Origin of the sequence: Pseudoalteromonas sp. AS71, from assembly GCF_038900275.1 — a bacterium.
Lineage (GTDB): Bacteria > Pseudomonadota > Gammaproteobacteria > Enterobacterales > Alteromonadaceae > Pseudoalteromonas.
In genome coordinates, this window is the sequence record NZ_JBBMQZ010000001.1 from 113,469 (window position 1) to 171,139 (window position 57,671).

Sequence of the window (57,671 nt, forward strand, 5' to 3'; positions counted from 1 at the left end):
GTATTACTCGGTTTTATTTTTAGTCATAACTTACCGAGTGTTAAATTGTTTAAACATTTTGATTTTGCAATATGGGGCGAGTTGCCAAGTGTTGCAATAATGGATGATAAGGCGTATAGCCTTACTATTTTTGGAAAACATTTGGAATAAATTATTTTTCATAATGCTGTAATATTTTTTTACAAAATAAGACGAAGGGTTTATGCCAATTAAAGAAAAATAGACTACGCTATTAACATATTAAGTTTATTAATTTGAAGTGTAGCTTGATGATTCGAAAAATATTAATTGTTGATAGTAGCAGTATCATCGCAATGCGTGTGAAAGTGCTTTTAGAATTAATAGGATGTGAAGTCGAATTAATTCATTTCAGCATGCTAGACATGTATACCAATATAGGCAACTACGACTTAGTTGTTGTTGCCCATGGTGTGCCTGTTGATTCTATAAAATCCCTTATTAGTGAAGTAGCGCAAGAGCGTTTTATGTTACTTGCTCCAAAAGCTGAAAGTGGTGAGCAACTAACTGCATTTAGTGAGCTAAATCATGCTGCGCCTGACGCAACCGTGATCTACCCGTTTTTTTCTAATAAAGAAATTACTTCTCTTTTAGAAAGCCTACTAGAATTAGGCTCTAATCATATTTTGCAATTACCCGCTATTTTACTCGTCGATCATGTTCCTGAGCGCCTCGAAAAAATGAAAAATAGCTTAATCGGTGCTCATATCGAGACTCATACAGCAACCACCTCGGCAGAAGCTTTAGAAATTACTAAAGAAAAGCAAATCGATATACTGATAAGCGATTTTGTTTTAGATGACGGAACAGGTTTAGAAATTTTTTCAAACTTAAAAGTAACGCAACCACATTGCCGCTGCTTATTATTTACCTCACGTCCCGATCAAGTTTCGATGATTGAAGCTATTCGTCAAGGTGTAGAAGACGTACTTATTAAGCCACTGAACGACAGCTCACTATTACAATCAATACATAAATTATGGCAAACAGAGTTATTAAAACGCCATAACGCAGAACTTGTTGAAAGGCTACAAGATACAGTTGATGCCCTGATTGAAAAAGACAGTCTACTCCAGGTTATTTATAAGCATACGCCCGATGCAATTATGTTGTTTGAGAAATGCGGTAGAGTAATAGAAGCTAATGATGCTTGTTTAAAACTATTTAGTCTACCGTTTAACGAACTCGAAGGTAAATCAGTATTTAACTTTTTAGATGATGATTCAACGTTAGGTATTAAAGATAAAATTTCGACATTAAATAGTAATCGCCAATTTAGCTGCGACTTACGTTTATCTAAAACAGTAGGGGGATATATACCGTTGGTGGGATCTTTTAATGAGATAGATCACCATGGCGAAATAGCACTTGCAGTAATATTTAAAAATGTAACTCATCTCAAGCAAAAGGAAGACTTACTACTTGAAGCAAAAGATATTCTTGAAGAGCAAGTAAGAGCACGTACTTCACAACTCGAGCACGCTAAAAATGTGGCTGAGGCTGCAAACTTAAGTAAATCAGAGTTTTTAGCAAATATGTCGCATGAACTTCGGACACCAATGCACTCTATTTTAAGCTTTTCTCGTTTTGGTCTAAGTAAATTAGATGCTGGAGATTTTGCAAAAGAAAAACTCATTAAATACCTATCTCGCATAGAGAGTAGTGGCGAGCGTTTACTGTCGCTACTAAATAATTTACTCGACCTATCTAAGCTAGATGTGGGTAAGTTTCCATTTAATCCTCGTCCATATAATTTATCGAACATCATTAAAACAAGTATTGATGATGTATCTGGTACGGCAATGGAAAAAGAAATTGAGATTGTATTTACCGCGCAGCCATTACCTGTAATTGTGCAATGTGATGAAGAGCAAATAAATCAGTTACTTAGAAACGTATTAGGTAATGCACTTAAATTTAGCGAACCAAAAAGTAAAATACGGGTAAATTTAGAGTCAGATAATAAGCTTGCTACTATAGAGGTTACCGATAATGGAGTCGGTATACCTGAAGATGAACTAGAGCATATTTTTACTAAGTTTGTACAAAGCAGTAAAACAAATAGCGGTGCTGGTGGTACAGGACTCGGTCTTGCCTTGTGTAGAGAGTTTGTATCTTTACACCAAGGTGAGATCACTGCACGTAACAACGAAAATGGTGGTGCCACTATATCTATACAAGTGCCACTAGAAATAAATCTAGACGAGCATTTGGCTGAAGATCAATTAATACAGCACAGTAATTAATTGTTTTTTGGCAAGCCAAGTAACTTTTTTGAGAATTTGAATGGATGATAAATTATGGCCTTAACTAAAATACTTGCCGTTGATGACGAACCCTTTAACCTTGAAATTATTGAGGAAATTTTAGAGGAACTTGATTTTGAATTACAAGTAGCAACGAGTGGCCCTGAGTGTTTAAACATGGTTGAAGGCTATATGCCTCAGGTTATATTACTCGATGTAAGTATGCCGCAAATGAATGGTTATGAAGTATGTAAGGCACTTAAAGCAAATCCAAATACAGCACACATAATTGTTATGTTTGTATCGGCTCGAGGCACAGTTGAAGAGCGAATGGAAGGCTACTCGGTTGGTGCAGAAGACTATATTGTAAAACCCTTTGGCCATGATGAACTTAAGTCAAAGCTTAAAAATTTAAACCAAGTACTCGTTGAAAAACAAAGCCTTGAAAAGCAAGTTGAAGATGCTACATCTACTGCATTTAATGCCATGGCTAACAGCAGTGAGATGGGGAAAATAGTTAACTACGTTGAAAATATAGGCTTTATTAACGATCCTCAAGAACTGGGCAAAGCGTTGATTGATTGCCTGCAGTCTTTTGATTTACAAAGTAATGTTGAGTTTAGAGAAAATAATGAAATTAGTCATTTTGCGCTAAATGGCGTGTGCTCACCTATTGTGGTGGAGCTATTTGAAATGCTTAAAAACAAAGGTCGCTTACATGAATTTTCGCATCGAATTTTAGTTAACTATGAATTGATTAGCTTACTTATTTTAAATATGCCTGATCACGACCCTGATAAGCACGGGCGTATACGCGATCACGTGTGTTTTATTGTCAGTGTAACCGAGCAGCAGCTACGCGCCATCACGACTAAGAAAATGCTTGAAGCACAACAAGCAAAACTTAATGCCGTAGCAAGTACAGTCCATAGTAAGTTTCATGGCTTAATTAGCTTATTGAATGACAACCGTCAAAACAACGAAAAAGTGTTTAAACAGTTACAAGAAGAGCTTGAAGAGCGTATCCCAACAATGGGATTAGATGAAGACCAGGAGGTGTTTATTTATAAAAAAGTAGATGAAACTATCCAAAACTCAGTAGCCAGAGAGGAGTCTGTTATACAGGTAAAAGCAGCTTTTGCTGAAATTGAGCAAGATCTGTCATTGCTTTTAAAGAGCTAAATATACTTAATTAAATAATGTTACTTTAAGGCTTACACCAACTGCATTATGCATCTCTGGGTAAGCCTTTTTCTACTATTCTGATTAATCTGGCTGTTTTACGAATTTGTAATCGTTGCTTATCGTTTTGTTGAGTAAGCGCCCATTCAATATGTTCTAAAACAAGCTCGCTGCATATTTGGCTTTTATCCTGTAAGGCATGAATAATAGCCGGACTAAACTCTGCATTACCTAAACCGACCGCTATATTACGTAACCAACGTTCGTGACCTATGCGACGAATAGGGCTGCCTTCGGTATTTTTTAAAAATGTAGGCTCATCCCAAGCAAACAGCGCAAGTAAATCTTTATTTTTTAATTGAGTACGGGGATGAAAGTCATTTTCATCCGTTATTTGTCCATAACGATTCCAAGGGCATACCAACTGGCAATCATCACAGCCATAAATGCGGTTGCCTAATAAAGTTCGGTATTGTTCGGGTATGGGTCCTTGGTGTTCTATCGTTAAGTACGATATGCATTTACGTGCATCAACAACGTAAGGCTCTACAATTGCACCTGTTGGGCAAAGAGTAATACAAGCAACGCATTTACCGCATCCCTCAAAGGTGTTCTCTGCATCTATTGGTAGAGGTAAATCAATAAATAGCTCGCCTAAAAAAAACCACGATCCTGCTTCTTGATTAATTAATAAAGAATGCTTACCACGCCAACCTAAACCGGCTTTTTCAGCGAGTTGACGTTCAAGTACAGGAGCTGAATCGACAAAAGGCCTAAAGCCATATTCGCCAATTTCTTGTTCTATTTTTTGACCTAGTTTTTTTAAACGATTACGCATTAATTTATGGTAATCACGACCCAGTGCATAGCGGCTGATGTATGCTTTTTCTTTATTTTTTAAGGTTTTTGCAAAGCCTGCATCAGGTGGGAGGTAGTTCATTTTTACAGAGACTACACGCTGCGTACCAGGTACTAATTCAGCAGGGCGAGCGCGTTTCATGCCGTGAGCAGCCATATAATCCATCGAGCCGTGGTAGCCAGCATTAAGCCAGCGTTGCAGTTGGGCTTCGTGCTTAGATAGGTCAATATCAGTAATACCTACTTCGCTAAAACCAAGCTCTTGTCCCCAGGTTTTTATTTGCAGGGCTAATTTTTCATAGTCTGGGGTAGGGTTGCTCACACACTTCACACACTTAAATTAATAGCTGCGTAATTTACCATATTTCTCTGAGCCCGAAAACGCTTCTTAGCGCACAAAGCGCTTTAACTGTTGTTGGGTTTGTAAGCTTAACTGTTGAGATTGTTGGCAATCGCTAAGGGCTGTATCTATTTGCTGTTTAGCTTGCTCACCTAGCGCTACAATTTGTTCTACCGATTGGTGAGTATCGGTTTGAGTATCTTCAAGCATATGCACCGCGTTAGCTATTTGTTGTAACTGTTGTTGGTTGTGCTCAAATTCACTCAGCATTTTAGTAAAACCATCACAAGTGGCATTAATTGAGCTTTGTGCGTTATTGGAGTGGGTCATTAATTGCTCTGATTCTTTATTCGTCTCGTTTACTAAATCATTCATTTGAGTAATAAAGTCGCTTATTTGCCTAGTTGCGCCACTCACTTTTATTGAAAGCGTACGTACTTCGTCTGCAACAACGGCAAACCCTCTACCAGCATCACCGGCTCTAGCTGCTTCTATTGCGGCATTAAGGGCTAATAAGTTAGTTTGATCAGAAAACTCTTCAACCATTTTTAAAATACTACGAATGTTTTCACTGTTTTCTTTCAGTCCCGCAATTGTATTTGAAAAGCTACCCAGCATATTAGTAATAAGTTTAACCTGTTCCACTAAAGCAGCGAGCTCTGATGCAGAGAGTTTTACAAAGTTAAGGTGCTCATTATTAACGTTATGCACGTTATCTGTATTATTCACAATGTTTTGTAAGCTTTGGGTTATTTGCATACTGGCATTAATAATACTGTGGCTTAATTGTATTTGTCGATCACTTGATTGCTCAGTATTTTGCATTGATTGGGTGACTTGTGTATTACTGTGTGCACTAGCTTGAGCACTGTTATAAGTTGTGCTGAGTAACTCACTTAAATGTGCAGTAAACATATTGTACTGCGTACTTAAATCTTTAAATTCGTCATATGAAAAGTGGGGAAGTTTTGCTGCTAAATCTGCATCTTGCTGATTTATTTTTATTAAAGTATCGCGCATAGCAGTAACAGGGCGAACAATTAAAAAGCGCATATAAAAAAGAGTAAAAATAAAACCAGATATAATAACAAGCGTAAGCAGCCAAAATAGCCCTGTACTTTGCTGTTGTTCGCTTAAGCTCTGATGCAGCCAAAATAACGTAATTGCTTGGAACAATAATACAAAACTTAAATTACCGACTATTTTACGCGTTAACGTAAAAAAGAATGTTTGCTCTATATAGTTATAAATTTTCATAAAACTACTCATTATGCTTAAGCCCTACGATTCTTATTTTGGTTAGGGAGGTGTAAATTAGCTTTTTTGTAACGATAACAAGTAAGCTTTGGTTCGCGCTGGGTAATTTGTAAAAATTCCGTCTATGCCGTACTCAATCATTAGCGCTATATCTTGTTCTCTATCGACCGTATAAGCATAAATCTTTAAGCCTCTTTTTTTTGCATCATCGGCAAAAGCCTTATTTATAAAGGTTTTATCTGCATGTACGCTATAAGCGTTTAAGTCACTTGCAAACTTTGCATAGTTAATTGGAATAGAAGAAGTAAGAGCGCCTATTTTAAGCCATGGTAGCTTGCTTTTAAGCCACTGTAGTTGATGATGATCAAACGATGATACTAAAATATTCGCTTTCGATATTTTGTTAGCTTTAATGTTTCTCTCAAGTTGAGCCACAAACCTCTCCAGTTCAAAAGTATGCTTAAGCTCAATATTTAACAAAGATTTATTATTATTCCAATCAAACAACTGCTGAAGAGTGGGAATTTTTTCGCCATTTCCAGCATCAAGTTTAGAGAGTTCGTGTGCCGTAAAGTTACTCACCCTACCTTTACCGCTGGTGGTTCTATCGAGCCATGAGTCGTGTATTACCATGTAATCATCGATGGAACTTTGAATATCTACTTCAATACCATCAACACCTACTTTTAACGCTTCTAAAATAGCGCTTTCGGTGTTTTCAGGAAAATCCCCACTGGCACCACGGTGTGCAAATACTTTCATTGTCGAGCCTTTTTAGTGATTGACCACGTTTCAAAACAAGCGGCACTAACAATAAGTGCTCCACCAACTAACGTCATAACAGTAGGACGTTCATGAATTATTACTATAGCCAGTATGGTGCCATAAAGTGGTTGCAAGCAAGAAATTAACCCCGCAGTTGCCGCTGATAAATGCTTTAAACTTGCTGCAAATAATGAGTGAGGTGTAGCCGTAAAAATAATACCCGCTATAGCAATTAAAATCAGGTCGTGATCACTAACCTCATACACAGGCACTTCAATAAATGCGCACAACATAATACTTGCCACTAAGGTTTGATAAAACATCGTTTGCGGCCCGCCATATTGGCTAAAGTAGCGCTTATGAGTAATGTTTCTGATTGAAAAAAACAATGCCGATATTACACCTGTCATTATACCCAGGGTTACATCGTCGCCTAAGTTTGCACTTGGTACTAATAGGTAAATACCTAAAACAACTACCACCGCACTTATTATATCTTTTGCTTTTGGCCTGCTTTTATTAAATAAGGGCTCTAAAAACACTGTCATTACGGGGTAGCTAAAAAACGCCAGCATCCCAATTGTTATACCGGCCATTTGCATACCAGCAAAATAGGTTACCCAGTGAATACCCACCGCAACCCCTAAAAATAATGCAATAAGGTAGTCTTTAGGCTTGTTTAGTTTAATTTGTTTTTTTTGAAAATACAGCATAGCTAAAATAGCCATTCCTGCAATTGCAGTTCTATAAACGGTAATATCTAAAGCATTTAAACCAATAAGCTTGGCAAATAGAGCGGTTCCGCCAAAAAGTAAAACGGCTATGTGTAAGTAAATCAGGCTTTGCTGTTGTGGTTGCATTAAAACGCTATCTCCTTTTTTTAATATCTTATCATTGAGGTTACTTTTACAAGATGAAATTTTCCCAATATGACAAAAGTCATTAAAGTTAATGACACTTCACACTCTTATTATTTTATTACACAGGCATAGTTAATGTACTCAACTGGAGGTTGCTATGAATACTTTAATTTTAATAAGCCTGTCTATTAGTGAATTTGTTGATGGGCTGGGCTTTACAGTTTCAATAAATGATTGCTTTATACTCATGAGCATTTTTATGTTATTTATATTTATTAATAAAAACAGTGCTATAAATAAAAAGAATAAGTCAGAGGCTCCAATATGGACACATTAAGTACAGCTAAAAAAACGTCAGGGAAAAAGTTTTGGGATTATGCACCGCTAATTTTCACCGGTTTTTATTTACTGCCCACCATTTTTAATGTTTCTAACTTAAGCGCAAATAACATTGTTATGACGTTCGCATTTTACATTGTTTTTATACTGCTTTACGTCAAGGCGATGGACTGCGAAAACTCTAATGTTACCAAGTTATTTGTAGTGATGTTATTGGTGTGCTTTAGTGCCACATTTTATACGTCAGGCACTTCAACGTTATTTGGATTTATTGCTTATATAGCGGGGTCATCATACAGCTACAAGCAGCGGATTTTTGCAGCACTAGCGGTTATTGTAAGTGTTATAGGGGCTGCATATGCTGCTGATGTACATAACGTTAAGTACTTTTTTGCCGGATCTTTAATATTATGTGGGGCTTTATTTGCCTTTGGTATAGCAGGTCAAAAAGAGCGTTTACACAAAAAGCGCGAACAAGAAAGCGCTAACCAATTAGAGCAATTAGCAGCGATTGCTGAGCGAGAACGAATAGCTCGCGACTTGCACGATATTTTAGGCCACTCACTGTCATCTATTGCTCTAAAGGCTGAGCTTGCTAATAAATTAAACCAAGGAGAGCGCTACGCTCAAGCCAACAACGAAATAGCGCAAGTGGCAGATCTTGCAAGACAGTTACTTAGCGATGTAAGAAACGCAGTAAGTGATTTAAAACAGCTCAATCTCGTCAGTCAAATAGCACAGCTAGAGCAAAGGTTAATAGAGCAAGGCTTTAGCGTAAAGGTTAATGCAAATTTAAGTACTTTACCCGCTAAGGTTGAAGGGTTCGCTGGGTTAATAATTAAAGAGGCTGTGACTAATTTATTACGCCATAGCAGCACAAAGAATTGCGCAATAAATATAGATCAAACAGTGCAGCAGCTTCTCATTACAGTGATTGATTACGCGCCATGCAATACATTAAAAGCAGGTAATGGTCTAAATGGTATTACAGAGCGAGCAGAGCAATTAAAGGGCAGTGCTAAGTTTACGTGTGGTGATACTTTTACACTAAATGTGATGCTACCAATCACAGATAAGGATTTACAATGATTAAAGTTTATTTAGTGGAAGATCAAGCGCTTGTTCGCGACGCAATCGCAGCACTATTAAGTCTCGATTTTAATATTGAGATTATTGGGCAAGCAAGTAATGGGCAAGATGCACTTAATGCAATTGAGGCGCTTGATAGTGATTTACATCCCGATATAATTTTAACCGATATAGAAATGCCAACCATGAATGGTATAGAGCTGAGTGAAAAAATAGCCACTAAGTTCCCCGCTATAAAAATGGTTATTATGACCACATTTTCTCGTGCGGGTTATATTAGGCGAGCGCTTACGGCAGGTGTTAAAGGTTTTATTTTAAAAGAAGCACCCAGTGAAGAGCTAATAAATGCGCTTAAAAAAGTAATGCAGGGGCAAAAAGTAATTGACCCAGAGCTTGCTATTAATGCACTAGACGACGCAGATCCACTTACCGATAAAGAGCGAAAAGCGCTTAAACTTGCAAGCGACGGCCTTAAAACAAGTGATATAGCCAAGCAGTTATTTATAAGCGAAGGTACCACACGTAATTATCTATCAGACGCTATAGCTAAGCTAAACGCCACTAACCGCATAGATGCTGCGCGTATAGCTAAACAAAAAGGGTGGTTATAAATAGTGGGTTTATAAATTATAAGCAAAGTATTACTATGTTACTTATAAAAGTAACGAACGGCGCTTAAAGTTAGCTTAAAAAGCGCTAAAAGAGGGTTTAATGGCAAATCTAATAGAACTAACAACTAAAAATAACACCGCTATACTCACCATGAATACCGCTGAAAACCGTCACAATCCAGCGTTTTTGGCTGAGTTTAATTTACACCTTGACCACATCGAAGCAGATCAAAATATTAAGTCAGTTATTTTAACGTCTTCGAGCGATAAAAACTGGTCACTAGGTATCGACCTTCAATGGATGTCTAATCCAAGTATTTTACCAGCAGCAATTTCTGATTTTATGATTCAAATAAGTGACTTGTTTAAGCGCATAGTTACTTTTCCTATGCCTATTATTGCGGCGTTAAACGGACATACCTATGGTAATGGTTCTGTGCTTGCATGTGCGTGCGATTTTAGATTTATGAAGTCAGACAGAGGCTTCTTTTGTTTTCCTGAAGTGGATGTAATGGTGCCGTTTGTACCGTCGATGTTTCCTATAATTAATAAAGCAATTTCGCAAACATTCTTTAATCGTTTAGCTATGTCAGGAGAGCGTGTTGGTGCTGATCAGTTGCTAGACAATAAAGTGGTTGAAGCTACATTTATTAATAACGACGAACTACAAGCAGGTGTACTTGAGTTTGCCCAGCAGTTTAATAAAAACCGCTGGATTTACGCTCAAAATAAAACACAAATGAATAAGCAAATTTTGCTTACAATGAAAGAAGAAGACCCAAGCTTTATTGATAATATAAGCAAACTGCTCTGGAAAAACCTACAAAAAAATAAATAACCTGAACTCTGGTTAAGAGATTTACTAACGTATTGAATCATGGTGATATTTAAATTTATTTTCTCTAGCCAGAGATTTTTAGTGAAAACAAGGCGAATTTACGCGTCAATAGCTGGCCTATTGCAAGTATATTCAACGCTGTTAGCGCTGTTAGCGCTGTTAGCGCTGAAAATAGCTGCTCGAGATAGATTTACTATCCAGAGCTCAGGTTATAATAGCGCGAAAGGGTTTTAGCATTGCAACGAGATGACTAAACACTTTGCAGTTAAGGGGTCGTTAAGCCCCATTGCGCTAGATTTTTAGGCTATACAGCTAAGGTAAAAGCGCTTTCTTAAAAGTTTAATAGCTTTTACCTGTCTCATTATAACTATATGGGTTAAAATACCTACATAACCAACTAACAAGATAGTGAATGTCAAACCAAGATCCAAATCTCAGTCGAGAACAAGAAAAGTACGAAAACCCAGTCCCTAGTCGTGAGTTTATACTTACTCACCTTCAAGAGCGTTCAAAGCCTGCTAACTACGCGCAATTATGTGAAGAACTAGCAGTAAATGATGACGAACGCCAAATAGCATTTAAACGCCGCCTTCGCGCTATGGAGCGTGACGGACAGCTGTATTTTAATAAATTTAAATGCTATGCCCTAATTGACGAAGCCGGTTTAACCAAAGGCAAAGTAATAGGCCACAGAGACGGTTTTGGCTTTTTAGAAGTTGAAGGCGAGAGTAAAGATTGGTTTATTGCTAAACACCAAATGAACATGGTGTTACACGGCGACATTGTACTAGCTAAAGGCACTAAACGTGGCTCTGGCTCAAAATGCGATGCACGTATTATAAAAGTGCTTACTAACGAGCGCGCGCCAATTGTTGGCCGCTACTTTGTAGAGCATGGTGTTGCTGTTGTAGTCGCTGAAGATCCGCGCATCACGCAAGATATAATGATTTTACCAGGCAACGAAAACGGTGCCCGCCATAACCAAATGGTGCAGGTTAAAATTACACAAAATCCAAGCCGTAACATGAACGCGGTAGGTAAAATTATAGACGTACTTGGTGAGCATTTAGCCCCAGGTATGGAAATTGAAGTCGCACTGCGCAATCACGATATTCCACATGTATGGCCAGAAGAAGTTGAAGCACAAGTTGCCCACCTAGGTGAATTTGTTGACGAAGCTGACAAACAAGGTCGCGTAGATTTACGTGACATACCACTTGTAACTATTGATGGCGAAGACGCGCGCGACTTTGATGATGCCGTATACTGTGAACCAAAAAAATCGGGTGGCTGGCGCTTATGGGTTGCCATTGCCGACGTATCGCATTATGTAGGAATGAACACGCCGCTTAACAAAGAAGCAATTTTGCGTGGTAACTCAGTGTATTTCCCTGAGCAAGTAATTCCGATGCTACCAAAAGTGCTTTCTAATGGACTATGTTCGCTTAATCCAAAAGTAGATCGTTTATGTATGGTTGCCGAAATGACCGTATCGAGCGCGGGCAAACTTTCGGGCTATAAGTTTTACGAAGCGATAATGAACTCGCATGCACGTTTAACTTACACCAAAGTAAATGCCATTTTACAAAACGACGAAAAACTACGCGAAGAATATTCAGCCGTAGTGCCACATTTAACTGACTTACAGCAAATGTATATGGCACTTAAAGCAGCACGACAAGAGCGTGGTGCCATTGAGTTTGAAACCCTAGAAACACGTTTTGTATTTAACGCTCAGCGTAAAATAGAATCAATAGTGCCAGTTATTCGTAACGACGCGCACAAACTAATTGAAGAATGTATGATTTTAGCCAATGTATCGGCGGCTAAAATCCTTGAAAAGCATGAAGCAAGCGCGCTTTATCGTGTGCATGACGAACCAGATGGCGAAAAACTGGGTAACTTTACTAAGTTTTTAGGTGAGTTAGGTATCGAAAGCACATTAAGCGACGAGCCAACGCCAAAAGAAATAACCCAAGTATTAGCGCGACTAGGTGACCGCCCAGAAGCCGAACTAATTCAAACTATGCTACTGCGTTCAATGAAACAAGCTGTATATCAGCCAGATAACATTGGTCACTTTGGTTTAGCGTTATCGGCTTATGCGCACTTTACATCGCCAATACGTCGTTACCCAGATTTAGTAGTACATCGTGCTATTAAAGCAGTTATAAAAGCACAAGGTCAGCAAACGTCTGGCGAATACGCTTATACTGACGACGAAGTTGATCAACTAGGTGAGCAGTGTTCTACCACAGAGCGCCGCGCTGACGATGCAACTCGCGAAGTAGCCGATTGGCTTAAATGTGAGTTTATGCAAGATCATGTAGGCACTGAATTTAACGGTGTTATTTCATCGGTCACTAACTTTGGTTTGTTTATTCGTTTAGACGATTTACAAATTGATGGGCTTGTTCACGTTACTAATTTAGGCGACGAGTTTTTTGCGCATGATGCAGCAAAACACACCCTAATAGGTGAGCACTCTCACAAAGTTTATCGCCTTGGCGATAAAGTAACAGTAAACGTTGCATCGGTTAGTTTAGACGATCGCCGTATCAACTTAACGCTTAAAGGCGATGTTGCACAAGACAGATACTCACGTCGCCGTGCGCCAAAAAAAGGTTCAGGTAAATCTGAGCATGCGCCAGCAAGTGTTCGCTCGCAATTAAAAGCAGGCAAAGTACCGGGTAAAAAGTCGCACAGCGATGACAAACCAAAGGGCAAAAAAAAGCCAGCAAATAAAGATAAAGGCAAGCCTGCAAATAAGTCTGCAACAAAACCCGCAGATAAAAAAGCAGCAGACACTGCCGTAAAGAAAAAACCGAAGAAGAAGGCAGTTAGAAAGCCTAAAAGAGCTGGCAAAAATGCCCGCAAAAGTACTAGTCCAGGAGCAGATAATACGTGAGTAATGAATTAATTTTTGGCTTTCACTCTGTTGAAGCAATTTTAGAAAGCGAGCCAGAGCGCTTTGTAGAAATTTACGCCCTTAAAGGTCGTGACGACAAACGCTCAACTCCGATTATTGATGAAGCACGTAAATTTGGCATTTCAGTACAGTTTATGCAGCGTAAAGCCCTTGATAGCAAATCGAAAGGTGAGCAGCATCAAGGTATTATTGCCAACGTAAAAGCTGCTCCTACATTTAATGAAAAAGATCTTGATGCGATAATCGCTCGTGAAGACACACCGTTTTTACTTGTACTTGATGGTATTACCGATCCGCATAACTTAGGCGCATGCCTACGTAGTGCAGACGCGGCAGGTGTTCACGCTATAATTGTACCTAAAGATCGCTCTGCAAAACTTAACGGCACAGCACGCAAAGTAGCTTGTGGCGCAGCCGAAACAGTACCGCTTATTCAAGTTACTAACCTTGCACGCACGCTTCGCGAAATTAAAGATGCAGGCGTATGGGTTGTAGGCACTGCTGGCGAAACTGATAACCACGTATTTGATGCAAGCTTAACAGGCCCAATGGCTATTGTTATGGGCGCAGAAGGCGAAGGCATGCGACGCTTAACGCGTGAGCATTGCGATATGCTCGTTAAAATTCCTATGGCGGGTACTGTTTCAAGCTTAAACGTATCGGTAGCTACGGGTATTTGTTTGTTTGAAGTATTACGCCAACGTAACGCAAATAACTAATATATAGACGATAAGTTTTATGTATTAAAAAGCCGAGATTGAAATTCAATCTCGGCTTTTTTGTATCTGTAATTTACGCTTTAACTTTGTAAGCTTTGATAAACGGTTTAATAACAAGGCAATAATTTAGATGTGTAGTAGCTCTTACATAAAAAATTATTAACGCTGTTAGTGAATCATTTATCCTATACAAAGCGCAGGTAAACGGTTTAATAACAAGGCAATAATTTAGATGTGTAGTGCTTTTACATAAAAAATTATTAACGCTGTTAGTGAACCGTTTAACCAGCTTTAAGCTTAAAAGCTATAAGTGTAGCCCATCTGTACTGTACGCGGCTTACCTGGCTGAATACCACCGTTTGAACGGTTAGCAACGTATGTTTTATCAAACAAGTTATCAACGCTTAGGTATACTTTTTGATTCTCATCGATTAAGTATTTAGCAGCTAAATCCCATACTACGCGGCTATCAATTGCGTTTAAGCCCGACTCAGTCAAATTAGCATGCGCATCAGATACGTAACGTATTTGGCTGTTAACTACAAACGCAGAAAACTCAGCACCTAACGATAGCGCTACTTGGTTTTCTGGTACGTAAGGCATTGCATCGCCTTTTTCTACCGCGCCCCAAATTTCTGAATCAAAATCGTTTTTAAACTCAGAGTCTGTGTAGGTATACGTTAATTTAACTGGGAACATAGCTGTATCAGTTGCAAACGTACGTGCTGCACTAAATTCAAAGCCTGCTACTTCTACTTCACCGTAGTTGTATTGGTCGCCAATGTTGTCGTCGCTACAACCAACCGCTGCAGTACAGTTACCGTGCATGTTGTCGTAGTCAGAGTAAAAGGCAATTACTTCACCGCTAAAGCCATCCATATTAAAGCGAGAGCCAAACTCAATGTTTACACTTTCTTCTTCTTCTTGGTCTGCATTACCTGGTGCTGCTGGTGCATAACCTTTTTGAATGCCCGCAAGTAGCGTTACGTTTTCGTTAAGCGTGTAAGTGGCACCTAACGACGGAACTAAAATTTCTGTGTCGTTCGACACATCTTTAGTTAAACCGTTGCTGCGTGTTGGATCTGATTTAGACCACTCTTCACGCGTAATGGTAATGTCTTCATAGCGAAGACCTGCACTTACTACTAATGCATCAATTGTCCACTCGTCTTGAATAAACAAGGTGCTTGCTTCTGCGCTATCTACACGGTTGCTGTCTGAGCCCGGAACGCCTTGCTCTGTAAGCGTTAAGCTCAAGTCTTGATTAAGAGTGTAGGTATCTTGCCACTGAAAACGATCCATTTCGTCTTCGTGGTAACGTACGCCAACAGTCACATAATGATCGCCTGCAGGAATATGTAATTCAGACTGAATACCTTTAGCTTGGTAATCGCGGTTATTAGCTTTAACACCAATACCTTCAATGCCTTCGCTTGTTGGGTTTGCTTCAAAATCGCTGTACTGCTCAAGAGTACTTAAACCTACGCTGCTGGCTTTATACCAGTTACGATGAAAATCGTTTAAGTAAGCCGTAGCTAAAAATTCATAGCCATCACCAAAACGGTACGCGTAGTTAAGTTGGTATGCGTTGTGGCGAGTATTCATTTCATCGTTTTGCGATGCAGCATAACGACGGTAAGGGCTTTTTTGGTAGTCTTCGTCTGTTAAGCCCATATATGTTTCGTCTGATGTTTCATCAGAGTACTTAATTTTTAGCTCTAAATTATGGGCATCGTTTTGACCAAACGTGTGGCCAAATTTTAATAGTAAATCTGTTTTTTCAAAGCCGGTGTTGTCATTGCCTACTGGCAGCTCTTTAAAACCGTCTGCGCCGTAAGTAAATACTTCAATTAAGCCTGCTGTGTTGTTTTTTTCTTTACCGAAGTAAGCGTGACCTTTGTAGTAACCATCACCACCAAGGGCTGCATCTACCATACCTTTTGAGCTATTTGGCTCAGTAGGTAAGCTGCGCGAAAGTAAGTTTAAAACACCACCCGTAGTGCGCGGGCCATACTTAACTGATGCCGCGCCTTTTAATACTTCAATAGACTCCATACGACCCATAGTAGGGAAGTAGTAAGCAGAAGGTGCAGAGTATGGTGCTGGTGCAACTAATACACCGTCTTCCATTACTGATATTTTATCGTTACGGCCAGTACCTGTGCCGCGCATACCAATATTAGGGCGAAGGCCGTAACCGTCTTCTTCTTGCACGTAAACGCCCGGAACAGACGCTAAAACGCGAGAAATATCAGTAAATTTGAATTTTTGAAGTTCTTCATCAGAAATAAACGTAGCCGAACCAGGAATGTCGTTAATTGCTTGTTCTGAGCCAATAACAGTAATTTGTTCAAAGCGTTGTTCTTTATCGCTGGTGTCTTTTGCTATTGCAGTAGCACTAAAAGACAAAGCAACCGCAGTTGCCAAAGTAGATACTAAAAACTTAGGGTTCATTGTGTTCCTAATCATGTCAATTATCTTAATTGGCGTAATTTGAACACGTTAACGAATACGAATCAATGTTATTAACTATTTAATTATTCAGTTTAATAGAACTAAAAACACCTACTTATGCAACTTAGTTAACTAAATTGTTTCTTTTGTATTATTTTGTAATTGCTTTACTAGCTATAAAGGCTGAACGAATTATATGTGCTACGTAAGCGCTAGCCCAAGCGTAGAGCTATAAATTCAGCGAGTTTATCTACCGCATTTTCCGACTCACCCGAACTTTTAACCAAACTAATACCAATATTACCAAGAGCTGGTAAATGCTTGGTTTGAACCTGATAGTTAAGCTCACTCGGTACTGTACTTTTGGCAAGTACGGTAATACCTAAGCCTTCTTTTAATGCAGCAATAAGGCCGGTTAAATCGGCGTTGCTATAAACTATTCGGTATTTAATGCCTGCACTTTTTAATGCATCAGTAGCACGGCGACGATAAATACATCCCTCTGGTGCGGTAACTAGGGTAACCACCTCATTATGCGCAAGTGACAGGTCGCCCACCCACACTAGTTCGTCTTGCATAAAAATAGGAAACTTATCAGAGTTGAGTCGCTCATTTAGCGCAAGTACTAAATCAAACTGATCTTGGCGAGAAGCCGAAAGCAAATGCTTACTTAAACGCGACTTAACCTCTAACGACACCTCAGGGTAGAGCGCCACAAAGTCGCCAATAATTGAGGGTAAAATACGCGCTGCAAATTCGCTCGGAATACCCAAGCGCACTTTACCTGCAATGTTTTCTGAGGTGAACTGCTGCAAAATAGCATCGTTGTGTTGCATCATTTGTTTTGCCATAGGCAATAATAGCTCGCCGTACTGGTTTAATACTTGGCGCTGCCCTTGTTTTTTAAATAGTTTATAGCCAAGCACGTCTTCTAAGCGCTTGATTTGCAAACTTACAGCAGGTTGCGACAGGCCAAGTAAATCGCCTGCTTTAGCAAAGCCACCTATTTCAACTACCATTACAAAAGTACGTAAAGCATCGGTTGATATGTTTTTCATATTTAAAATTACAATTTATATAGCCATATATATAAGTATTATTTATCAATTGATAAATAATTACAATTTGTTGTTGATAGACGTGGGCAATATAATTTTGTAATCGAAAATACACAGGTGTTTGTTATGACTTTTAACCCAATAATGTTTGCCCGCCACAGCAACGCAAGTAGTGCGGTTACTAACGCTTTGCAAACTAACAACAATCACGTTGTAATGGATTTTAGCGGAACCGAAACCAGTGTATTTTTAAGCACTATTTTAGGCCTTGATTTAACTAAGCTTACCGCCAGCGGTTTAGGCTTAAAAGGCACGCTTGATGGCGACTATAATTCTGACTACAGTTTTGCTGTTTATTACTTTAGCGAAACCGCCTTTAGATTCGTACTACCACACAACGCAAGCCTTCAACTACAAGCGCTTATAAACGAGCAGCAATTACGTTTTGATATTGATTATGTAGTACGCACCGACCTAGCAAGCTTTATTTTAAGTGGCGACAACGCATTTGATACCCTAGTTAATGCTTTTAAATTAACACCAGGTTTGCGCCTTTCTGACGCGCAACTTTGCTACGGTGCACAAAGCGGTGATGTATTTATTACCGCCATTGATAAAAACGACGAACAACACTTTGTATTAGTAGCTAAACAACAAGAATTACAAAAATGGCAAAGCTACATGCAAGCGCAAGGCTTTGCACTTATGCATAGTGAAGCCGCATAACGAATAAAAACAACAGGCGAGCATAACAATGTTTACCTGTTTTTATATCTATTTAAGCCACGCCCTAAACAGGGTTAATTTAAACGTGAAGGAATGTTATGACTTCTAAAACTGTACTACATGCTAAGCACCTAGAAGCGGGCGCAAAAATGGTTGATTTTCATGGCTGGGAAATGCCAATCAACTACGGCTCACAAATAGAAGAACACAATAGCGTGCGTACCGATGCAGGTATGTTTGACGTATCACACATGACCATTGTTGATATTGAAGGGCCTCAAGCACAAGCATTTTTACGTAAGCTAGTAGCTAACGACGTTGCAAAATTAACCGTACCAGGCAAAGCGCTTTACACAGGCATGCTTAACGAGCAAGGCGGTGTAATAGACGACTTAATTATTTATTTCTTTAGCGAAACGTTTTACCGCCTAGTTGTTAACTCAGCAACACGCGAAAAAGACCTAGCGCATTTAGCTAACGTATCGAGCGACTTTGACGTAACTGTTACAGAGCGCCCAGAGTTTGCAATGATTGCAGTACAAGGCCCTAACGCTAAAGCAAAAACAGCCACGCTTTTAAATGCCGAGCAACAAGCAGCTGTTGAAGGTATGAAGCCGTTTTTTGGTGTTCAAGTAGGTGATTTATTTATTGCCACAACGGGTTATACTGGCGAAGACGGTTACGAAATAGTAGTACCGAACGACCAAGCAGCCGATTTATGGCAACAACTGCTAGACGCAGGGGTTAAGCCTGCTGGTTTAGGTGCACGCGACACGCTACGTTTAGAAGCAGGTATGAACCTTTACGGCCTAGATATGGACGAAAGCGTATCACCACTTGCAGCTAACATGGCATGGACCATTGCATGGGAACCAGAAGATCGCGACTTTATTGGTCGTGACGTACTTGTTAAGCAACGCGCAGAAAAAAGCACTGACAAACTAGTTGGCTTAGTGTTTGAAGAAAAAGGCGTGTTGCGTAGCGGTTCTAAAGTAATTGTTGACGGTGGGATAGGTATTATTACCTCTGGTACTTTTTCACCAACACTTGGTTTTAGTGTCGCCCTTGCACGTGTACCACGTTCAACAGGCGATACAGCTCAAGTAGAAATGCGTAAAAAATTAGTAAACGTTAAAGTAGTAAAGCCTAGCTTTGTACGTAACGGTAAATCAATACTTTAAATAATTTGGTTATACCAAGCACAATAATTATTGCGATTGGTATCCTCCCAATATAAACCAAAGGACAAATAAAATGAGCAACATTCCTAGCGAGTTAAAATACGCACCTTCACACGAGTGGGTTCGCAGTGAAGGCGACGGTACATTTACTGTTGGTATTTCTGAGCATGCACAAGAACTTCTTGGTGACATGGTATTTGTTGAATTACCAGAAGTTGGCGACGAAGTAGACGCTGGCGAAGACTGTGCAGTAGCAGAGTCAGTTAAAGCAGCATCAGACATTTACGCACCTATTAGTGGCGAAATTGTTGCTATTAACGAAGAACTTGAAGATTCACCTGAAACAGTAAACAACGACGCTTACGGCGACGGTTGGTTATTCCGTATTAAAGCATCTGACGAGTCTGAGCTAGACAACTTATTAGACGCTGAAGGTTACTCGCACACTATCGACGAAGAATAATCATTTTTTGAAGATAACTAAAAGCCCCGTTTAATGCATAAAAATGGGGCTTTTATGATTTTACAGCGCACAACCCCATACTGAGTGAGCTGTTAAATCGTCAAATATTTTAATTAATGCTAGTTACCCATTAGCATTTAGGATCATAGGAATCTGGATTCATGTCAAACGCCAAATCTCTTGAAGAACTAGAGCAAAAGCAAGATTTTATTCGCCGCCATATTGGGCCAAGCCCAGCACAAGTAAGCGATATGCTAAGTGCTTTAGAAGTATCGAGTGTGCAAGAGCTCATTGACCAAACTGTACCTGCTAGCATTCGCTTAGAGCAGCCATTAACAGTTGGACAAAGCCGTACTGAAGTTGAAACACTAAGCTACCTAAAATCAGTAGCAAGCAAAAATAAAGTTTTCAAATCGTACATTGGCCAAGGCTACCACCCAACTAACGTACCGCACGTAATTTTACGTAACGTACTAGAAAATCCAGGTTGGTATACAGCGTACACACCGTATCAGCCAGAGATTGCACAAGGGCGTTTAGAATCATTATTAAACTTCCAAACTATGACCCTAGATTTAACCGGTCTTGATTTAGCAAGCGCGTCACTACTTGACGAATCAACAGCCGCTGCAGAGGCTATGGGCCTTGCAAAACGCGTATCAAAAGCTAAAAAAGCCAATGCCTTTTTCATCGCAGACGACGTACACACACAAACAATCGACGTAGTAACAACGCGTGCCGAGCAGTTTGGTTTTGAAATAATTGTAGGTAAAGCAGAAGATGCCGTTAACCACGACATTTTTGGCGCATTGTTCCAATACCCAACTACATCAGGCGAAGTAGTAGACATAACTGACCTAATTGCTGGCGTGCAAAGCAAAAAGGCGATTGCCTGTGTTGCTGCCGACATAATGAGTTTATTACTATTAAAAGCACCGGGTAAACTAGGCGCAGACGTAGTGCTTGGTTCGGCTCAACGTTTTGGCGTACCTATGGGTTACGGCGGTCCACACGCTGCATTTTTTGCAACACGTGACGCATACAAACGTTCATTACCAGGTCGTATTATTGGTGTATCTAAAGACCGTTTAGGTAATGACGCACTACGTATGGCAATGCAAACGCGCGAACAACATATTCGCCGCGACAAAGCCAACTCAAACATTTGTACAGCGCAAGTATTACTTGCCAACATGGCAGCGTTTTACGCGGTGTACCACGGTCCACAAGGCTTAAAAACTATCGCGCAGCGTATACATCGCTTTGCTGATATTTTAGCTGCTGGCTTAAAAGCTAAAGGCATCGCACTTAAGCACAGCACGTGGTTTGATACCCTTACAATTGCAGATGACAACAAAAACGACGTAACAGCACGTGCAATTGCAAAAGGCGTAAACTTTGCAACAAACCACGAAGGCGAGTACTCAATTTCGGTATCAGAGACAACAACACGTGCCGATATCGCTGAGTTATTTGATATTATTTTAGGCGAAGGCCATGGTCTAAGTGTTGACGCTATTGCAGCCGACGTTGAAGCAAATGGCAGCGAGTCTATCCCTGCAAGTTTAGTACGTGATGACGAAGTACTAACGCATCCAAACTTTAACAGCTACCACAGCGAAACAGATATGCTTCGCTACATTAAGCGACTAGAAAGCAAAGACTTATCGCTTAATCACTCAATGATCTCGTTAGGCTCATGTACCATGAAACTAAACGCGACTGCTGAGATGATCCCAATTACGTGGCCTGAGTTTGCAAACCTTCACCCATTCTGCCCGCTAGATCAAGCAGAAGGTTACCAAATAATGATTGGCGAACTACATGACTGGCTAGTAAACATTACCGGTTACGATGCAGTATCGCTTCAGCCAAACTCTGGCGCGCAAGGTGAATACGCAGGCTTAATCGCGATTCGTAAATACCACGAATCACGCGGCGATGCACACCGCAATGTATGTTTAATCCCAAGCTCTGCGCACGGTACTAACCCTGCATCAGCGCAAATGGCGAGCATGAAAATTGTGGTAGTTAACTGCGACAAAAACGGTAACGTAGACATGGCTGATTTAAAAGCGAAAGCTGAAGAAGTGTCTGAAAACTTATCGTGCATCATGATCACATACCCGTCTACGCACGGCGTATACGAAGAAACAATTCGCGAAATTTGTGACATTATTCATGAGCACGGCGGCCAAGTTTACATGGACGGCGCAAACATGAACGCGCAAGTTGGCGTAACAAGCCCAGGCTTTATTGGCTCAGACGTATCGCACTTAAACTTGCATAAAACGTTTTGTATTCCACATGGTGGCGGTGGTCCAGGTGTTGGCCCAATTGGTGTTAAATCGCACCTTGCGCCGTTTATGCCAAACCACAGCGTAATTAACGTACCAGGTACTAACATCGGTAACGGTGCGGTATCGGCAGCGCCTTACGGTTCAGCCGCTATTTTACCTATTTCATGGGCTTACATTACCATGATGGGTTCAGAGGGCTTAAAACAAGCCACTGAAATGGCTATCGTTAATGCTAACTACTTAACGCATGAGCTAAGCAAGCACTTCCCAATTTTATACCGTGGTCGTAACAACCGTGTTGCTCACGAATGTATTGTTGACCTGCGCCCGCTTAAAGAGCTATCAGGCATTACTGAAATGGACGTAGCTAAGCGCTTGCAAGACTACGGCTTCCATTCACCAACTATGTCGTTCCCAGTTGCTGGCACATTAATGATTGAGCCAACTGAGTCTGAATCAAAAGGTGAGATTGACCGCTTTATCGAAGCAATGGTGTCAATTAAAGGCGAAATTGAAAAAGTAATCTCTGGCGAATGGTCAATCGAAAACAACCCGCTAGTGTTTGCACCGCATACACAAGGCGACGTGTTAGGTAACGAATGGGATCGTGCATACGACCGTTTTTACGCTGCATTCCCAGTGCCAAGCGTTGCTAAAAACAAGTTCTGGCCAACCGTTACACGTATAGACGACGTATACGGCGACCGTAACTTAGTGTGTTCATGCCCAGCGGTTGAGACTTATCGCGACTAAGAACAGAGACTAATTTTTTTGAACTTTAATGGGGAGTAAGTTCCATTATAGTTTGGGAATTTATCAAAATTATAAAAGCCGTTGCAGCAATGCAACGGCTTTTTTGTGTGTGTTTAAACATTGTAGACGCACAGCTTGCTGGCGTGTTGGGCGCAGCCCAAAAGGTGTTTAATTATTGTTGGCGCATACTTTGTTTGCTTTTGGCTCATTGAGGGATTAGAAACCTTTTTCAAGGTTTTGTCGCGCTGGCGACGGCAGCCAAAGAGGGGCTGCCGCTGGTCCCTCTCTGGACACTCTCAGCGCACCCGAGCATCACGCTTAATCCTTCAAATAATTAATTGATGTGAACGTAAACGCCATGAAAGCACATCCATGTGCAAGCATGGCTTTCATTTCATCCATGAAATGCATTACTCATCAATTGCTTATTTTCAGGGCGTGATGACGGGGAAGGGTGTTAAACGTGTGATTGGTATTTGGTCTTAGCAAGAATCAAAACCTGACTTGCTTATCTCCATAGCACTCAGCACTATCCTATAATTTTGAGTAACTCTCAAATAGGACTTTCTTTGTTTATTTGTCAAACTTATGTATTCTATAACTTTATTGTTTCAGTATTTTGGGGAAAATAGTGTTAGAGGCTTTCAAGGGAGTTGAAAAAAAGTTTCCATGGTCTTTTTCTGGGTTTATTTTGGCAGTTATCTTTGGAGCGCTTTCCGTTTATTTAGGTTTCTATAAAAAATCAGTACCGGATTTAGATTATATAATTACATCAAATTCTGCTGTACTAGATGTTAAAGAAAAGCTTGGGGAATTAGATATTCTTTATAAAGGCAATAGCTTAAAAGAAAAAAATCAAGAACTTCGGTTTATGACTGTAAGAGTTATAAATAATGGTGATACAGCTATAACAGAGGGGTCATATGATTCGAAGTTACCTATTGGCTTTTCAATAACAGATGGTGTAGTTGCTGAAGAGCCTTCCTATATAGCGTTCAGCCAAGAGTATTTGAAAACTAATCTAAAAGTAAAGAAAATTAATTCTACAGACGTAGGTTTTAATAAAATTATTTTAGATCCAGAACATTATTTTGATATTAAGTTACTGATTTTATATGAGTCAGGTAATAACCCGTCGATAAAGCCATTGGGAAAGGTCGCCTCTCTGGATGAAATTGATGTGCTGTTTAATGTAAATAGTATTGAGGAAAAATCTTTTCTTAGAAGCTCGTTTTCAGGCTCTCTTGGAATGCAAGCTGTTAGAATTTTTACTTATGGGATCGCTTTCTTCTTTGTTTTAGCTTATTTGGTCACGATAAGTGAAAAATTTCATGAGTGGAAGTTAAAGAAAAAAAGGCAAGCGCTTGTAAAAACATTTAAAGAATACAATGAATCAAAAATATCCCTCAGAGATGAAATTTTCTTTAGGCTTTACTTAAGTGGCTCTGAAAGGTGTATTCAGGACTTAGAATACTTATTGAGCAACCCAGAAAAGCTAAGAAAATATTTAAGCTCTAAAAAAGATAAAATTAAATTTAGAAATAACACTTTAAATGTGACTTTGTTTCAGTTAGAAACAGAAGAAATTGTTCGTATAGAAGATTGCGCTTTGAGTGTTTGTGGTGAAAGATTGGGCATCTTAGTTAGTTTTATTGAGTACTTGAGAAGCAAGGGAGAGATGAATAATTATGATTCTGCAACAGAGGAATGCACCAAAGATTTCTCTGATGATGTCGAGGCTCTTAAACTCAATCATTTAAAACTGCAAGGTGCGATGGCTTTACATGAGTGTAGTTATGCTAAAGGTGTAAGTTATTTTGAAGAATATCTTAAAGCAAATCCAAATGATCCAAGCGTACTATGGAAACTAGCATGTTGTTATAAGAGATTAGAACAGTATGCTGATGCATTAGAATTGATTGAAAAAGCAATTAGATACAGCGATGATGCTACCTCTAACTACTTACTTTTTTATAATTATGCATGTTACTTATCTTTAAATAAGCAGAGTGTAGATAAAGTCATGGAACAGCTTGAGATCGCGATTGAGAAAGATGATGGAACGACTGTAATATCACACCTATCAACTGAGTCTGACTTTGAAAATATACGCAATGAACCTGCATTTGTCAGCCTTATTGAAAAGTATAAGGTAGCTCAATAACATAGTTTATATTTTACGAAAAGGCTTGTTTATTGTTGTTGATCTATACTAAACTTGTAAACAGAGTTAATCGACAGTCTTACGGACTGACTACTTTTAAATTAAACAACGTTGGTGAACATTATGATGAATGAAACAAGAACTTTAGATGATATTACTCCACCAATTATCGATTAAATTTATTTAAAGCCAGCTCGATGCTGGCTTTTTAATTTCTATGGTAACCCCAATGTTATTTTAAATTTAGTTATTAATAGCTAAATATTTATTTCTAACCTCCTTTCTCAACCTCTTTACCGTCCAAGAACCAAAGGGGTCAAATCTTGACTTCGGACATTGGTGATCTAGATTTATAGTTTATTGCCCGTTGAGTTAATTACTCTGTCTAGACCACTGCGAATAGAATATGAAAATGCGTTTACCATGTGATTAACCGTGGTAGAGAAGAAAACCAAAGGGGTCACCCATTAGAAAATTCCGGTCAAGCAGACAGCTGTGTTTACTTGATCTTTTTATTCAAAAACCAAGTGTTCTTATTATTTAAACTCAATTGCAGCATGACTACACATCCTACTAGAAGGCTAGCTTATCTAAACTAACTTCACCAAAGCGTGTTAGTAATAAATCTTCTGAAGCTTTAAGTGCACTGGCTAGTTCTCTATTTACTGCTTTTTCAATCAGGCATTCTGTATGTTCATCACTTAAGCCGATAGTGAATACAGAGCTTTCACCTAAGGCGATATGAATATCTAGCAAGGTGATATCTGCTAATGAGACATTTAAAAGCCAGCCGCCGCCGTGCCCTTTTATCGAAGTTACATAACCTTTATCGCGTAACCTCGCCATAGTACGCCTTACAACCACAGGATTAGTTTGTAGCATGGTTGCTATATGATTTGATGTTGCAGGCCTGTCCATGTGATCCATGTGAATTAGAATATGCAGCATGCGCGATAAACGACTGTCTTTTCTCATTTTATTCTCTTCTTAATATACAAATAGCCTCAGCTATTTTATGTGTTTGATAATATCACGAAACTTTTAATGTTGCATGTGTTGACTTTCAAAACTCATGTAACTTAATATGTTTCATGAGTTGGTGTTGATGAATGAATCTGTTTGCAATAAATGAGGAACTAAAGATGAAGCAGGATGTTGTGATTATAGGTGGGAGTTTTGCGGGGATTTCCGCAGCAACGCAATTAGTAAGGGCTCAGCGCAAAGTAACTGTTATTGATGCAGGTAAACCAAGAAACAGATTCACTGATCATTCGCATGGTTTTTTAGGCTTAGATGGATACAGTCCTGCAGCAATTAAAGAGAAAACATGGCAGCAGTTACAAGCGTATGAAAGTGTTAATATTATTGAAGATAAAGTGGTTGATATTAACAAAGAAGTGCAGGGCTTTACCGTAAAAATCAATAACGGTGAAACAATCGCCTGTAAAAAAATTATCCTCGCCACAGGCTTAAAAGATGAATTGCCTGATATTAAAGGCGTTAAAGCGCGTTGGGGTAAAAGTGTTATACATTGCCCTTATTGTCACGGCTATGAGTTACGCAATCGCTCGTTAGGCGTTATTGCAACGGGGCCACTGTCTTTGCATCAAGCAGGAATGATCCCTGATTGGGGAGTTACCACCTATTTCTCTCAAGGCGAATACCAGCCTGATCCAGAGCAGAAACTTTTTTTACAGCAACGTGGTGTTAGCTTTGAAGATATGCCCGTTGTTGAAGTGTTAGGGGATAACCTTGAAGTATCAGCGGTAAAACTTACCGATGATCGCATCATTGAATTAGGAGGCTTATATGTTGGGCCTAAAACACATATGGCGAGCCCCCTTGTTGAGCTTTTAGGCTGTGAGTTTACTGATGGGCCAATGGGCGCTGTAGTTGTAACTGACGATTTTAAACAAACCACAGTTGCTGGTGTATTTGCCGCTGGCGATATAGCGAATCCAATGCAAAATGCCACATTTGCTTCAGCCTCAGGTGTAATGGCGGGTATAGGTGCACATAAACAATTAATACACGAGTTATTGTAGTTAAGTTATCAGCGCACATAAGGCCGTTAGCCTGACAAGAAATAAAGCATCATTAGAATCTTGGGAAACTACCTTCAAAGATAAACAAATGATGTGAAAATAGGTATGGTTAGGTCTTTCTTTTTGCCTTTTTTATTTTAAAAAAAGGCAAGGCCAGATCCTAATAACCTGCAATGAAGCGCGGAATAAGGCGTGGCTCCCCTTTTTTATGCGCTTAAATTGGCAGTTATAAACTATAGCGCTACTAAGCTCTGCTCTAGCATTGCTTTTATTTGTTTTACTATTTTAGCTTCTGTTTCAGGTTCGAATTGTTGTATACGCGGGGTATGAATATGCCCTGTAGGTATACTTGAATTAAGTGCGTCACGCAGGCGAATACTTCGGTACGATATTTCGTTAGACAAGTAACCACCTCCGCCGCCATTTACCGCAATACTATTCTTTAGCTCGCCGTACGAACCTGCTTTATAGGTTTTTTCAAGCGTGGTGACTTCGTGATTGTCGATAACTTTATAAGGGCCTTTGGCTTGTTGCATGTAACTTACAGGCAAGCTAAATTTTACAAACTCGTTGCCCGGGAGTGGTCGGCCATTAAGCTTTGGTATTACTGGGCTTGTTTGCGTTCCACCATACACAATATTGGCATTATCTGGGGCGGTTACACTGCGACGTTTACCCGGAAAGTGCTCTAAATCAAACTCTGTTCTGCCCATACTTACGGTTACTACCATGTCTACATTATTAAGTGCGTAGTAGGGGGCAAGTAGTGATTCTATTATGCCTTGGTCAAAGTCTTCGTAGCGCACAGGCACCATAACGGTGTTAATTTCTGCGCTCACGCCGTTGTAATTAATAACTTGGCCGTCGAGTAATAACGCTGCAACACCTGAGGGGTTACTTTGGTTTATGTTTCTATCGAGTAAAAATGGGTCAAAACCCGTTAGTAATATTTTTTTAGTGCTGCCTGACGAAAAAGCAAGGTCGGTACGGCCTCTGCTGCCTTCCTCAAGTAGGGTTAATAAAGTATTTAGTTGAGCCTGCGTAATTGAAAATTTAGGTGATGTTGTGCGTATTACTTTGCTTGAAAGCAGGCGTGCCCAGTAGAGCTCTCGGTCGTCGTAATTATTGGTTTTTACTATGCGTTGCTTGGCGTTTTCCCACAGTTCAAAGCTAAAGTTTTGTACTAATATTTTTGCACTTTTGAAGTCGTTTAACTCTTTAAATTGTTGTTCAAAACTTGATACTTCTGGGGTAAATGCTTTTAAAACACTTGGCATAGCTGTTTGGGCTTTGTTGATACGCTGTTCTTCAACAGTTAAAGGGTTACTTAAAGCAGCGAATGAAGAGGCAATTAAGCTGGTCGCTAATAATACTTTGATCATGATACTCCTAATATAAAGCGATTGTTTTATGTGTAATTTACTATCCTACGATTGCTAACTAAGAGCAACCAATTAACGTTGAAACGACTGATATTTGCTTTTGTTGTTTGTTAAAAACCAAGGGGGCAAATTTTGCTCAGTATATCAAGGGTCTAGATTTACAGTTTATTGCTCATTGAGTTAATTACTATGTCTAGACCGTTATGAATAGAATACGAAAATACCTTTTTAATTGTTTTTTACATTGTATTTTTCCATCTAGTTCGCTCTCTCTTCTTCAATGATTATTGAGTACGTTAGCCAACTATCGCTGGGTACCAACTTGCAAGCACTACACCAAATAAGCCGACTAAAAATACAATGGATATCAACATCATTAAAGCAGCGGTGGCGATTGTTATCACTCTATTAAACGTTTTACCTGCATATCTGACTAACTCAGCTATAAGCAGCGGCATAATATAAGAACATACGCTAATAGTTAACACGGTTGGACCTGTAAACGTTGTTGTATCAATTCCTAGTGAGCCGAATATTAAAAACCAGGCAAAAATCATCAGCCTAAAAAATAAAACGCCGTTTGCTGCAAGATATAAACGTATCGCCCAAATTTTATGTTTAGTGATATTACGCTTTCTGGCCGCTTGTACGGCTAATATACTCGCTAAAATAACCACGCAACCACTAAGCATAGTCAACGCATGCATCAAGGTGTTACCAACGGTTCCTCTGGCTATCATAAGGTACATACCTGCTAAAGAGATGGTACAGGCTAACATTACGAACACGCGACCATTGTAGCGGTGAAACTTAGTATACTTTGCTCTTATTGCAGGTATTAGCTGTAAGCTACCACCAATTATCATCACGATGGCGAGTAACACATGCAGCGCGTACATTGAATTACCGGTGGGATCGCTGGCAACATAGGCGGAGCTATTTATACGGCTCCAGCCAGATATTCCCGTAGTGACCCCCGTAAGCCCGTATCCCAAGGCGAGGTAAATAACAAAACAGATTTGTGCCATCAATAGGCACGTGAACCACATTTTTTTACTCATCTCAAGTAGCTCATTGGGCGTTTTTTTTATTGTTTGCATTAACATGTGCTTTTCCAAAAAGTCTTTTCAATAGCTCAAATATAAAGACTTTCATGGTGATTGCTTCTCAAATTCGGAATTTGAGCAACGATATATTGATAGTTTTTTGTAATTAGCTAGGGCGGTATGGACACATTCACTAACAAAGTTTTTTTGCCAACATACATGTTAATTTGTACCATGTAATTCAGGCCACGTTGTTGGTTAAAACGTCATTTTAAGAGCACGCTATTATGCAAAATTATTCCCCTTATTATCTTCTTCTTTTTGTTTGTATGGGGTTAATGTTTTTAAATGCGCTGAAAAAAGATAAGCAGCTGGTTCATTATTTATTTGTGATATTTTGTGGCTCCCTTTGTATGGTGGCAGCACAAAAGCTCAGTGCGCAAAGTATAGGCGCGTATCAATATTTAATCGGGTTGTTCACTTGCGCAACATGTAATGTTTCATGGCTGATTGCAAGAACGTTATTTCGTGAGCATTCGCCAGTTTCCCGCAGGCATGTGACTTTTGCTGCAACCATTGCGGGCTTGATCATGTTTAATCAAACATGGCACTACTTAGTGAGCCTTGATCCTCAGCCTTTACCTACCAGTGATATAATGTGGCGTTTAAAGCAAGGGGTGAATGAGGTCACCATATTGCTTTCATCAAGTATCCTTGCGCTTTCTTTTTGGGAGGCGTTTAGAGGTTATAGTAAAAAAACACAGTCACAAAAAATGCAATCAATCATCTTTGGGAGCGCTTGGGTTTTAGCTGTGTTTAATGCAAGTATTTTTTCTAAGTTTATTTTTAGTGCGGCTGAAATTGAGCTGTATAACCCCATTATCATAACTTCATCTGCACTTTTAATCGTATTTGCAATGCAGGGAGTTATGCTGCTTCAAGCAAAAGTAATAAATAACCAAGCGCTTAAGCAAGAAGATGATATTGGCACTATTAACAATGACACATTTAATCTAAATGAAAACTGCAATCAAGATGTAGAGCCTGAATTGATAGTTGGCATTACAAAGCTTATTAATGAGCAGCAGCTTTACTTAAAAGCCAGCCTCAAAATTTCAGATTTTGCACAAGCGCTTATGGTGCCTGAGTACAAAGTTAGCCGAGCAATCCGCTATCACTATAAAGCAGCTAACTTTAATTTATTTATTAACCAATACCGCGTTAAGTATGCAAAAAAGTTATTAATAAACGATCAGACCAAAGAGTGGAGTATTTTAAGCATAGCACTTGAGAGTGGCTTTTCTTCTCTTGCTACTTTTAATCGCGTGTTTAAAAGTATTGTGGGTGACATTCCTAATGAGTATCGAAAACAAAACGGTGGCTACTATAATAAAGGTATACGGGAGCTTGTTGATTAGCCAGCTATGTTTAGTTCGCTGTAAATAAAACAAAAGAGTCTAATTTTAACTTTATATCAATGCTCTAAGTTTATAGTTTATTGCTCATTGAGTTAATTAATATGTTTAGACCGCTGCGAATAGAGTATAAGAATGCGTTTTATCATGTGTGAATCGTAGAAGAGGGCGTGAAAACACTTTTTTGAGTGATGACGATTTTAAGCATTTTTTACTGCATTGAGCAAACAATCCTTCGTTTTAGTATTGAAGTGCATTCGTGCTTCTTAGTGATCAATTTCTATCACCTGCTGATAAAAAATCCAAGATTAATTTGACCTCTATGGATTCTACTTTCGGTTCTAATGAAAATTAAAAACCGTTGTAGCAATACAACGGTTTTCTATATAGTGCTAGCCACATGGGCGTTAGCCCGAAGTAACCTTTGAACACCTTCGCTTTATTCGTCAGGCCCTTTTAAGGTGAACACTAAATGTTTACGCATATCTTTTAAAATAACGCCTTTTTTAAGCATTGCGCCGCTTAAACGCTTTTGCCACTTTAATAAGTCAGGCTCTGCGGCCGCTAAGGCTTGCTCGTTTTCAAACTGAAAGCACAGCAGTAGTGTACTTGGAAATAAGTGATATTCCACATCAAACCAGCATTGCAGCATGCCTGGGAGCTCAGTGCGGCCTTGTTCTTCTAATTTTTCAGCTGTATTAAGCACAAGTGTTTGCTGCTTTATTTGCACTGCAGAGAGTTTTTTCATTAATAAAATCCAAGTTAGCGGCTAAAAAATGCAGCCGGAATGCGGGCATTATACGCAAGCTTGTAGGCAGGCAACAACTTTGAAAGGGAGTTAATGTTTAATAGAGTGTATCAGCTTAAAAACTGGAGGGGATGTCGGAAGGCGCCCTAGGGTTTTGCCAAGTTGCTTGCAACAACTAGGGAGTGGTTGTCGCAAGCCGCTTTTAGAACCTCATCGCATTACGCGCTTAATACTTATAAGAGGTATTAATTGGGTCGGTTTATTTGGATCGGCGCTTGTCTAGTACATAACGTACGGCCATTCTTGCAACACCCGCACCAATACCCGAAACTACCGCCCATGTAACGGCCTCTTTGAGATCGGTTTCTTCGCTTGGTCTATCTTTTGGGGCTGGTTCGTTGGTAACCTTTTCCCACGATTTTTGTAAAGTTTTCCTTGTTAACATACCTGCTGATGCAGCGGCCAGACCTATACCTATCGTCGTAATTAGCTGTTTATTACTCATATTACCCTCGATTATTTAGTTGTAGCGTGAGTTATCAATATGTAACTCTTTAAGTAAGAACAGTAGTACCAGCAATTTACATACCGATAGACTCTGAAGACTTTAAATCAGGTTTTAAGCGGCTATTATTCTCTTTGTGTAATTTAGTCGTTTTAAATCACACTTAAGCATCAGCTAAGTAACTAACGTAAAGCCTGTGCCACTGTGCTCAGGTCTATTTTTGAGGCATTTACTCTGCAAATTAACTTACCTTCCAGTCGGCTTATCTGTACATATAGTAAACACCATCGCCCTATGCTTTAATATTAAAAAACAAGGGAGGGCGTTATGAGTAAAAATCGATTTTTATTTAATAAATACGTTGCGGTAATGGCTGTGTCGGGCACTTTGGCTGCACCGGTAACTGTGCTTAGTAACGAGCAAGGGCCGCTAGTTAAGCAGCTTTGTGCTAGTTGCCATAGTTTAAATAACCTTGAGAGTAGCGCGGGTTATAGTCAGCAGGACTGGCAAACATTAATAAGCTATATGGTGGATACGGGCGAGGGTGCTGCGCTTAGTAAAGATATAAGCGCTTATTTAGCTGAGCATTATCCTGTTAATAACAAGCGCGAGTCTAAGGTTGTTACGGGCGATTTAAAGCTTAGCTTTAAGTACTGGCAAGTGCCTACTCTTGGGCAGCGCGCTCGCGATCCGGTACAAGGTAAAAACGGACTTATTTGGTGGGTTGGCCAGTGGGGTAATATTTTAGGTAGATTAGACCCTAAAACCGGCGATATGAAAGAGTACACACTGCCAAGTGGTACCTATGCGCACAGTGTGTCGCTTGATAAAAATCAAACTCCTTGGTTTTTAGGTAATAAAAATGGCACGGTTGGATATTTAGATTTAAAAACCGAAAAATTTAAAGTGTATAAAATGCCCGATAAAAATGCCCGCGACCCGCATACTGGTGTATTTGACGAGGCAGGTATATTTTGGTTTACCCTGCAGCACAGTAATATGGTTGGCAAGCTAGATCCTAAAAGCGGTGATATTCAGCTGGCTACTTTACCCACTAAAGGCTCACGGCCATATGGTATTAAGCTTGATTCAAACGGCACGCCGTGGGTGTCGTGTAATGGTAGTAACTGTTTGGTTAAAGTTGATAAAAACTCTATGGAGCTTAGTGAGATTAAACTCCCTGGCGCCAAAACGCATGCAAGGCGACTTGCCATTACGCCTGACGATATGGTTTTTTATGTTAACTCTGGTATGGGTAAACTTGGCCGCTATAACCCAAAAACCAAGAAGATCACCCAGTGGGATAATCCCAGCGGTGAAAACAGTCACCCGTATGCAATTGAATATGCCGATAACGCCATTTGGTTTAACGAGTCAGCCAAACGCCCTGAAACCTTAGTAAGGTTCGACCTTAATACCGAAACCATGCAGAGCTGGCAAATTCCGAGCAAAGAGGGGATTTACTCAGGTTTAATTAGGCACATGCGCATGGGGAATAATGGGCTGATTATTCACCAAACAGCGACGAATCAATTAGCTGAAATTACATGGTCTGAGTAATAAATTTTCCTTTTGTAAATATATTTATATTAAAACTGCTATCGCTTGTTATTAAGTTTGTTTATGTGGGTAGGAGTTTTTTACAAAATTTGGCAATTTTTACTCTAATAATAAGAGTGTTAGCACGGGGTTTTGTTTTATATTGTTGATTTTAAATGATAATTACTTGGTTCGGGTTTTGCTTGGTAGTAAGTGTATTTTCTTAAATAAATAAAGGAGTTATTATGAGTACCGTTATTACTGGGTTATTCGAAAGTGCATCACAAGCAACACTCGCAATTTATAGATTAGAAGCTTTAGGTATTAATGAAGCTGATATAAGTATTGTAGCCAACGACTCATACGCAAAGGAAGATTTTGCTGTAGACGAAGGTACTAAAGCTTCTGAAGGCGGCCTTATTGGCGCGGCTTCGGGTGGTATTCTTGCTGCAATTATTGGTGGTTTCACTGCCGTAGGGACTGTAGCAACAGGTGGTACTGGTTTATTAGTTGCCGGACCATTAGTCGCTGCATTTGCTGCTGGTGGCGCAGGCGCCGCAGTAGGTGGTACTTTAGGTGCCGCAATTGGTGCGTTTATCCCTGAGCACGAAATTAAGTATTATGAAGATGCCATTGAAAAAGGCTCTATATTAATTGGTATTAAGTACGATAGTGACAACAAAAACGCTATTGAAGAAATACTTAATAATGCAGGCGCAAGCAACGTATCTACAGCGTAACGCTAGCTAATTAATTAAAAAGGTGAAACTTGGTTTCACCTTTTTTTGTGCTTGCTTTTTAGTGCGGAGCAATAATACTTAATTAATTTTAAGGATTAAATCTTACGCTAACTGCGATAAAAACTTCTGATATAGAACAACTAAATAACGTAATTTTTTGTCATTAAATGGACCCATTTATACTCGGATTTTTTAGACATGCTTTGATTATAAAAAATAAATACCCCTTATAAATATAATGCGTGAAGAGTATCTTAGAGGGCTTATTTAGATTGGCGCTTCTTAAATTTATAACGTACGGCCATTCAACCAACACCAACACTTGAGACTACCGCCTAAGTAATAACTGCCTCTTTAAGATCCTCTTTTTCACTTGGCTTATCTTTTTTGGTGGGACGTTGGTAATCTTTTCTCACGAGCTTTGTAAATATGCCTTGGTTTTCACTTAATCTTTGAGTGAAAGTTAGCTCATTAATTAAATAGCTATTTAGTTAAAATTATTTTTAATCAATAAATTACGACTAAAAAATACATAAATATATGTTTGCACATAGGACTGGTATAGACATTGAAACTACTTGTTTAATAGCCGCTTAATTTAGCGTTATTGTTTTATTAATTTGATACTAAACCAGGAGATGATGATGAATTGTTTGCAGTTTGATTCAAAAGCTAAAAGAAGTTTAAACCGCGTTTTAAAACCTGCTTTTGCAATATTATTTACCAGCGTTTTACTACAAAATAGTGCACTGGCTAATGTAAACGTTGAAATGCACCAAGTTACTAAGTCGGGGCAGGGGCAATTACTAGGCACTATTACACTAACAGAAAATGATCACGGCGTTGTTTTTTCACCAAACTTAAAAGGTTTAACGCCTGGGCAGCATGGCTTTCATGTTCATCAATTTGCTAGTTGTGAACCCAAGAAAAAAGGCGATGAGGTAGTGCCTGGTGGTGGCGCTGGTGGGCATTTCGATCCAAAAGCTAGCGAGCATCATGATTATCCTTGGGCTAACGGTCATTTAGGTGATTTACCGGCGTTGTATGTAAATGAAAGTGGCCAAGCTAAATCGCCTGTTTTAGCGCCAAGGCTCACGCTTGAACAACTTAAACAACACGCAGTGATGATTCACGAAGGAAGTGACAACTATGCAGATGAGCCAAAGCCATTAGGCGGCGGTGGTAGCCGCGTTGCTTGTGGCGTAATAGAGTAAATATAAGGAGAATGTTATGCCATATAAAAACCGTGACGAACTACCTGAGTCGGTAAAAAGTAATTTACCTAAACATGCCCAAGAGATATATCAAGAGGCGTTTAATAGTGCGTGGGATACCTACAAGGACCCAAGCGATAGAAAAAACGACGACGACCGCGAAACCACTGCGCACAAAGTGGCTTGGTCTGCGGTTAAAAATAGCTACAGTAAAAATGATAATGGAAATTGGGTTAAGTCGAGTAACTAGTTTTGATCAAACTAACAAAGCTAAAGCATTAAAAAGCCGCTACAGCTTATTGTAGTGGCTTTTTTATAGAGCCCAGTGATTAATCACTTTTCTATTTATCCGTTAAACAATACTTTACGGCGTGTTTGAGTAAAATTGGTAAGCAAAACCATAAGTACTGCTTTAAACACGAATGTGAGTTTGGTTTAAATTTACGTTATTATTTGTTTGTATTAGCCAAGCCAGAGAACACTTTGAATTATTTAGCTCATCTTTATTTAGCGCAGCCCACAGCCGATTCTCACTTTGGAAACTTGTTAGGTGACTTTGGTGGTAAAAGGCATGTAGATCACTTACCAAATAGGGTTAAAAACGGGCTCGATAACCACTATTTAGTCGATAAATTTACAGACTCCCACCCTTTAGTAAAAACCACTAAGCAGTACTTTTCGCCCGAGCGTAAACGTTTTGCTGGTGTGGCTATTGATGTGGTGTTTGATCATTTTTTAATTGTGCATTGGCAGCGCTTTAGCAAGCAACCTTTAAGTGATTTTAAGTACACCAGCTATCAGCTTTTGAATAATCGCATACCTGTTATGCCGCCGCGCATGCAGCATGTTGTAACAAGTATGACCAAAAACGATTGGTTTAAAGAGTACGAAACCGTTGAGGGAATAGGAGTAGCACTTGATAATATTGCTAACCGCATCCGTTTTACTAATAACTTTGCGGGGGCGGCCGATGACATAACGCGTAACTACGATGAATTAGAAGCCGTGTTTTTAGCGTTCTTTCCGGAGCTAATTAAGCATGTAAGTGAGTTTGACCTTGAAAGCACCCCAAAAATGGCATAAAGCGCATTATTTAAAGTTTTTATCAATTGTTAACCTTTTGTGATAATTTAAGGTGAAAAAAACGCTACTCTAATACAAATTAACTTTTGAGTGTTTTTAATGAATCGCAATTACTTGGTTATTGTGAGCTTTGCTGTTTTAGCTGCATTTCAATCTGGTGCTGTATTGGCTTTCGACTTTGACTTAAAGTCGGTACGAACCACTATTTCAAACCCTAACACTAGTCACGCGTTAATATACGACGACTTGGCTGGGAGTAATCAAAAAACACTGTTTTCGTTAGAGCCCATAAACAACCAACGTGTGGGTGTGTTTTTTGATATTAACGACATTGAAATTGGCTACTCTGCCGATATTTTTGAAGATGATGTTGAAACAAAAACACAAGATATACTGCTTTCATATAGAAAGTTTAAAAATTCTAAAATCACTTTTAATTATCAAACGCTTGAAGGACTGCAAAGCACGGCTAGCAATTTAAGCGGCAATCAAACGGATCAAATTTTCTCGCAAAATACACGTTCAACCAAGTTTGAGCTATCTGGTCAACACAATTTTTATACCTTTAACAATAAAGAGTCTTTGTTTGAGCATTTTTTTCTTAATAGGCCAAAGCTAAGTAACAAATTTGATTTGTCGTTAAGTATTGTTGGCGCGTGGTCTTTCAAGCATGTATCTCTTGAGAATAAAGATAATATTGTATTTCAGGCTGATTTTTTAAATTCGTCTGCACCAAAGGTCACTAAGTTAATTTCTAATTCGTATGGAGCGAGTATTGGCTCGCTTTTATCATTTTCGTTACCGCATAATGTTCACGTATTTGCTGAATACAAAGTAGGTAAGGGGAATATTCGAAATACAGACCCTGGGCTGGGGTTAAAAGATTCGGGCGGTGAAAAAGTTGAAGCGTACGGCGGTGGAATGTCTTGGACTTCTGACAATAAAAAACTTATGGTTGTACTACGAGCATGGGAGCAAACAGGCCGGCATATAGATACTTCTTTTGGTGATTTGTCAGTAATTAAGTTTTTTTAGTATTGAGCACCGAAATAGTGAATTTACCAGGAATACTATGAGTAATAATAACGCAGTACCTCAGGCTTATGTGAAGCAAGAGGAAGGTTATAGAATAAAAGCCTTAAGGTTATACCCTTGGGTATGCGGGCGTTGTGCTCGTGAGTTTGAGTACTCTAATTTGCGTGAGTTAACGGTGCATCATGTTGATCATAATCACAGTAATAACCCTGAAGATGGCAGTAACTGGGAGCTATTGTGTATTTATTGCCACGATAATGAACACAATAAATACCATGAACATATTATGTATGGCGGGTCGACTACAGAGCGAAAAGTTGAGGCTGCAACGCATTCCCCATTTGCCGATTTAAAAGCGCTGTTAAATAAATCAAAGTAATAGTTGAGCCACGTTAATGGTCAAATGAACAGGTTAAAATTTTATAACAGCGATTATTGGTTTAATAGTTATTGTAAAATATAAGCTTTAGCGACTATTTTCCATTCATTATCTAGTTTAGCTAATGTTAGTGCATCGTAAAAACGGTTGGTAGAGCGAAATAAAACAACAGCTAAACGATCGTCAACTATGTCCATACTGATAACTTCACCATCGAGGTTTCCACCCGCTGGGTTTTTATTTGATGCCCATTGGTTAAGTACACTGGTCATATCTTTATACGACTTAATAACGTCTTTACCGTCGTCGTTTTTTACTACGCCAACCATTGTTGCGTGCTCTGCTGCAAATGCGCGAAATAAACGCGCCTTACTCGCCTCCCCTTGACCTTGAAAGTAGTCGTTTACTGCGGCTTTTATCGCTACTTTATCTGAGGCTTGATCAGCCAATGTACTAAACGATAAAAAGGTAACACTTATAATAACTAACAATGATTTCAACATAAAACTCTCTACTGCTAATAATGAACAACGCACTAAATTTAAGGCTGCTGGTGTAAACTAAAGCAGCCTCACAATATTATATTTAAATGAAACTTTGTTTATTAAAGCTCTTTTGCTGTTTTGTCTTTTATGTCAAACCAGTTTGAGTCGGCTGAAGTAATAAAGCCTGGTACGTCTTTTAGCCATTGTTTTTGAACTGATTTATCAAGATTTAAATAAAGTTTGTTTTCAACAATTTTGAACGCTTCTGGATCTACGTCAAACTTTTTCTCCATTGATACACCAAACGCACAAAAGCCACCAAATTGTGGTGCGTACTTTTCTGGATTCGCTCTAAATAAGTCGCGGTGCTTAGCTGAGGTGAATTTATAAATGGCATTTTTATGTGTTGAAGTATATTTAGAGCTGCCTGTTACTGCTTTGTTTTGGGTAAAGTAAGCAACGGTATCGTAACCACTAATTGCAATATCGTTAACGTCGGCATTTGCGTCTATGTCTGCTGCAAAGCTTAGTGAACTGGCAAGTACAGATGCTGCAAAAAAAGCTGATTTAGTGAGTGTCGAAAATCTCATGTGTATCTCCAAAGGGTAATTTAATTAGTATGTTTGTTTAAAACTCAACTGTACTTTATCGTTATTTTTTGGTTAATATGCGTCTATTAGTCTATATTTTCATACCAATAACCCAAAGAGACGCTTATGGACGTACTTTCGAGTGTACTGAGTCACTTTTCACTTAACGCCAATGTGTTTTTTAGTGGAAACATGTGCGGTACGAGCGACTTTAGTGACGATCAAGGTGTTGGGCATTTACATTTATTGCGCTCAGGTACTCTAAAAGTGCGCAGTAACAGTGGCTTTGAAGTGGTTTTATCTACGCCTTCGGTTATATTTTTTCCTCACTCTACAGGGCACTGTTTATTTTCGGATAAAAGCGATGGTGCTGATTTAGTGTGTGCACAAATTAGCTATCAAAGTGGAGGGCATAGCCCTTTATTGCAGGCGCTGCCTTTTTGCTTAAATTACGAATTAACGGGTAATGGATTATTAGAGCAGAGCGCTTTTTGGATTTTTGAAGAGGCATTTAAAGACGCCAGTGGTAAGGATTTAATTATAGATCGCTTATGCGATGTATTTTTAATTAGTGTGCTGCGTAAGGTATTGAAAGAGGACACAATTAAAAGCGGGATGATGGCAGGGCTTGCTCATCCTCAGTTGGCTAAAGTATTAATAAAAATACACCAAACCCCAGAGCAAAGCTGGTCGCTTAGCGCTATGGCTGAGGAATGCTGCATGTCACGCTCTAAATTTGCCGACACGTTTAAGCGTGTAATTGAGCAAACACCGGCTGATTATTTAGCTGATTGGCGCTTATCGGTCGCTAAAAAGCTTATTTTAAAAAATCAAAATATGGATTTAGTGGCTAATCAGGTTGGTTACGAAAATGGCTCTGCACTTGCCCGTGTATTTAGAAAAAAAACAGGGCAAGCGCCAAAAGAGTGGTTATTGAGCCAGCAGTAAACGTTCAATTTTGTAAGTTAGCTGCATCCGTTGTAATTAGGTAGTTTGAATCGAGTGACCAAAAATTATTTTCGAGTTTTTGCAAAGGTCGCTTTCTAGAACCAGGCGATGCCTTATGCAGTATCAAATTAATAAGATCTGAACTGACCGCAGGATCACTATGAAAGTAATCATGACCTATTAAGCTGCCAGATTTAGGTACTTTAATTAGGCTTACGTTACCTACAGAAGTAAATATGTCTTGCTCGTTTATGTTTACATCTTTTGTGTTTAATCGACCAAAGCTTAAGCTGTTTGTTAGCCACTGTGAAATACCCAATGCGCTATCTTCTTGAGAGGTGTAAATGGTGATTTGTCCAAATGCAGGTCCAAATTGCTCAGCCATGAGTCTTTGTTTAATAATACCAAAATCGAGATCGGGGGCGGCTAAAATTAAGTTTTCAATACGCAGGTCTTCTCGAGGATTTCCGCCACTGGCTCTGTTTTCAATTATAAGCTCTCTAAGAGTTGTGGTTACTACGTCTGTACCACGGCTATGCGCAATAATATGAATGTTTTCAATTTCAGGATTTTTAAAAAGTAGTCGCAAGGTTTCTTTTAAATGAAAAATAGTAAATTGACCAGACTCTTTATCTTCAAAATAGCCGGTTAATCCTGTGGCGGCAGCTGGCCAAGAGTAAACAATAGGTACGCCTTGTCGGTTCAAAAAATGCCAAATACCGGCAAGGGTAAACACCGATTCGTTAAAGGTATTATTAAAACCATGCACGAACAAAATAACGTCTTTATTATTACTGCTTTTTAAACGCTGATTAATGTTTTTGTTTAATTGGGTTTCGTGAAAAATTTTGCGTTCTAAAATATCTTCGTCAATTTGGAGTTTATTTTTTACCCGTCTAAATTTATAAGGCGATAAAGGAAAGCGACCTAATTCATCCGCTTTTTCCATTACATACGTTAAATTTGCGGAGCGATTTTTAAGATTACTTTGCTCTAATAACTCCCCCCACAGCAAGGATTTATCGCCAAAATTTACTTTTGCTACACCGTATGCAATGGATGGCGAACGACTTGCGTTATACATAACCCCCTCTTTTTCAGAAATTGCTCGGTCTGTAACATAGAGTAACTCCATACTTGTAGTATGCAGGTTTTTAGGTACTTGGGATTCTGAATAAGGCGTGCTTACATATAAATTGGGTGTAGGCATTAAAGCTGGGTTTGAAGTACAGGCAGATAGCAAAATAATCAGCAAAGGCGCGAAAATATAGGATTTACCGTGAGGGTGAAAAAGCATGCTTATTCCTTATTTTCGGTTTATAAATTATTCTAAAGAGGTAAAGTATAAAATTAGCACATAGAAAGTAACATATTTATTACCTTTCACACATCACATACTAATTTTATAATATATTGTTGCGTTAACGAGGATTAAAAACAAAAACACCCGAGCTTATAAGTAGCGAAAGCTGCAGGCATTGTTTTTTGGGGGAGTTATAAAGTTAAATCTTAATCGCTTCAGTAGGCGTTGTTGATAATCCACTAAAATACTTCATTACCAATTGGCCTTGGCTGTTTTGCTCTATTACTAAGTAATTGTTTGAATTAGGGTAGTAAAAGCTATTTTTAGACATCGTAATAAGTTTTGTTTTATCGCCACCAGTGCGCTTTGAATACAAAACGTTATTTTCAAAAATTAGGCTGCGTAAGGTGTTTTCATCAATTTGGTAATCACCCAATACGGGCGCTAATTGCTGCTCTGTTACATCTGCTTTTTTAAACTCGGGAAGTGCAATACCTAGTGCTCTGGCTGTGAGTTTTTCGTTGATAAAAATAGGGTTTATGTGGTTTGAATTAGCCAGTACTGCCACATATAGCTTTTGCTCTGGAATATAGCGTGCGTGCGCTAAAAAGCCATTTATTCCGCCAGTGTGTCTAACTACGGTGTATTCATTCAAAGGCTCAATAATTAATCCGTAACCGTAGGATGAAAAGCTGCCGTCGTTAAGTTTAAAAGGGCTGACCATCTTCTCATAACTTGCTTTACTAATAAGCTTGCCAGACGCTAGTGCACTAAACCAAATGTTTAAGTCAGTTGGAGTAGATATAAGCGCACCTGCGGCATAGGGCCAATCCATATTAATGTAGCTGGTGTTGATAAACCCTTGCTCTGTTTGCTCATATCCGGCTGCACGGTGGGCAACAATTTCTTGGCCTTCATAACTACTCTGGTTCATTTCTAGCTTTTTAAATATGTGTAGTTCAATAAAGTCTTTATAAGACTGGCCACTTGCTACCTCGATTATTTTACCAAGCAGTGAATAGCCTGTGTTCGAATAAGCCATTGTTTCGCCGGGTTTAAACACCATTGGGTGTTTGGCAAATCGCGCTAACGTATCGTCAACGCTGGTGGGCACTTGTATTTCTTTATCGAATAGGTCGTCATCATCTGTGTAGTTGGCGATGCCTGAAGTGTGGGTTAATAAGTTTTCGATTGTGACGAGGTTGCCCTCGGTGGGGAAGCTTGCAACATACTTATGAATATCATCGGTAACCGCTAGCTTACCTTGCTCTTGCAACATCATAATTGCAGCTGCAGTAAATTGTTTTGAAATAGAACCTAAACGTAAAACGCTTTGCTCATTAAGTGCAATGTTATGTTCAAGGTTGGCAAGCCCGCGCGTTCCTTTGAAAAGTACTTTGCCATTTTTACTTATAATTACAGATACCCCAGGCTCGTTTTCAGCAAGGTTTTCGTTAAGAATTTGCTGATATTGCGAGGCCGTTGGGTTTGCTTTTACAAGGCTGGGTGTTAATAGCGTGAGGGCTAACAAACAGCTAGCGTAAAATGGCTTAATCATATTCATCCCTTTTAGTTTTTATACCAAACCTGTAGATAGGTTTAGCGATCCTTGTGTTTTATAATGAGTTAATATTGCACAGCTAAAAAGTAAACACAATTATCGGATTTTATAGGGGCTCAGTAATAGGTATAATTGCTGCGTTTATTGGTTGTTATTAAATTCTTACAAGGAAGTTGTTGATATGCCTGATGTAACTGCTCTATTTTATATTGCTATTATGGCTTTTTATTTATTGCGCTCAAATGATGGAAGTAAGTTAATTATAACTACGATCGTTTTAGCTGCTATCCCTCTCTTTACGGGCGACTATTGGCAGTGGTTGCAATTAAGTGGGCTGTTAAGTGTCATTATTTTAATTATAGAAAAAGAGAAAGCAGGGGCTACCGCAGGCGGTGCAATTGGGGTGTTAGTCGCTCTATTTATTGGGGCTTTTATTGTAAGTGTAATTATTAATACAGGATTGACCTTTTCGAGTAATTTTAAGCTTTCTACTTTTGAAGTTAAAGCTCCCTTAAGTTACGAATGGTCTACTCATATTGTTTGGCTGTATTGTCTTACTTTTGTTATACCGCTATTTGCCATTTTACGCGGTATTAAAAAGCCCGTAGCATTCTTTGGCACTAATTTAATCGCACTCGCTTTAGCTGTATTACCACACTATTGCGGCTCATTTATTTATGGGCTTATGCTAAGCGTCGCTATTATTACTTCTCTTTATTTAGTCGCTTTCGTGTTTAAAACAGATTCTGAACAACGCTTTATGTTTACGTATATGGGTATGAGCGGACTACTAACAAGCTGTATAGTTAAAGGTGTAATGGTGGCCTATTTTTAAACTTCAGCTGTTTATTTTATCCATATTAAAACCAACCTGCTGCAACTTGTAGTGGGGTAGGGTCGCTTTTTTCAGATACCCAAAATACTAAGGCTTGCTTTGTTGGCGATACATTATTAGCGCGAGGCAGGGTTAAGTCAGTTAATGATAATTGCTGCTTAGTTTGCATGTTACTTTGCTCGTAACCAATAACCACAAAGTCGTGTTTTAACTTATGGCCTGCGTTTTCGCCGCTGTGTATTTGTGTTTCTATGCCAAAGCCTAACAGAGCTACATGGGCTATTAAGTTTTGGTTAGTATTATCTTTGGTATTAACAGTATCGTATTCGAGATTAATTTTACTGTTGTTTATAGTCGCTTTTAAATTACCCAAATAAGGGGCTTTAGCGACAGGAATAGCTTGCTTATAAAACCAACCTTGCCATCCGCGGCCGTTAACCATAAATCCAGGGGTTGCTACAATCCTACTTTTACCGAGTGCCTTATAAGTACGTTGTCTTTTACTAAAAATAGCAGAGGCAAACGGGTCTTTCCATCCTAAATAATCCCAATAAGTAACATGAAAATTAATAGGGATTAAATCAGTCCATAGCTTTTCATCATCTGTAAACGTTGAAATCCAGCGCTCTGCTGGTGGGCAACTACTGCAACCTTGCGATGTGTAAAGCTCTAAAAAGGTAGTCGGATTAGCTGTACTGGAAATAGTTACTTGCTCAGCAGCTTGGCTTTGAAAGCAAAAAATTATTAACCCAAAAAATACGATAAGGAATGGACGATATAATGTTTTAGAAAGCATGCTGTGGCTCAAAAAGGCTAATATTCACCTTAGCATAAGTGACTTTTAAGATTGAAGTATCACGAAATACTCACAATTGAATCACGTTTTAACTCCATATTTAACTTATTGAAAACTTAATTTGAACACTCGCTCAAGCTATGCTTTAATCGTTGCTCAATTATTGAGGAACTTTACATGATTAAATTTTATTTTCACCATACTCCTAACCCAATGAAGGTTGCACTTTTTTTAGAAGAAACAGGCTTGCCGTTTGAACTTGTTCCTCTTGATACTTTAAAAGGTGAGCAACATACACCTGAATTTAAAGCAATTAATCCAAACGCTAAAGCACCAGCAATTGTTGATGGTGAAACGCGTGTGTTCGATTCGAATGCTATTTTAATGTACCTTTCTGAAAAATATAAAAAGCTAGAAGGTAAGAGCGATGACCGCGCTGAAATGCTGTCGTGGTTAATGTTTATCGCATCTGGTTTAGGTCCGTATTCAGGGCAAAGTGTTCACTTTAGACATATGGCACCAGAAGGGCTTGATTACGCGGTTAATCGTTATTTACGTGAAGCGCAGCGCCACTACGAAGTACTTGATACACATCTTGAAGGTCGTGACTTTATTGTGGGTGATACATACAGTATTGCTGATGTTTCTGCTTGGGGCTGGATTGATAAAGCACCGGTTGTATTAGGCGAAGAAGGTTTAGCACCGTATCCAAATCTTAAGCGTTGGTTTGAAAGCATTGATAGCCGCCCAGCGGTTGCACGTGCACGCGTAATTGGTACTGATGTAGCATTTAAAAAAGAGTTTGATGAAGACGCTAAAAAAGCGTTTTTCCCTTCAAATTACCCAAAAGTATAAAAAGTACTTAATACTAAACAGCAGAGCCAGCTAGCTGATCTGCTGTTTAGTATTTTATGGATGTGTGAGCGCCTCTTTATTTTCATCTGCCACGAATAAATTAACTTCCTCTGTATGCTGGCTTACGCTATTTCTTTTTAGGGCGATGTATAGGTCTGAGTGAATGTATATGCCCTCTGTTCCTGACTTCATACCGGCAATTTCAAATCATGAGAGCAGCTGGCGTTTTCTGCCTGCAAGTATAAGCCTTATATCGCGCTTTTTAAATATAACGTCGAGGTCGGCAATGATTGGTATTTTCTTTTATGTGATTAAAGTGATTGCTAAATTAACTGGCATGAGGTTGAACACATGGTTCATCCACAGTAATTTAAGCATAGATCCAAAGAAATAAAAAACGGGCCTTCATGAAGTTATAAGTATTCACATACAAATTATTTAGGCTAACTTAAAGCCATATATCCTAAAACTTGACTCCGAGGGTATGCTATTAATTTAACACCTTGTTGATAGCTAGGCTTATCAACAAGGCGATACTGAATTATTAATTTTTAGTTGCTTCGAGGTTTGAAATATTTTTTGTATATTCTACACGGTGATTTATATGGACATTAATTATTGTAGTGCAGAGTTCGCAACAAAAATAATAAGGTTATAATAATCGATGAATTTAAATAGGTACTAAAAGTATTAAAAAACAAAGGATAACCCCTCCACCTCTAATTTACACGTAAGCTTATTTACTTTGGGAGTTGAGTTATTACTCGTCAATCAAGTTGGTGTTAGTCTTGCAACTGCTTTTATGATGATAAAGTGAATTTATTAGTCGTATTTTCAATTATCAATAATTTTTATTAATTAGTGTTAGTAGTTTTACTAAACCACTATTTATTTAATGCGGAGATAATAGCCATGAAAGCGAATATAAGCAGTGGAGATAAAGCCACTAAAGTGGGCGGTATTTTTAACAGCGAACATAAAGCTAAAGCAACCTTTGATATTTTAAATAATGACGAGAACTTTGTAAAACAAAGCATAAGGCTAATTCCACCTCACGATCAACATTACGATGAAAAGGTCGAGCCTGAAGATAAAAAAATTGCTAAAACTATGTTGAAATCACACTTAGTATTTGCCGTAGTTGGTCTTGTTGTTGGTGTGTTCATTGCCAGTATACTCTTTTTATTAGAGTTTGAATTTTTACAACAACACATCCTAGAAACATATGTTTCGATAAGTATTCTTTGTACTTTTGTTGGTGTACTAATTGCTGGAGCTTTTTCGTTAAGGCCAGATCACGATGATTTGATCAATAATATAAGAGAAGCAACTCGCTCGGGTCTGTGGGCGATTGTTGTACATACTGATTCCCACGAGGAAATGGAAAAAGCAAAAGATCTTATGCAGCCACACGCTGTATCAATATCGACGACTTTATAATGCTAATTGATTTAATAATTTAACCAACAAGGTTGTATAGTAGCGTTGTTGGTTAAACCGTATTATAACTTAGCTGCTCTATTGACGTGACTTCATTATCAGAAGCCTGTTAAGAATTTAGTTATTTTAGCCCATTAAATAGCTTATGTAGTGAATTGAAAATAACTTACACAGTTATAGGGGGCTTAGCTGTTCAACGAATAATAAAATACAGTGACTCTTTTTTATTTTTATTGCCGTTTATAATTTACAACACGGCTAATTCTTCCTAATTGGTATGCGCTTCAAATAAGTCAACTTCGTCGGTAGGCTGGCTTACTCTATTTTTTTGTAGCGCAACATATAGATCGGAGTGAATATATATACCTTCTTTTCCTGACTTCATTCCTGCAATATCAAACCACGAAAGTAGTTGGCGTTTTCTACCTGCAAGTTCAAGCCTTATATCGCGCTTTTTAAATATAACGTCGAGGTCAGCAAGCATAGCCATTACGCTTAAATCTAAGTGAGTAAAGCAAGGCACAGCGTCAATTATTACACATTGGGTGTCGTCTTTTTGCCTTGCGTATTGCTCAAGTAATCTGCGTTTAAAGTAGCTGGCATTAAAGTAAGTTAAAGGTGAATTAAAGCGATAAATAAACACGCCTTGGACTGCCTTTGCTTTATCTGTGGCGTCTAAGCTTCTTACTACTCCGTTAACATCTACGCCGAGTATATTGTCGGTTGGGCGCATAACAGTGCGAATAAATTGAAATAACCCCAGTAATACAGCAAGTGTGATCCCTGGTATAACGCCAATAAATAACACCGCAAGTAAGGTGGCTGAGGCGAGATAAAATGCCTGTTTATCTTTTCGTTTTAATTGCCAAACAGCTTTTAAATCGAGTAAATGAACAGAAGCAATAATAAGTACAACACCCAGCGCTGCGCTTGGAATAAACTCAAGCGGGGCTGTTAAAAAAACGGCTATGACCGCGATAATAGCTGCTGCAATTATTGATACTAACTGCGTTTTTCCGCCTGTGGCATCGTTAACTGCGGTGCGTGAGTCGGCGCCACTAACTGCAAAACCTTGCGAAAGAGCTGACGCTATATTGGCAATACCTAGCGCTCTAAATTCCTTATCGGCATCTATGTCGTAGCCATTTTTAGCAGCAAAGCTGCGGGCAGTTAGCATCATACTTACAAAGCTCACGATGGCTAAGTTAAGTGCGGGTACCACTAGCTCACGAATAATTCCTAAATCAAAAACAGGAGTATTAAAAACGGGAAGCCCGCCAGTTACGGTGCCAATAGTTTTTATATCAAGTTGTTTTAAATCAAAAATCCATACTAAAATCGCACCAAATGCAATGGCAAACATTGATGCAGGCCACGTGGGTTTTATGCGTCTCATGGCAAAGTAAACCGCCAATGTGAACAAGGCCATTAACAAGGTGGGAACATGTGTTTGCGCTAGGTATGTGGGTACACCACCTAGGCGTTCAAGTAGGTAGCGCTCGTCAAAGGTAAAACCGAATACTTTAGAAAATTGACCAACAATAATAGTGATGGCTACGCCATTTAATAAGCCCATTAAAATAGGTTTAGATAAAAAGTCTGCTAATACGCCTAGCTTAAATTTACTAGCTATAAAACACCAAAAGCCGGTCATAGCGGTCATGGTGACAACAAGTTGCCAATGTTTAAAGCTGTCACCTGCAGCAAGAGGGGTTACTACGGCTGCAATAACGGCGCAGGTGGCGGCATCAGGGCCAACTATTAGTTGTTTGGAAGTGCCAAAAAGAGCATATAGCATCATTGGCAGTATGCAAGAGTATAACCCTACGGCGGCGTTAACACCGGTTAGTTGCGCATAGGCTATGGCAACAGGTAAAGCTACGGCAGCTACCGATAGCGCTGCTCTTACATCATCAGCAAACCATTGTCGCTCGTAGTGCAGCAATGTATCTAAACCCGGCATAAAATTATATAAACGCGACAGCACTTCAGTATCCTTGCTAATAGTTACAACGTTTTGATAGTAAATTTAATATTCAAATAAGTATAGCTAGGTGGGAGTGTTTTTTACGTAATACCCACTGTATTGAATTAGTTATTTACTATAGCGATGGAAGGTTATTTAACTCGGTAGACGACCACCTTTAACTCGGTAGGCGACCACCTTTAAAATTTATTATTTATAATTTACAATTGCTTAACTAACATCCTAAGTCTTTTAAGTTATACATAAAGTCTTTAAAGGTAAAAGTAGAAGGAAAGTTTTCTATTAATTTAACTTCCCTAATTGCTGTAACCCAATTGATTATAAGTTTAATGAGTTAAGGTAGGGGAGTATTGCAGGATAGGGGCTTGCACCGTAACTGTGATACACCCTAATAGGAAACAATAAACTTTAGCGACTAAAATAAAGTTTCACCGGTGAAACTCAGTCGCTGGATGAAGGTCTTGTGTTCTATTTTCTGCTATCAGTTAATAAATATTAATTATTTATCACTACACTTTCGTTTTTCGATAATTCTAAAGTGTTGAGCTATAAATGCTTTTCAATTGATATTAAAAGGGAAATTAAATGACTTTAAAAACAACACTTCTTTCAACCATTCTTTTATCTACGTCTACCTTCTCAGGTTTCGCTTCAGCCGCTGACGTTGAAGCCGGTGTAGTTAAGCGTGTAGTGAAAATAGGTAATTCTTCATCATTAGCTTTGAATGCACCAGAAAGTAATAATATAAGAAAGGCATCATCAGTAGCACGAGCCGCCGCAAGTGGTGTTACTTATTTTGAAATTGGGATTGTATATTCAACAAATTATGGTCAAGAAATCATTCAAGAAACTCAAACTTCTACCGGAGATCATGGCGGGGCTACGTTAAATGTATATCTATGGCAATATGGTTACGGAAATCCAACCAACGCTACAATGAATGGTATTTCTAAAGCCGCAGGATATACTCAATCTCGATGCGGCAGTGATTTGCATGTTTGTGCCTCTGGTGAAACCATAACAGGTTGGTTATATGGCTATGATTTTAGTGGCCAAGAATCAGGGCAATTTAATGTTGGTACGAACTCAACAGCATCCCCGTTTGGTTATTGGAGTGATTCAATTTATATAAATTAAAAGTTTAGCTAAATGGGAAGGGGTATCTTTTTCTTCCTCTTTAGCTAGATAAACTTTGTATTGTTTCTAAAATATTAAGCGCTCTTACTCTTAGTTGCGAGTCTCTTCCTGCCATTCCAAGTGACTGATCAAACTCCACTGATTTTTTTGCTAATGCTACGGTGTCATATTTTTCATTAGGGTCAAAGTTCATTTTAGGCGGTGCTCTAAGAGCCAAGCCTTCTTCAGGTGTTACTAACCCATTTAATTCCAAAGTGGAAGACATCTTAGATAATTCATTATAAGACATATTTTTAGGGTCATAGTGTTTGGCTATTTCTTGCAATTTACTCTCAGCATTAAGCCCTGCTTCACTAATTGTAATTTTGTCTGCCGTATTTTCATTTTTGACCGGAGTATTCGAGCTAGTTGTAGTATGAGGTGCATTACTTTGCGTTTGATAAATATGGCTTGCTTGGCTGTTACTGTTAATTAGCATGTTAATTCCTCCAGTGAATATGCTTTTTATGGGGTTATAGATAATAGAGCAAAAAACGAGCCAATAAAAAGGGGTAGTAATGCTGGCTTTAGTCTGGTTTTTACCATTGAGTGGGAATAATATTGCCGCTCTTTGAATCGTGGCGGCAAGGAAGGGGGGCTAACTTTTCTCTGATATTTAAAATAAAGCTTTCAAGTAGGCAATGTTAAAATGAAATATTGGGATTGAGATTGATACAAAAATAAGGGATATAAAAATTAATATCCATTTCAATTTTTTGAGTTCTTTTAGGTGATTGGCATTCTTAAGCGATTCATTTAGCCGCTGAATATTTAGTTCAACTTCGTGTACAGTTTCCTGAGCGACGTGCGCTAAACTTTCAATACTATCAACAGAGCTTTTTAAATTTCTCTCTGTTGCTAGTATATGGGTATCAACGCTCTTACTTTCCAGTGATTTCTTCACATATTCAGATAAAGAAATACCTTTCTTTTGCGCCTCACTATTTAAAGACGCTTTTAATTTATCGTCAATTCGGATGCTTAGAATAGCCATTCTAAAATACCTCTGGTGTATACGGGGGTAAACAAAGCGTATACGCCTATTTTTAAAGGAGCAACAGGTTATTTTAGATGAAAACTGTGTATGACAAAATGAGGTGATAGGCACGCCGTCGACTGTCGACAAATTACTACGTAATTTTCTACAATCGCGTGCAAAGGGGGCTCCCCCTTTAATCCCTTTTAAACATTAGAATAAAAATAATAGCCCTTGCACTTTTATCTCAATTGAATACAATCGGTGTATATACAATTGTAATTACAGGTGTGCTATGGGTACTATTAATATTCGTGTTGATGATGATTTGAAAGTGCGTTCTTATGCAGCATTAGAAAAGTTAGGTATAACTCCCTCTGAACTATTAAGACAAACATTAGAATATGTTGCACAAAGAGAAGCTTTACCATTCAAATCTGTGCTATTAACTAGTGACGACGAGGCGCTAATTGCTGTTGCAAAAGCCCGTTTAGCTGAACCAAAAACAGGGGTAAAGGTTTCGCTAAATGACCTATGAGTTAGAATTTGATCCTCGAGCGCTCAAGGAGTGGCACAAATTAGGTGCAACCGTACGTGATCAATTCAAAAAGAAGTTGTCAGAAGTCTTAAAGCACCCTCGGATTGAAGCGAACCGACTAAGAGAGCTGCTAGATTGCTACAAAATTAAGCTGCGTAAAGCAGGGTATCGCTTGATATATCAAGTACAGGATGAAAAGGTTTCGATTCTTGTTTTGGCTATAGGGAAAGGAAACAAGTCAGAAGCTTACAACGATGCAGAAAAACGAGTTTAGCTAAAACCCCTCAAATTTCATTTGGTCATCTACTCGATAAGAGAATCTTAATTTAGTTGCTTTGCGCTGCTTTCTTTCGATGATTTCAACGCTTATATTTTTTATTTCTGTAGTGTCTTTAATTGTCTCAAGGCTTCGTTTTATAACTAGCTTATTCAAATCTTTAAATAATGGGTATGAGTAAACTCTTTCCTTGTTCTTTGTTGTGTATAGTCCTAATTCATCTTTAAGCTCATCGACACCTATTTCAAAATAGCGGTCTTTCTTTTCGCTTATTTTCTGGCGTAGGAGTTGATATAAGTTACTTGCGTTTGTGTCTTTTAGCCGTGTGCTCGATATTAAAACTTGGGTGGTATATTTGCCCTCTATCATGCAAATATACGGCTTCATTTGACGGCTAAAGTTAATGTCTACGTAACCGCCACCGTCCTCATAGTCGCAGTATTCAGTGACGTTAAGTATACGATACCTTTGCCGCTAGGTTTCCTCCAAGGCTTATCTCCAGAGCGTGGTATGGGTGGTAAAAGCTGATCTTTCGGAATCCCTATTATTTGTTTTTGTAAGTCCAGAGTCGCGGATTGTAGTTGCTCATAGGCTGTGTTCATTTCTAGCTTGGCTATTTTCGCGTATTCACTAGCATAAATTCGGAATACTTGGCCTTGCTTTACTATTTTTTTAGAGTCCAGTTGAGCTATGGCCATAAATAAAACGCGCCTAGATGACAAGGGCATCTTAGATAGTGTTTTGTTGATATCGGTCTTATGCCGAACTTTCGTTTTACTAGATGTGTTTACTAATTCCATAAGGGATTTTCTTTATTTTTTGCGACCTCCTACAGGTTAAGGGATGGTTTACTTTTAGTTAATACCACCTTTATATTTTTATCCACAAGACTCGGTAGAATAATCATGTTTTTAATAAGGTTTGTATAATATAAAGCTACTTTTTTATAGGCGTAAAAAAGCCTGCATAAAAGCAGGCTTTAGTGTCTAGGGAAAGTTAAAATTTAGCGCGAATACCAAAGCTGTAACGGCGATCCGCTTCAGTGTACTTCCAAGCACCACCTAGTTCAGATAGGTAGATTGAAGGCTCACCCGTTAAGTTAGTCGCATTACCTACTAGCGTAATGTTTTCGTTAATATCCCAGCTTGCAGAGAAATCTAACTGACCTCTGTCGTCACGGTAGTTATTACCGTAAACAGTGCCTTCTGCTGAAATACTGCCGTCTGAGTTAATGTTTTCTACACGTTTCTCGTTTTCAGTATCTAAGAAACTGTCACGGTAGTTATAAGCGATACGAGTAGAGAACCCTTCGTATTCCCAAAATACTTGTAAGTTGTACGTATTTTTAGAAATATCTAATAACGGGTTTCCGTTTGGTTGTTCGCTGTCTGCATACGTGTAGTTTGCATTAATACCTAAGCCAGAAAATGCACCAGGTAAGCTTGTGAAGAACTGTTGGTAACCAACTTCAAAACCTTGTACTGAGCCGTTTTCACCGTTTACATTTTTAACTGTATCGATACCCGTTAGTCCTGCATCACGCAAGCCTGCAACATGGTTAAAGCCATCTGCATCTACAGGGAAGTCAGTTGCATCTGAGTAAACTAGGTTGTCTTGTGATACACCTGCAACGTCAAGCTGACATACTTGGTTCCACTGAGTTACGTTTTGACCTGTTGAAGTGCTTGATGCAGCTTGACAGCTACTTTCGTTACTTAAGAAAGACTCAACATCTTTATAAAATACTGCGAAAGATAGTACGTTACCTTCATCAAAGTAATGCTCTACAGATAAGTCGTATTGTGTTGCGCGGTATGGTTCTAAATCAATAGAGCCTTGCGTTGCACCTGTAATGTCATTATTAACGTCAAAGGCAGGGCTTAGCTCGCTAAAGTCAGCGCGGCGCATAACTTTTGCTGCAGCAAAGCGAAATAATGTTTCGTCTGAGTAGTTATATGTAACGTTTAAGCTTGGTAAAAAGTCGCTGTAGTCATTATCGCCAGTTATTTTCTCGCCATTAAGGAAAACGCTTGATTCTAAATCTGTAGTTACATAACGACCACCCACAATCGCAGTAATGTTATCAAAGTCTAAGTAAGCTGAAACGTATACGGCAGCTGTATCTTCAACTACGTTACGGTATGCGCTTTCTTGGAACTCTTGGTTATCTGAAAGACTACCTGTTGACGCTAGGTTAGTACCGGCAAGTAACTGCTGAAGTTGAGCATAAGTATTTGCAGGGTTAGATAAACCGTTGTAGCTTAAAAACGTTAGTAGGTCGTTTTGTCCCGAATGACCTAATTGATCAAAAGAGTTGTCGTGGCTAACTGTTGTAAAGCTATTTGAAAATGCAGCGTTGTAGTCATCAACCCATAACGTGGCTAATGAACCATCTGAATCATTAAATGCATTTTTATAAATGTCTTTAATTTCTACTTTGTATTGCTCATATTCGTAATCACGATTAGTAACACGTACACCTGCTTTTACTTTAGATACCCAGCTTAAGCTGCTTAGAGGTTCAAACATTTCAACATCAAAACGAATAGCTGTTTCGTCATTGTCTGTTCTTCTATCTTCACTTTTAAACGTACGTAGTGCTAAGTTTTGTGGGTCAGTAAATGCATTTGGATCTGAATGAATGATGCTTGGTAATTTATTACCGTTTTGAGAAAATGCACCATCATATAAATGGTTTACTAAATCAACACCGCCGCTTGCTTCAAATGTTGATTTTTCGATTGGGCGAAGTGTAAATTCAGAATCTGGTCTTACACTTTCTGATGATGCTACCGCAATTTCACCAGAGATTTTTATACTGTCAGTAAGGTTCCACTCTGCACCAAGTGCATTTGAAAATGAGTCGGTTTCACGAAAGTCACTGTATGTTTTAGGAATACCAAATTCGTTGGTTAACGTGTAATTATTTACGCCGTTAGCATCTTGAGTTGTATTTGCATCTGTTGATAGTGAACCTGCAACACCTAATATAGAGTTACCACTTTGCTCACCAGAGCGTTTAGTGCCACTTAAATCTAGATACACCATGCCATTACCAGATTGCGGTGCCCACTGAAGTGATAAATTTACAGCAGTACGTTTACGTTGTTCTACGTATTGTTCAACACTGTGCTCGTCTCGTACGATAGCGTTGCCACTTGATGTATTACCTTCTTGGCCATTAATTTCGATGTCTTGAGGTTTAACACGGCTAGACGTTTCATCTTGACGAATTTCGCGATCTTGAAACGAAAACATAGCAATGGCACCAAAGGTACCCATTTCATCAAAATCCCAATTGTTACCAAGTGAACCGCTAAAAATAGGCGCTACTTTTTCTGTTTTATCAGCGTACTCACCATCTAATGAAACAGCACCAGTTAGTTTATCTAGCTCTAATGGGCGAACCGTTTTTAGACTAACTGTTCCGCCTAATGCACCTTCAATCATATCGGCAGTAGGAGACTTAACGACTTCTACCGTTTTTAAGAAACTTGATGGGTAATCTTGTAAGCTAATACCGTCACGAGAGTCACCAATAGTAGAGCGACCATTTAATTCAACACGGTTTTGAGGTAAGCCACGAATCGAAACACTGTCACCCACACCAAAATCGGTATTAATAGATACACCAGTAATACGTTGCAGTGCTTCTGCAATATTATTATCAGGTAACTTACCAATGTCTTCAGCAACAATCGCATCTACAATACGTCCGTCAGTACGCTTAAGCATAGCGGCGGCTTTCATACTACCTAGCATGCCTTTTACTTCAATAACTTCAATATCTGCAGCTGCTGTTTCTGAAGCTGTCGGAGCCTCTTGCGCTGCAATAGTAGAAGAAGCCATTAATAAAAGGGCTGCTGCACTGATTGTTGTAGAGCTACTTCTTTTATGTTTATTAATTAATGTTGAAGTAATTTGATTGAGTTTCATGTATCTCTCCCGTTTGGGTACGACTTACGTCATTGTGTGTGTTGTTACTTGGTTTGGTTAACCAATTTAACTGCTGTTTCCCTGTAGTGTGTCATACAGGTGGTATGGTTGAAATTAGTCCAATTCAGCTTTTATTACAACCTTTGTTTACCAAAAATTCACAAGGTGTATTACAAAGTGTTCTTTTATTTTGCTTATATTTAATAAATTTAATGGCTTATGCTGTATTTTTATTTTTTATATTTTGAGTGAATTTTATTGAAGTATGTTTACCAAAGGCGTTTTTTTATATTATTTGTACTATTAAATACATTTTTTAGTACTGTTTTTAAATTTTATGTCGTACTTTTATACGTATTTAGTTTGTTTTTTAAGTGATGTTAAAATGATAATATGTTCATTGAAGGTTGGGTATGGCTTATAAATTTACGAAATAGTGAGGAGTATAAAATCATTCAATTTTCTATTGGTTATTTTTTGGTAATACCAATTTTCTATTGTTTTTATATTAATTTTGTATTAGAGCTTACTGATACATATCTATATATGATAATAAATAGAGTGATTTTTACGCAAAAAAAAGCCCAGCATATTAATGCTGGGCTTTCTTAGATTTAATATATTAGCTTTTTAGCTCGCCTGTAGATGATTCTAAATGGGCTCTAATAAACCACTGAAATTGCTCTAGGTCAGCTAATTGGCTGGTGATCATATCTTCAGACACTGGATCTAGCTCAGAAAGAGTCTCAATTGCTTTGCGATGATCGGCATTAACGCCGTTGTATACTTGATCAAGTGCGGCTAAATGCTCGGTTACTAACCCTTTACCTACTGAGTATTCGTTCCATGTACGACGATCTACAATAGATCTAGGCGTACCGACAGGTACTCCACCAAGAGTCGCAATTCGCTCTGCAATGGTATCTGTCATTTCGCGGACAATGTCTACCTGTGGGTCTATCATTTCGTGTACGCCAATAAAGTTTGGTCCCACTACGTTCCAGTGAATGTGCTTTAAAGTAAGCTGTAAGTCTATCAATGCAACCATGCGGTTATCGAGCTTTGCTATTGTTTTTTGAGCTGATTCGTCACTCATACCTGGCGCGGTAAATTTAGTTGTTTTGTTTGATTCGTTATTGTTACTCATAATTTCTCCTACTTAAGTAATGTGTTGCTCATATAAAATGTTGCGTTATGAGCGTGACTTAAACTTAATGAAGCAACTGCTATGCCGTAAGTGAGTTTTTTAAAAATAACCTTAAAAACATGGTGTTATGTTTTTTATTGAGGTTTTAGGTGATGAAGGGAGCATTTGATTTTTGAAAAGCCTGCATACATTTGTAAAATCTGCAGACTTTATTTTAATAACGCTTAAGTGAATTTAAATTTTGGCTATATATTCATTCGCTTTTAAAACATCGAACGGTACTATTTCTAGCGCTTTTTTATTTGTGGCTTCAAGTACCACTGGCGGCGCGACATTAGCCGAAATTGCATGCAGCCACCTTACTGCACATAAGCACCATTTATCACCGGCTTTTAAACCTTCAAAATCGTAAAGAGGGTTTGGGCTTATTAAGTCGTTACCTTGCGATTTTGAAAATTGTAAAAACTCATCAGTCATAATTGCACATACACTGTGATTCCCAAGATCTGATTCTGGTACATAACAAAACCCTTCACGTGT

52 protein-coding genes and 1 pseudogene (2 of these 53 cut by a window edge) are annotated in these 57,671 nt (G+C 38.8%); 29 read left to right on the forward strand and 24 right to left on the reverse strand.

Features of this window, described 5'->3' with window-relative positions; all coding sequences use genetic code 11:
- The 3 genes from WNY98_RS00625 to WNY98_RS00635 all read left to right on the forward strand — a co-directional run.
- Positions 1-150: the 3' end of an N-acetyltransferase family protein gene (locus WNY98_RS00625; RefSeq protein ID WP_342876839.1), read on the forward strand. 339 nt of this gene lie to the left of the window's left edge; only the last 150 of its 489 coding nucleotides appear in the window; its start codon lies beyond the left edge, outside the window; it ends in the stop codon at positions 148-150.
- Between the two features lie 119 nt (positions 151-269).
- Positions 270-2,264: an ATP-binding protein gene (locus WNY98_RS00630; protein WP_342876840.1), complete on the forward strand. Its 1,995-nt coding sequence runs from the start codon at positions 270-272 to the stop codon at positions 2,262-2,264.
- Positions 2,265-2,318: 54 nt separating this feature from the next.
- Positions 2,319-3,446 carry a response regulator gene (locus tag WNY98_RS00635; RefSeq protein ID WP_342876841.1) on the forward strand — a complete coding sequence of 376 codons (1,128 nt, stop codon included), beginning with the start codon at positions 2,319-2,321 and terminating at the stop codon, positions 3,444-3,446.
- 46 nt (positions 3,447-3,492) lie between these two features.
- On the opposite strand, the gene queG is transcribed toward WNY98_RS00635, so the two are convergent.
- The 4 genes from queG to WNY98_RS00655 form a co-directional block, all read right to left on the reverse strand.
- The gene (gene queG / locus WNY98_RS00640) at positions 3,493-4,626 is read right to left on the reverse strand and encodes a tRNA epoxyqueuosine(34) reductase QueG (RefSeq protein WP_342876842.1); all 1,134 of its coding nucleotides are present in this window, start codon (positions 4,624-4,626) and stop codon (positions 3,493-3,495) included.
- 66 nt (positions 4,627-4,692) lie between these two features.
- Entirely contained in the window at positions 4,693-5,913 is a 1,221-nt protein-coding gene (locus WNY98_RS00645; RefSeq protein ID WP_342876843.1) for a methyl-accepting chemotaxis protein, read from the reverse strand.
- Positions 5,914-5,958: 45 nt separating this feature from the next.
- On the reverse strand, positions 5,959-6,663 hold the full coding sequence (locus WNY98_RS00650; protein WP_342876844.1) for a glycerophosphodiester phosphodiesterase family protein: 705 nt from the start codon (positions 6,661-6,663) through the stop codon (positions 5,959-5,961).
- Complete coding sequence (locus WNY98_RS00655) at positions 6,660-7,526, reverse strand: DMT family transporter (RefSeq protein WP_076923687.1); 867 nt, start codon at positions 7,524-7,526, stop codon at positions 6,660-6,662. The genes WNY98_RS00650 and WNY98_RS00655 overlap by 4 nt, the downstream gene beginning before the upstream one ends.
- A gap of 324 nt (positions 7,527-7,850) precedes the next feature.
- Here WNY98_RS00655 and WNY98_RS00660 point away from each other — a divergent pair, with 324 nt between their 5' ends.
- The 5 genes from WNY98_RS00660 to rlmB all read left to right on the forward strand — a co-directional run bounded on the left by WNY98_RS00660 (position 7,851) and on the right by rlmB (position 14,051).
- Entirely contained in the window at positions 7,851-8,954 is a 1,104-nt protein-coding gene (locus tag WNY98_RS00660; protein ID WP_197184608.1) for a histidine kinase, read from the forward strand.
- Positions 8,951-9,565: a response regulator transcription factor gene (locus tag WNY98_RS00665; protein WP_342876845.1), complete on the forward strand. Its 615-nt coding sequence runs from the start codon at positions 8,951-8,953 to the stop codon at positions 9,563-9,565. The genes WNY98_RS00660 and WNY98_RS00665 overlap by 4 nt, the downstream gene beginning before the upstream one ends.
- A 100-nt stretch (positions 9,566-9,665) precedes the next feature.
- Positions 9,666-10,403 (forward strand): enoyl-CoA hydratase/isomerase family protein, encoded by a 738-nt coding sequence (locus WNY98_RS00670; protein WP_342876282.1) that lies wholly within the window; start codon positions 9,666-9,668, stop codon positions 10,401-10,403.
- 412 nt (positions 10,404-10,815) lie between these two features.
- Positions 10,816-13,311, forward strand: coding sequence for a ribonuclease R (gene rnr / locus WNY98_RS00675; protein ID WP_342876846.1), 2,496 nt, complete (start codon positions 10,816-10,818; stop codon positions 13,309-13,311).
- Positions 13,308-14,051, forward strand: a complete 744-nt coding sequence (rlmB, locus tag WNY98_RS00680) for a 23S rRNA (guanosine(2251)-2'-O)-methyltransferase RlmB (RefSeq protein WP_007378377.1) — start codon at positions 13,308-13,310, stop codon at positions 14,049-14,051. The genes rnr and rlmB overlap by 4 nt, the downstream gene beginning before the upstream one ends.
- A gap of 297 nt (positions 14,052-14,348) precedes the next feature.
- Here rlmB and WNY98_RS00685 read toward each other — a convergent pair whose 3' ends face one another.
- Both WNY98_RS00685 and WNY98_RS00690 read right to left on the reverse strand, forming a co-directional pair.
- Positions 14,349-16,505, reverse strand: a complete 2,157-nt coding sequence (locus tag WNY98_RS00685) for a TonB-dependent receptor (protein ID WP_170071708.1) — start codon at positions 16,503-16,505, stop codon at positions 14,349-14,351.
- A gap of 212 nt (positions 16,506-16,717) precedes the next feature.
- On the reverse strand, positions 16,718-17,563 hold the full coding sequence (locus WNY98_RS00690) for a LysR family transcriptional regulator (protein ID WP_342876847.1): 846 nt from the start codon (positions 17,561-17,563) through the stop codon (positions 16,718-16,720).
- A 126-nt stretch (positions 17,564-17,689) separates the two neighbouring features.
- Between WNY98_RS00690 and WNY98_RS00695 the strand changes: the two genes are divergently transcribed.
- From WNY98_RS00695 to WNY98_RS00715, 5 genes are all read left to right on the forward strand, one after another.
- A complete protein-coding gene (locus tag WNY98_RS00695) occupies positions 17,690-18,289 on the forward strand; it encodes a hypothetical protein (protein WP_002958026.1) in 600 nt (199 codons plus the stop codon).
- A gap of 98 nt (positions 18,290-18,387) precedes the next feature.
- Positions 18,388-19,470, forward strand: a complete 1,083-nt coding sequence (gene gcvT / locus WNY98_RS00700) for a glycine cleavage system aminomethyltransferase GcvT (protein ID WP_342876848.1) — start codon at positions 18,388-18,390, stop codon at positions 19,468-19,470.
- A 73-nt stretch (positions 19,471-19,543) separates the two neighbouring features.
- Positions 19,544-19,933, forward strand: coding sequence for a glycine cleavage system protein GcvH (gene gcvH / locus WNY98_RS00705; RefSeq protein ID WP_024590231.1), 390 nt, complete (start codon positions 19,544-19,546; stop codon positions 19,931-19,933).
- Positions 19,934-20,094: 161 nt separating this feature from the next.
- Positions 20,095-22,986, forward strand: coding sequence for an aminomethyl-transferring glycine dehydrogenase (gene gcvP / locus WNY98_RS00710; RefSeq protein ID WP_342876849.1), 2,892 nt, complete (start codon positions 20,095-20,097; stop codon positions 22,984-22,986).
- Positions 22,987-23,617: 631 nt separating this feature from the next.
- On the forward strand, positions 23,618-25,150 hold the full coding sequence (locus WNY98_RS00715; RefSeq protein ID WP_058547057.1) for a tetratricopeptide repeat protein: 1,533 nt from the start codon (positions 23,618-23,620) through the stop codon (positions 25,148-25,150).
- Positions 25,151-25,723: 573 nt separating this feature from the next.
- Here WNY98_RS00715 and WNY98_RS00720 read toward each other — a convergent pair.
- Positions 25,724-26,125, reverse strand: coding sequence for an Rrf2 family transcriptional regulator (locus tag WNY98_RS00720; protein WP_303543998.1), 402 nt, complete (start codon positions 26,123-26,125; stop codon positions 25,724-25,726).
- Between the two features lie 167 nt (positions 26,126-26,292).
- On the opposite strand from WNY98_RS00720, the gene WNY98_RS00725 reads away from it, so the two are divergent.
- A complete protein-coding gene (locus WNY98_RS00725) occupies positions 26,293-27,195 on the forward strand; it encodes an NAD(P)/FAD-dependent oxidoreductase (RefSeq protein WP_342876850.1) in 903 nt (300 codons plus the stop codon).
- A gap of 233 nt (positions 27,196-27,428) precedes the next feature.
- Here WNY98_RS00725 and WNY98_RS00730 read toward each other — a convergent pair whose 3' ends face one another.
- Both WNY98_RS00730 and WNY98_RS00735 read right to left on the reverse strand, forming a co-directional pair.
- Positions 27,429-28,577, reverse strand: coding sequence for a hypothetical protein (locus tag WNY98_RS00730; RefSeq protein ID WP_342876851.1), 1,149 nt, complete (start codon positions 28,575-28,577; stop codon positions 27,429-27,431).
- Positions 28,578-28,873: 296 nt separating this feature from the next.
- Positions 28,874-29,677: a DUF2306 domain-containing protein gene (locus WNY98_RS00735; protein WP_342876852.1), complete on the reverse strand. Its 804-nt coding sequence runs from the start codon at positions 29,675-29,677 to the stop codon at positions 28,874-28,876.
- A gap of 359 nt (positions 29,678-30,036) precedes the next feature.
- Between WNY98_RS00735 and WNY98_RS00740 the strand changes: the two genes are divergently transcribed.
- Positions 30,037-31,041, forward strand: a complete 1,005-nt coding sequence (locus WNY98_RS00740; protein ID WP_342876853.1) for an AraC family transcriptional regulator — start codon at positions 30,037-30,039, stop codon at positions 31,039-31,041.
- Between the two features lie 436 nt (positions 31,042-31,477).
- Here WNY98_RS00740 and WNY98_RS00745 read toward each other — a convergent pair whose 3' ends face one another.
- Positions 31,478-31,786, reverse strand: coding sequence for a hypothetical protein (locus tag WNY98_RS00745; protein ID WP_342876854.1), 309 nt, complete (start codon positions 31,784-31,786; stop codon positions 31,478-31,480).
- A 259-nt stretch (positions 31,787-32,045) separates the two neighbouring features.
- Positions 32,046-32,291, reverse strand: a complete 246-nt coding sequence (locus WNY98_RS00750) for a DUF4235 domain-containing protein (RefSeq protein WP_002958040.1) — start codon at positions 32,289-32,291, stop codon at positions 32,046-32,048.
- A 327-nt stretch (positions 32,292-32,618) separates the two neighbouring features.
- On the opposite strand from WNY98_RS00750, the gene WNY98_RS00755 reads away from it, so the two are divergent.
- The 7 genes from WNY98_RS00755 to WNY98_RS00785 all read left to right on the forward strand — a co-directional run bounded on the left by WNY98_RS00755 (position 32,619) and on the right by WNY98_RS00785 (position 38,281).
- On the forward strand, positions 32,619-33,851 hold the full coding sequence (locus WNY98_RS00755) for a cytochrome C (RefSeq protein WP_342876855.1): 1,233 nt from the start codon (positions 32,619-32,621) through the stop codon (positions 33,849-33,851).
- 224 nt (positions 33,852-34,075) lie between these two features.
- Positions 34,076-34,570, forward strand: a complete 495-nt coding sequence (locus WNY98_RS00760; RefSeq protein WP_024590238.1) for a hypothetical protein — start codon at positions 34,076-34,078, stop codon at positions 34,568-34,570.
- A 644-nt stretch (positions 34,571-35,214) separates the two neighbouring features.
- On the forward strand, positions 35,215-35,784 hold the full coding sequence (gene sodC / locus WNY98_RS00765) for a superoxide dismutase family protein (protein WP_206007717.1): 570 nt from the start codon (positions 35,215-35,217) through the stop codon (positions 35,782-35,784).
- Positions 35,785-35,800: 16 nt separating this feature from the next.
- The gene (locus WNY98_RS00770) at positions 35,801-36,034 is read left to right on the forward strand and encodes a ChaB family protein (RefSeq protein ID WP_039485228.1); all 234 of its coding nucleotides are present in this window, start codon (positions 35,801-35,803) and stop codon (positions 36,032-36,034) included.
- 233 nt (positions 36,035-36,267) lie between these two features.
- On the forward strand, positions 36,268-36,867 hold the full coding sequence (locus WNY98_RS00775; protein WP_342876974.1) for an ACP phosphodiesterase: 600 nt from the start codon (positions 36,268-36,270) through the stop codon (positions 36,865-36,867).
- Between the two features lie 99 nt (positions 36,868-36,966).
- Positions 36,967-37,902, forward strand: coding sequence for a hypothetical protein (locus WNY98_RS00780; protein ID WP_165721113.1), 936 nt, complete (start codon positions 36,967-36,969; stop codon positions 37,900-37,902).
- A 37-nt stretch (positions 37,903-37,939) separates the two neighbouring features.
- The gene (locus WNY98_RS00785) at positions 37,940-38,281 is read left to right on the forward strand and encodes a YajD family HNH nuclease (RefSeq protein ID WP_024599512.1); all 342 of its coding nucleotides are present in this window, start codon (positions 37,940-37,942) and stop codon (positions 38,279-38,281) included.
- Positions 38,282-38,349: 68 nt separating this feature from the next.
- Here WNY98_RS00785 and WNY98_RS00790 read toward each other — a convergent pair whose 3' ends face one another.
- Together WNY98_RS00790 and WNY98_RS00795 are read right to left on the reverse strand one after the other, a co-directional pair.
- Entirely contained in the window at positions 38,350-38,784 is a 435-nt protein-coding gene (locus WNY98_RS00790; RefSeq protein WP_342876856.1) for a nuclear transport factor 2 family protein, read from the reverse strand.
- Positions 38,785-38,885: 101 nt separating this feature from the next.
- Complete coding sequence (locus WNY98_RS00795; RefSeq protein WP_342876857.1) at positions 38,886-39,356, reverse strand: YHS domain-containing (seleno)protein; 471 nt, start codon at positions 39,354-39,356, stop codon at positions 38,886-38,888.
- A 126-nt stretch (positions 39,357-39,482) separates the two neighbouring features.
- On the opposite strand from WNY98_RS00795, the gene WNY98_RS00800 reads away from it, so the two are divergent.
- Positions 39,483-40,304, forward strand: coding sequence for an AraC family transcriptional regulator (locus tag WNY98_RS00800; protein WP_342876858.1), 822 nt, complete (start codon positions 39,483-39,485; stop codon positions 40,302-40,304).
- A 4-nt stretch (positions 40,305-40,308) separates the two neighbouring features.
- Here the strand turns inward: WNY98_RS00800 and WNY98_RS00805 are convergent, their stop codons facing one another.
- Complete coding sequence (locus WNY98_RS00805) at positions 40,309-41,601, reverse strand: alpha/beta hydrolase (RefSeq protein WP_342876859.1); 1,293 nt, start codon at positions 41,599-41,601, stop codon at positions 40,309-40,311.
- Between the two features lie 205 nt (positions 41,602-41,806).
- Positions 41,807-43,165, reverse strand: a complete 1,359-nt coding sequence (locus tag WNY98_RS00810) for a serine hydrolase domain-containing protein (protein ID WP_342876860.1) — start codon at positions 43,163-43,165, stop codon at positions 41,807-41,809.
- A 184-nt stretch (positions 43,166-43,349) separates the two neighbouring features.
- Here WNY98_RS00810 and WNY98_RS00815 point away from each other — a divergent pair, with 184 nt between their 5' ends.
- The gene (locus tag WNY98_RS00815) at positions 43,350-44,003 is read left to right on the forward strand and encodes a hypothetical protein (RefSeq protein ID WP_024599506.1); all 654 of its coding nucleotides are present in this window, start codon (positions 43,350-43,352) and stop codon (positions 44,001-44,003) included.
- A 25-nt stretch (positions 44,004-44,028) separates the two neighbouring features.
- On the opposite strand, the gene WNY98_RS00820 is transcribed toward WNY98_RS00815, so the two are convergent.
- Complete coding sequence (locus WNY98_RS00820) at positions 44,029-44,799, reverse strand: DUF1223 domain-containing protein (RefSeq protein WP_342876861.1); 771 nt, start codon at positions 44,797-44,799, stop codon at positions 44,029-44,031.
- 177 nt (positions 44,800-44,976) lie between these two features.
- Here WNY98_RS00820 and WNY98_RS00825 point away from each other — a divergent pair, with 177 nt between their 5' ends.
- Positions 44,977-45,654, forward strand: a complete 678-nt coding sequence (locus WNY98_RS00825; protein ID WP_342876862.1) for a glutathione S-transferase family protein — start codon at positions 44,977-44,979, stop codon at positions 45,652-45,654.
- A 54-nt stretch (positions 45,655-45,708) separates the two neighbouring features.
- Here WNY98_RS00825 and WNY98_RS00830 read toward each other — a convergent pair.
- Positions 45,709-45,945, reverse strand: a pseudogene (locus WNY98_RS00830) (sodium-independent anion transporter); the annotation flags it as partial.
- Positions 45,946-46,566: 621 nt separating this feature from the next.
- Between WNY98_RS00830 and WNY98_RS00835 the strand changes: the two are divergent.
- The gene (locus WNY98_RS00835; protein WP_076923665.1) at positions 46,567-47,094 is read left to right on the forward strand and encodes a hypothetical protein; all 528 of its coding nucleotides are present in this window, start codon (positions 46,567-46,569) and stop codon (positions 47,092-47,094) included.
- Between the two features lie 268 nt (positions 47,095-47,362).
- On the opposite strand, the gene WNY98_RS00840 is transcribed toward WNY98_RS00835, so the two are convergent.
- Positions 47,363-49,081 (reverse strand): SulP family inorganic anion transporter, encoded by a 1,719-nt coding sequence (locus tag WNY98_RS00840; protein ID WP_342876863.1) that lies wholly within the window; start codon positions 49,079-49,081, stop codon positions 47,363-47,365.
- A gap of 585 nt (positions 49,082-49,666) precedes the next feature.
- Here WNY98_RS00840 and WNY98_RS00845 point away from each other — a divergent pair.
- A complete protein-coding gene (locus WNY98_RS00845; RefSeq protein WP_342876864.1) occupies positions 49,667-50,218 on the forward strand; it encodes a DUF4879 domain-containing protein in 552 nt (183 codons plus the stop codon).
- 40 nt (positions 50,219-50,258) lie between these two features.
- Here WNY98_RS00845 and WNY98_RS00850 read toward each other — a convergent pair whose 3' ends face one another.
- Positions 50,259-50,696 carry a hypothetical protein gene (locus WNY98_RS00850; RefSeq protein WP_024604752.1) on the reverse strand — a complete coding sequence of 146 codons (438 nt, stop codon included), beginning with the start codon at positions 50,694-50,696 and terminating at the stop codon, positions 50,259-50,261.
- 177 nt (positions 50,697-50,873) lie between these two features.
- Positions 50,874-51,251, reverse strand: coding sequence for a hypothetical protein (locus WNY98_RS00855; protein ID WP_290192010.1), 378 nt, complete (start codon positions 51,249-51,251; stop codon positions 50,874-50,876).
- Positions 51,252-51,528: 277 nt separating this feature from the next.
- Between WNY98_RS00855 and WNY98_RS00860 the strand changes: the two genes are divergently transcribed.
- Both WNY98_RS00860 and WNY98_RS00865 read left to right on the forward strand, forming a co-directional pair.
- Positions 51,529-51,771: a type II toxin-antitoxin system RelB/DinJ family antitoxin gene (locus WNY98_RS00860; RefSeq protein WP_342876865.1), complete on the forward strand. Its 243-nt coding sequence runs from the start codon at positions 51,529-51,531 to the stop codon at positions 51,769-51,771.
- The gene (locus WNY98_RS00865) at positions 51,761-52,045 is read left to right on the forward strand and encodes a type II toxin-antitoxin system RelE/ParE family toxin (RefSeq protein ID WP_342876866.1); all 285 of its coding nucleotides are present in this window, start codon (positions 51,761-51,763) and stop codon (positions 52,043-52,045) included. The genes WNY98_RS00860 and WNY98_RS00865 overlap by 11 nt, the downstream gene beginning before the upstream one ends.
- Here WNY98_RS00865 and WNY98_RS00870 read toward each other — a convergent pair whose 3' ends face one another.
- The 4 genes from WNY98_RS00870 to WNY98_RS00885 all read right to left on the reverse strand — a co-directional run.
- Positions 52,046-52,507, reverse strand: a complete 462-nt coding sequence (locus WNY98_RS00870; RefSeq protein WP_342876975.1) for a replication initiation protein — start codon at positions 52,505-52,507, stop codon at positions 52,046-52,048. It abuts the gene before it with no gap.
- Between the two features lie 537 nt (positions 52,508-53,044).
- On the reverse strand, positions 53,045-55,984 hold the full coding sequence (locus WNY98_RS00875) for a TonB-dependent receptor (protein ID WP_342876867.1): 2,940 nt from the start codon (positions 55,982-55,984) through the stop codon (positions 53,045-53,047).
- Positions 55,985-56,606: 622 nt separating this feature from the next.
- Positions 56,607-57,131: a DNA starvation/stationary phase protection protein Dps gene (gene dps, locus WNY98_RS00880; protein ID WP_342876868.1), complete on the reverse strand. Its 525-nt coding sequence runs from the start codon at positions 57,129-57,131 to the stop codon at positions 56,607-56,609.
- Between the two features lie 234 nt (positions 57,132-57,365).
- Positions 57,366-57,671, reverse strand: partial view of a DUF2237 domain-containing protein gene (locus WNY98_RS00885; protein WP_342876869.1) — the 3' portion only. The gene runs 63 nt beyond the window's last position; only the last 306 of its 369 coding nucleotides appear in the window; the start codon falls outside the window, past its right edge; the stop codon is at positions 57,366-57,368.

Excerpts from the sequence above, each read along its gene's own strand:
- WNY98_RS00630 (WP_342876840.1), top strand. The coding sequence starts at position 270 with ATGATTCGAAAAATATTAATTGTTGATAGTAGCAGTATCATCGCAATG.
- WNY98_RS00635 (WP_342876841.1), top strand. The coding sequence starts at position 2,319 with ATGGCCTTAACTAAAATACTTGCCGTTGATGACGAACCCTTTAACCTT.
- WNY98_RS00645 (WP_342876843.1), bottom strand. The coding sequence starts at position 5,913 with ATGAGTAGTTTTATGAAAATTTATAACTATATAGAGCAAACATTCTTT.
- WNY98_RS00650 (WP_342876844.1), bottom strand. The coding sequence starts at position 6,663 with ATGAAAGTATTTGCACACCGTGGTGCCAGTGGGGATTTTCCTGAAAAC.
- WNY98_RS00655 (WP_076923687.1), bottom strand. The coding sequence starts at position 7,526 with ATGCAACCACAACAGCAAAGCCTGATTTACTTACACATAGCCGTTTTA.
- WNY98_RS00660 (WP_197184608.1), top strand. The coding sequence starts at position 7,851 with ATGGACACATTAAGTACAGCTAAAAAAACGTCAGGGAAAAAGTTTTGG.
- WNY98_RS00665 (WP_342876845.1), top strand. The coding sequence starts at position 8,951 with ATGATTAAAGTTTATTTAGTGGAAGATCAAGCGCTTGTTCGCGACGCA.
- WNY98_RS00670 (WP_342876282.1), top strand. The coding sequence starts at position 9,666 with ATGGCAAATCTAATAGAACTAACAACTAAAAATAACACCGCTATACTC.
- rnr (WP_342876846.1), top strand. The coding sequence starts at position 10,816 with ATGTCAAACCAAGATCCAAATCTCAGTCGAGAACAAGAAAAGTACGAA.
- WNY98_RS00685 (WP_170071708.1), bottom strand. The coding sequence starts at position 16,505 with ATGAACCCTAAGTTTTTAGTATCTACTTTGGCAACTGCGGTTGCTTTG.
- WNY98_RS00690 (WP_342876847.1), bottom strand. The coding sequence starts at position 17,563 with ATGAAAAACATATCAACCGATGCTTTACGTACTTTTGTAATGGTAGTT.
- WNY98_RS00695 (WP_002958026.1), top strand. The coding sequence starts at position 17,690 with ATGACTTTTAACCCAATAATGTTTGCCCGCCACAGCAACGCAAGTAGT.
- gcvT (WP_342876848.1), top strand. The coding sequence starts at position 18,388 with ATGACTTCTAAAACTGTACTACATGCTAAGCACCTAGAAGCGGGCGCA.
- gcvH (WP_024590231.1), top strand. The coding sequence starts at position 19,544 with ATGAGCAACATTCCTAGCGAGTTAAAATACGCACCTTCACACGAGTGG.
- gcvP (WP_342876849.1), top strand. The coding sequence starts at position 20,095 with ATGTCAAACGCCAAATCTCTTGAAGAACTAGAGCAAAAGCAAGATTTT.
- WNY98_RS00720 (WP_303543998.1), bottom strand. The coding sequence starts at position 26,125 with ATGAGAAAAGACAGTCGTTTATCGCGCATGCTGCATATTCTAATTCAC.
- WNY98_RS00725 (WP_342876850.1), top strand. The coding sequence starts at position 26,293 with ATGAAGCAGGATGTTGTGATTATAGGTGGGAGTTTTGCGGGGATTTCC.
- WNY98_RS00730 (WP_342876851.1), bottom strand. The coding sequence starts at position 28,577 with ATGATCAAAGTATTATTAGCGACCAGCTTAATTGCCTCTTCATTCGCT.
- WNY98_RS00735 (WP_342876852.1), bottom strand. The coding sequence starts at position 29,677 with ATGCAAACAATAAAAAAAACGCCCAATGAGCTACTTGAGATGAGTAAA.
- WNY98_RS00740 (WP_342876853.1), top strand. The coding sequence starts at position 30,037 with ATGGTGGCAGCACAAAAGCTCAGTGCGCAAAGTATAGGCGCGTATCAA.
- WNY98_RS00745 (WP_342876854.1), bottom strand. The coding sequence starts at position 31,786 with ATGAAAAAACTCTCTGCAGTGCAAATAAAGCAGCAAACACTTGTGCTT.
- WNY98_RS00750 (WP_002958040.1), bottom strand. The coding sequence starts at position 32,291 with ATGAGTAATAAACAGCTAATTACGACGATAGGTATAGGTCTGGCCGCT.
- WNY98_RS00755 (WP_342876855.1), top strand. The coding sequence starts at position 32,619 with ATGAGTAAAAATCGATTTTTATTTAATAAATACGTTGCGGTAATGGCT.
- WNY98_RS00760 (WP_024590238.1), top strand. The coding sequence starts at position 34,076 with ATGAGTACCGTTATTACTGGGTTATTCGAAAGTGCATCACAAGCAACA.
- sodC (WP_206007717.1), top strand. The coding sequence starts at position 35,215 with ATGAATTGTTTGCAGTTTGATTCAAAAGCTAAAAGAAGTTTAAACCGC.
- WNY98_RS00770 (WP_039485228.1), top strand. The coding sequence starts at position 35,801 with ATGCCATATAAAAACCGTGACGAACTACCTGAGTCGGTAAAAAGTAAT.
- WNY98_RS00780 (WP_165721113.1), top strand. The coding sequence starts at position 36,967 with ATGAATCGCAATTACTTGGTTATTGTGAGCTTTGCTGTTTTAGCTGCA.
- WNY98_RS00785 (WP_024599512.1), top strand. The coding sequence starts at position 37,940 with ATGAGTAATAATAACGCAGTACCTCAGGCTTATGTGAAGCAAGAGGAA.
- WNY98_RS00790 (WP_342876856.1), bottom strand. The coding sequence starts at position 38,784 with ATGTTGAAATCATTGTTAGTTATTATAAGTGTTACCTTTTTATCGTTT.
- WNY98_RS00795 (WP_342876857.1), bottom strand. The coding sequence starts at position 39,356 with ATGAGATTTTCGACACTCACTAAATCAGCTTTTTTTGCAGCATCTGTA.
- WNY98_RS00800 (WP_342876858.1), top strand. The coding sequence starts at position 39,483 with ATGGACGTACTTTCGAGTGTACTGAGTCACTTTTCACTTAACGCCAAT.
- WNY98_RS00805 (WP_342876859.1), bottom strand. The coding sequence starts at position 41,601 with ATGCTTTTTCACCCTCACGGTAAATCCTATATTTTCGCGCCTTTGCTG.
- WNY98_RS00810 (WP_342876860.1), bottom strand. The coding sequence starts at position 43,165 with ATGATTAAGCCATTTTACGCTAGCTGTTTGTTAGCCCTCACGCTATTA.
- WNY98_RS00815 (WP_024599506.1), top strand. The coding sequence starts at position 43,350 with ATGCCTGATGTAACTGCTCTATTTTATATTGCTATTATGGCTTTTTAT.
- WNY98_RS00820 (WP_342876861.1), bottom strand. The coding sequence starts at position 44,799 with ATGCTTTCTAAAACATTATATCGTCCATTCCTTATCGTATTTTTTGGG.
- WNY98_RS00825 (WP_342876862.1), top strand. The coding sequence starts at position 44,977 with ATGATTAAATTTTATTTTCACCATACTCCTAACCCAATGAAGGTTGCA.
- WNY98_RS00835 (WP_076923665.1), top strand. The coding sequence starts at position 46,567 with ATGAAAGCGAATATAAGCAGTGGAGATAAAGCCACTAAAGTGGGCGGT.
- WNY98_RS00845 (WP_342876864.1), top strand. The coding sequence starts at position 49,667 with ATGACTTTAAAAACAACACTTCTTTCAACCATTCTTTTATCTACGTCT.
- WNY98_RS00850 (WP_024604752.1), bottom strand. The coding sequence starts at position 50,696 with ATGCTAATTAACAGTAACAGCCAAGCAAGCCATATTTATCAAACGCAA.
- WNY98_RS00855 (WP_290192010.1), bottom strand. The coding sequence starts at position 51,251 with ATGGCTATTCTAAGCATCCGAATTGACGATAAATTAAAAGCGTCTTTA.
- WNY98_RS00860 (WP_342876865.1), top strand. The coding sequence starts at position 51,529 with ATGGGTACTATTAATATTCGTGTTGATGATGATTTGAAAGTGCGTTCT.
- WNY98_RS00865 (WP_342876866.1), top strand. The coding sequence starts at position 51,761 with ATGACCTATGAGTTAGAATTTGATCCTCGAGCGCTCAAGGAGTGGCAC.
- WNY98_RS00875 (WP_342876867.1), bottom strand. The coding sequence starts at position 55,984 with ATGAAACTCAATCAAATTACTTCAACATTAATTAATAAACATAAAAGA.
- dps (WP_342876868.1), bottom strand. The coding sequence starts at position 57,131 with ATGAGTAACAATAACGAATCAAACAAAACAACTAAATTTACCGCGCCA.